Genomic DNA, 57026 nt, shown 5'->3' with positions numbered 1-57026 from the left:
CGGTCCCCCCGCGCGGGGGGACCGGGCCGTCGCCGTGGTGTCGGCGCGGGGCGGGCCCTTCAGGGACGGGGGCGGGCGTCGGGTCAGCAGAGCTTGAGGGCGGTGGTACGGAACTTGGCGGACTTGACGCGGGCGCCCTTGATGGTGAGGACCTCGTCGGGCTTGAGGGATTGGAGGTCGGCGAGGGTGAAGTCGACCATGCTGTCCCTGGTGTTGGCGGCGGCGATGGCGTAGGCGTAGTAGGTGGTGCCGGGGGCGAGGGCGGTCAGGGCGGACTCCTCGGTGGCCCAGCCGGGAGGCGCGGTGAAGAGGGGGAAGCGGTCGACGGTGTCGGTGGAGTCGGGGCCGGCGTCGATCTCCCAGCGCTTGCTGTCCTTGCCGGAGCCGGACATGGAGACGGACACGTGGGAGACGTGGCCGTCGGCGCAGAGCGGGACGACGACGGCATAGCCGGAGCCGTCCCGCTGCAGGCCGAGGGTGGGCTCGGGGGCCGGCGAGCAGGCCGCCGTGGCGGCGGCGAGCAGGCCGGCTATCCCGAGGGCCGCGAGCTGACGATGGGTCAGCATGCGTGAGGCGGGAGGAGGGACACGGTGTCGTGGCAGGTGTTCATCCTCCAGAAGGTAGCGCCCGCGCTCCCGGTCGCCACCGGGCAGATCACACGGAGGACCCGAAGGTGACGGTGAAGCCGCTGCAACGGCTGCACTGCTGCATCACCTTGTTGCCCGGCACCTGGTCCTGCTTGGACCACGTGTAGGCCCTGGGGCACTTCGCGCCGAGCGCGCGGCTGTAGTCGCTCGGGGTGTCGCGGCTGGGGTTGGTGCACAGCATCGGCTTTCCGTCCGGCCCGCGGGTCAGGTCGGCCGGCGGGCAGGAGGACAGCAGGTTCGTCGCGCAGCCCCGGGTGTCGCAGCCCCCGCCCGCCGGGATGGAGGCGTTCACCGGGGTGATCGTGACCGGCAGCGAGAACGCGTTCACGTAGCTCACGTCGTACCAGGGGGCGGCGCCGTCCCGGGCGTCGAAGTTGAACTCGGCGAGACTGACGGGCTGTTCGCCCGTCGTGCAGTGGTCGGCGTACGGGCCGCAGTCGCCCACCCGGCAGTGGAAGCCGCTGCCGGAGGCCCCGCCGCACCCCTGCCGGGCGAAGAACTTCCCCCGCCAGTGGAACGGGGCGGTCGTCTCGGGGACGGTCACCGTCGCCGACTGCCCGGGAGCCAGGACCGGCAGCCGGGTGAACTGCTTCGACCCGTCGGCGTTGACGCCGCTGCCGATCCACAGCCGCTGTGACGAGTGGTTCACGAACGTCACGGTGTGGTCGACCGCCGCCGCCGCCGCGGTCGCGGTCGGCGCGGTGCGGGCCGGTGCCGCCGCGCCCGCGCCGGGCAGCGCCACGGTCAGGGCGGTGGCGGCCGCCGCGACGAACAGCCTGATCAGGAACCTTCGCATGACGTCTCCGTTCCGCTCAGCAGGTCTTGTCCGGGTGGTCGTGGGTGATGGCGCAGATCATCGCGTCCGCCCGGCCGTTGTTCGGGTACTTGCGGTGGAGCTCGTCCTTGAACTGCTGCCACTGGCGGGCGATGTCCTTGACGGCGAGGTCGTTGGCGCGGTCGAAGTTGTGGCCGACGGCCGAGCGCGGGGTGTCCTTCGTGTCCTTGTTCAGCACGCCGTCGTGGGTGACGCGGTTGGCGCAGTCGGACACCGTCCCGGTGTGGTCGCGGTCCGGGTAGCAACCGGTCGCCAGGTCGTGCGGGATGTGGCCGATGGCGTCCCTGGCCCAGTCGTCCCTGCTCATGGAGCTGTAGCGGGCGATGGAGAAGAACGCGGGCAGGTCGGTCCTGCCCAGGCCCGGGGGGTTCCTGACGCCGACGGCCCCCGGGCCGGCCTGGTCGACCCAGTTGCTGTGGGCGTAGAAGTCCTCGATCTGGTGCCAGCCGCGGCCCAGGTCCTCCAGCACCTCGCACTTCGCCCGTCCCGGTCGGTCGTTCCAGTCACAGGCCGGCGAGATGGCGGTCTGGGCGGCGACGACGTGCCCGTTCGCGTCGACCAGCCGGTCCGCGGCGGCGAGGGCCCGCTTGACGTTGTGGACGGAACTGTCGATGCAGTCGACGATCTCGGCGTCGGCCTGCCCCCGGGTGCGGGGGTAGCGGCTGTCGTACCGGGGGTCGAGGTAGTCGGCGTTGTCGCAGTGGAGCTTGCCGATGCCGAAGTACTCGCCGTGGTCGTTGGCGACGATCGCGCCCGAGTTCCCGTCGGCCATCGCCGTCAGCGAGTTCGGGTGCCAGCCCCCGGCCCCCAGGGCGGCCCGGGTGATCCTCTCGTGGTTCCCCCCGCTGAAGGCCTGTGCCGGGGTGGCGGCACCAAGGACGACGGAACACGACAGTGCAAGGCCGGCGGCGGGGGCGTACAGGTGCCGCCGGCGGGAAAGGTTGGAACCCACGAAGCCTCCAGGCATGTGAGGACGTCCGCAACGCGCGCGCATCCGAACGCGGCGTCTCCCCGCCATGATAGCCATGCACATGACAGATAGTGGGCGAATCGCCACAGCACCCGACCCCGCGCACCGGTCGCCGCCCACCGGACGGATCGCCCCCGAACTCCCGGGGCCACCGAAAGATCGTGCCAATGACCCGGAGAGGCACAGCATCCGCCACCGCCGTGGGAGCAACCCCTGCAAGCGCGGGGCCGACCGCGAGCCGGACACCACCACCCGGTGCCGGATCGAGCAACCCCCGCGAGCGAGGGGCCGACGGCCAGTGCGGCGGCGGATTCTTGTCGTACTGGGAGTAACCCCCGCGAGCGCGGGGCCGACGACATGATCGCGGTTCCTCTCGTCGTGGTCCGAGAGCAACCCCCGCGAGCGCGGGGCCGACCGGCCATCGGTTCATCCGAAGTGATCGTGTGTGGAGCAACCCCCGCGAGCGCGGGGCCGACGAGGCGGCCGTCCAAAAGGCTTCTGGGTCTGGCGAGCAACCCCCGCGAGCGCGGGGCCGACTGCCGCACCGACGACGGCCGCCCCGCCGCCCTGGAGCAACCCCCGCGAGCGCGGGGGCCGACCCGGTGGCGTCGGCGAACCGCTGGAGCAGACCGGAGCAACCCCCGCGAGCGCGGGGCCGACTGCTGCTGCCGGACACCACGGAGCCGATGGCCGGAGCAACCCCCGCGAGCGCGGGGCCGACCCGACCTTCACGGTCACGGGGCCGGTGCCCGGCGAGCAACTCCCGCGAGCGCGGGGCCGACAGGGCTTCGGCTGGGGCGGCTTCGAGGTTGGGGGAGCAACCTCCGCGAGCGCGGGGCCGACTGCCAGTTCGTCGGCACCAGACGACCGGACCAGGAGCAACCCCCGCGAGCGCGGGGCCGACGCCGCAGGTGCCGCACTGCCGTCGACGCAGGAGGAGCAACCCCCGCGAGCGCGGGGCCGACGCCGCGCTCGCCTGGTCGGCGCTCGCCGTCTGGGAGCAACCCCCGCGAGCGCGGGGCCGACTTACCCCCCGTGCTTGACCGACTCCGTCAGGAGGAGCAACCCCCGCGAGCGCGGGGCCGACTTGGTGCCGCCCCCTGCGGACAGCCCACCAACGGAGCAACCCCCGCGAGCGCGGGGCCGACCGCATCCTCGACGACCCCGCCGCGATGGAGGAGGAGCAACCCCCGCGAGCGCGGGGCCGACTGGGAGCACACGCCTCTCATGAAGGTCAACTGGGAGCAACCCCCGCGAGCGCGGGGCCGACCTCTCCATCGGCCGGCGCCTGCCCTCCTACCAGGAGCAACCCCCGCGAGCGCGGGGCCGACAGTCCCCAAGCGACCGCCGGACCGACGTTGCGGGAGCAACCCCCGCGAGCGCGGGGCCGACTCGACGCCGCCTCCCTTCGCGACGTCCTGCGTCGAGCAACCCCCGCGAGCGCGGGGCCGACAGATCAGCGCCGGCCCCTGCCACTCCAGGGCGTGAGCAACCCCCGCGAGCGCGGGGCCGACAGATCAGCGCCGGCCCCTGCCACTCCAGGGCGTGAGCAACCCCCGCGAGCGCGGGGCCGACACTTGCTGACCTGCAGCGATCGGCGTCAAAGGGCGTCGGTTGATTCGGTTCGATCGGATGGCAGCCCGTAGGGGAGCTGATGCATTGCCGTCATCTCTCCTTGTTTCGAGTCGAGTTGTCAGTGCAGTGTCCTACGCTCCCGAAGCGTACTCGCACGTGGAGGTCGGACGATGGATGAGGGCCGTTGGCGGCGGTATCCACCGGAGGTCAGGGGCTGGTTGGGTGCCTTGTGGGGCAAGTCTGCGGGGCGGGCCGGCGGGACTGCCAACCTGCTGCTGTCGCACATGCTGGACACTGCCGCGGTGGCCGAGGTGGTCTGGGACCGTTACCTGCCGCAGGTGACGCGGTGGCGTCTGGACGCTTTGGCGGGTGGTGCGGGCCAGGGGCGGCGTCTGTTCGCCTGGCTGTGCGGGATCCATGACTGCGGCAAGGCCACCCCGGTGTTTCAGCAGCTCGACGCCGTCGGTGAGGCTGCGGTCCGTCAGGCGGGGCTCGGCTGGGACACGTATGCGGTGCGGGGCGTGCCTTGGCGGCATGACAAAGCCGGTGCCCGCGTGCTGAGGGCGCTGCTCACCGAAGCGATGTGGTCGAAGGAGCAGGTCGGTTGGGTCTGGCCGTTGGTCGCCGGCCATCACGGGCTGATCCCGACGGTGGGGCAGCTGAGCCCGCCGAGGAGGAACGAAAAGCTGCAGGGAAGCAGCCGGCCCTGGAAGCTTGCTCAGTCGGCGCTGGTGGAAGTGTTCTCCCGGGAGCTCGGCTACGACGGCGACTCGCCGCTCGCTGCCGTCGAACCCGTTCTGGTGCCGAGCCGCGCGGTGCAGCTTCAGCTGTCCGGCTTCGTGGTGATGGCGGACTGGATCGCCAGCGACGAGCGGCACTTCACGGGAGTGTCCGATCTGACGGGGGTGACGCTGTCTCAGGCTCGGCAGCGGGCCGAGGCGGCGTGGTCGAGGCTCGAACTGCGCGGTGGGTGGGGAGCATTGGCGGTGCCGGGTCCGGAGACGTTCCGGGACCGGTTCGGCCACGGACCCCGACCGTCCCAGGAGTTGGTCCTGGACGTGGTGCGTCGGATGGGTGGGCCCGGCCTGGTGATCGTCGAGGCGCCGATGGGGGAGGGGAAGACGAAGGCTGCGCTCGCGGCGGCCGAGCTGATGGCCGCGCGGCACGGCGCGGACGGGGTGTTCCTGGGGATGCCGACCCAGGCGACCGCGGACCCGATGTTCACCCAGGTTCGGGCGTGGCTGCGCGAGGTCGGGGACGGCCTGGACGGCCAGGTCGCGCTGCTGCACGGCAAGCGGATGTTCAACAAGGAGTGGCGCGCCCTGCTGGAGGGCGCGGGGGAGTGGGGGCAGAACGCCGACGACCCCTTCGCGAAGGTGGGCGAAGACGAGTTCGGAATGCGGACCGACTGCTTCGACGGCTGCGAGGGCGGGGAGCGAAGGGCTCCCGCCGAGTGGTTCCTGGGCCGCCGCCGGGGGCTGCTGAGCCCGTTCGCGGTCGGCACCATCGATCAACTCCTGTACGCCGCGACCCGCACCAAGCATGTGATGCTCCGCATGGCCGGCCTGGTGGGCAAGGTCGTGATCCTCGACGAGGTCCACGCCGCTGACGTCTACATGTCGCAGTTCCTGCTGGAGGGCTTGTGGTGGCTCGGGCAGGCCGGAGTGCCCGTGGTGCTGCTGTCGGCGACCCTGCCGCCCGAGCAACGGTGCCGTCTGGTCGGTGCCTACCTGGCGGGAACGCAGTCGGCGGAGGCCTCGGCGGCGCTGGAGCTTCCGGAGCCGGAGGGCTATCCGAGCGTGACGGCGGCCTGGGCGGAGCCTGGCGGGGAGCCGGCGTTGTTGGTCGAGGGCACCGAATCCTGGCGCGATGACCTCCAGGTGAGGGTCGAGGTGCTCGATGAACCGTCGACGCGGACCGATTCCCAGGCCTCGGGGGACGACGCCGGCCCGGCGGGCGCCACTGTGGTCGACTACCTGAAGGAGCGCCTGGTCGACGGCGGATGCGTCCTGGTCATCCGCAACACCGTGGCCCGTGCCCAGTCCACGTTCGAGGCCCTCCGCAAGGAGTTCGGCGCTGATGTCCGGCTTCTGCACGGCCGCCTGCACGCGGGTCATCGAGCCGACCGCACGCAGGAAGTGCTGAAGCTCCTCGGGCCGCCGACCGAAGGGGCCGAGCGGCCCGACCGGCTGATCGTCGTCGCGACCCAGCTCGCGGAGCAGTCCTTCGATGTCGACGCCGATCTGCTGATCACCGACCTCGCACCGATGGACCTCCTCCTGCAGCGCATCGGACGCCTTCACCGCCACGACGGCGTGAAGCGCCCCCGCCTGCTGTCCAGGCCCACCGTTGCCGTCACCGGTGTCCACCTCGGCGACGACAGCGCGCCGCACATTCTGCGCGCCTCCGAACGGATCTACGGGCGCTACCTCCTGCTGCGCACGGCGGCAGAGGTCGAGCGAGCGGCGACGGTCGACGCAGGCGGGTGGAGGATCCCCAGTGAGGTGCCGGCCCTGGTCGCCCGTGTGTACGGCACCGACGCCCTCGTCCCCGCCTCCTGGACCAGGGCTGAGGATGATGCCCGGCAGGTGTGGGGGGAGCGGCAGAACGAGCGCCGGGACGCGGCCGCCAAGTACCTGCTGACCCGCGCCGGGGAGCACGGATCGCAGACCCTGGCCGGCCTCCACTACGGAAACCACGGCAGATTGACGGAAGGTCAGTTCGAAGCGATCGTCCGTGACGGGGGCGTGAGCGTGGAAGCCGTCCTGGTGCGCCACGCCGCGGAGGATTTCCACGCGATGACGGCTCGCAAACTCGGTCCCAACGGGACGGTCGCGGCCGAGCTGGTGGACGACGTGCTCTCCGGGACGGTGCGCCTCCCCGCCAAACTGACCACGGTGGCCGAGCAGACCCTCGGACCGCTGGTGGGCTGGCGCGACCATCCGTGGCTGCGGTACAGCCTTGCCCTCGAACTCGACGAACACGGCGCCGCGGTCCTCGGTGACTTCCGGCTGCGCTACGACGACGTGCTGGGCCTCGTGGTGAGCGGAGGACACCCGTACCGGTAGAGCGCGTGGGCGGAATCAGGCGGAGTGCCGCTCCGCCCACGCGACCCCAACCCCGCGAACGCGGGGCCGACTTGCGGCCGAAACCGGCTCGCAAACACGGCCAGGGGCCAACCCCGCGCACCAAACCCGCGGGGCCGAGGGGCAATTCAAGCATTCACCCCACAACGGACCTTCACCGGTGCCACGATGAACCAGCAACAAGCTAAACATGGCTAGTTGGGAGAACAGCGCGTGCCTGGGTACAACCTTGTCGACGAACCGTGGCTGACGGCACGACCCGTCGGAGGCGGTCCTCCCGTGGAGCTGGGGATGGCCGAGGCCTTGGCCCGGGCCCACGAGCTCGAGGGCCTCGTGGTCGAGTTCTCCACCCAGCTCCCGGCCGTCCTGCGCCAGGTCCTGCTGCCCGTCGTCGCCCACGCCACCGGCGCACCCCAGGACCTTCAGGAGAAGGGCGAACGGCTCGCCCAGGAGGGCGGGTTCACGAAGGACGAACTGGACAAGAAGCTCCTGCCCTACCTCGACGAGCACCACGCGAAGTTCGACCTCTTCGCTCCCGAGGCCCCGTTCGGGCAGGTCGCCGGGCTGCGCACCGCCAAGGGCGAGACGAAGGGTTCGACCGCCCTGGTGGCGACCGCGGCGAGCGGCAACAACGTCCCGCTGTTCGCCAGCCGCACCGACGCGGACCCCCTCGACCTGACACCGGCCCAGGCCGCTCACTGGCTCGTGCACGCCCACTGCTGGGACACCGCGGGGATCAAGACCGGCGTCGTCGGCGATGACCAGGTCAAGGCGGGCAAGACGACCGGCAACCCCACCGCCCCGCTCGGCCAGCTCGGCGTCATCATCCCCACCGGGCGCACCCTGTACGAGACCCTCCTGCTGAACCTCCCGCTCACCCCGCCGGACAACCTCGGCATCCCGCAGTGGCTGAGGGGCCCGCACCAACCCGCCTGGAGGCCCCGCAAGGCCGACGGTCTCCTCGACCTGTGGACGTGGCAGGCCCGGCGGATCCGGCTCCTCCCGCACCAGGACGAGACCGGGCAGTTGCGGGTCGCCCGGGTGCTCATCAGCGCCGGCGACCGCCTCACCCCCGTGCCCGAACAGGAGCCGCACACTGCCTGGACCTTCACCGCGTTGGCCAAGCAGTCCGGCAAGAAGCCCGCCTCGGCCCTTCCCGAGCGAAGGCCCCGCCGCCACACCCAGGGCAAGGCTGCCTGGCGCGGACTGGAAGCCCTCCTCGCGCCCACCCGCCAGAGCTCCGACGGCGTCTTCGAGACCAGCATCCTGCTCGACGAGGTCAGCGCCCTGCAAGAAGACGACCTACTCCCCGTCGACTACCCGCTGCAGGTCGAGACCTTCGGGGTGGTCTACGGCACCCAGTCCTCCGTCGTCGAGGACGTCATCCACGACGCCATCCCCCTTCCCCTGCTCGCACTCCACCGGGACAGCGAAGCCCACCAGTTGCTCCTGGACGTCGCCGAGCAGGCGGAACGGCTGGCCCAGGCCCTCAACAACCTCTCCGCCGACCTGCGCCGGGCCGCCGGAACCGACCCCATCCCCTGGGACAAGGGCCAGCGCCCCGGCGAACTCCTCCTGCGCACCCTCGACCCGCTGGTGCGCCGCCTGCTCGCCGGTGTACGCGACGCCGGCACCGACGAGGACGTCCTGGACCGTGGCCGACTCGCCTGGGAGCAACTCGCACACCGCCACACGTGGGATGCGGCGAACGCGCTCCTGCTGGCCGCACCCGCCACCACGTTCGGCGGCCGCGCCCTCGACCAGCCCGGAAAGGCGGGCAAGACGCAGACCTACCGGCTCGGCACGGCCGGTGCCAACTTCCGGCGGAAGGTCAACGAGATCCTGCCCCGCCACGCCGATGCCGTACGGCAAGCGGCCGCCGCCCGGGTAGCCGAGACCGGACCCGCCTTCGACTCCGACCCCGCCCCTGGAGCGGACTTTGACTACTGAACACACCGCCGCCGCCAAACAGCGCCGGTACTGGGACCAGTTCACCGCCCACGACCACACCTGGCGCATCGACCCCCGCACCAAGCAACCGCGCCGACCGCCCGGAGAGGACCTCGCGGCCCTGCGCTCCGGTCTCGGGCGCCCCGTCATGGACAGCCCCAAGATGTGGCCGCTCTACAGCTGCGAGGTCAATGACTTCCTCGCGCTGCGCGACGAGGTCTCCGACGAGCAGATGGCCGAGCACGCCGCCCTGGCTCTCTACGGCCTTCACCAGCAGAGCCAGTCCACGCCGATGCACCGCCGCGGCGTCAAACTCGGCCAGGCGCTGCGGGCCCTACGTCGCAGCGGCAAGTTCAGTGAGGAGGCACTCGACACCCGAGTCGCCCAACTCGCCAATGCCACCAGCGTGTCCGCGCTGCTGGTCCACCTGCGCGGCCTGGTCACCCAACTCCGCTCCGTCGGGCAGCCGTTGGACTACGACCACCTGATGGCCGACATCCAGGCCTGGCACCACGCCGACCGGCGCCCGCAGGTTCGGCTCAAGTGGGCCATCGGCTATCAGGCCTGGAAGGACCAGGCACCTGCCGAGTAGTCGCACTCCGGCACATCCATCGCCACCGGCACCATCATCCTTCGAGGAGAAGCGCATGACCGACCGCCTCTACGTCGACGTGCACATCCTGCAGACCGTCCCGCCGGCCAACCTCAACCGCGATGACAACGGCAACCCCAAGGAGGCGTACTTCGGCGGCAAGCGCCGCTCCCGCGTCTCCTCCCAGGCCTGGAAGCGCGCCACCCGCATCCACTTCGCCGAGAGCCGCGACCCGCAGGACCTCGCCACCCGAACCAAGCGGATCGCCGCCCAGCTCGCCAAGGGCATCGCCGAGCGGACCGGCGTGCCGGCCGACGGCACCCGGCGGATCGCCGAGGCCCTGATCAAGTCGACCGGGATCTCCGCCGGCAAGAAGGACGGCGAAACCGCCTATCTCCTCTTCTACGGCCGCCGCCAACTGGACGCCATCGTCGAACTGGTCGCCGACACCGCCACCGACCTCGCCGCCCTCGACGCCAAGGCCCTCGACGAGGCAGTGAAGGCCCTGCCGGTCAAGGACCAGCTGCAGACCGGACACCCTGCCGACGTCGCGCTCTTCGGCCGCATGGTCGCCGACATCCCCGGCCTGAACGTCGACGCCGCCACCCAGGTCGCCCACGCCATCTCCACCCACGCCGCCGAACTCGAATTCGACTACTACACGGCCGTCGACGACGAGAACAGCGCCGAGGAGACCGGCGCCGGCATGATCGGCACGATCGGCTTCAACTCCGCCACCCTGTACCGGTACGCCACCGTGGGCCTGCACCAGCTGCGCGGCAACCTCGGGGACGACAAGGCCGCAGTCGACGCCGTCGACCTGTTCGTCGACTCCTTCGCCCGCTCCATGCCCACCGGCTACGGCAACTCCTTCGCCCACCGCACCCGTCCCAGCCTGGTGGCCGTCGTCGTCCGCGCCGACCAGCCCGTGAACCTCGTCTCCGCGTACGAGAACGCCGTCCCGGCGAGCAGCGGCATCGTCGCCGAGTCCGCGCGCCGCCTCGCCGACGAGTTCGCCACCGCCACCGAGCAGTGGGGCGACACCCCGCTGTACGTCGGCGTCTGCCACACCCTCGGCACCGACACGGGCACCGACCAGACCGGGCAGAAGCTCGCGGACGCCTTCGGTACCAACCGCACCTTCACCGAGCTGCGCGACGGCCTGCGAATCGTCCTCACCGAGCGGGTGAACGACAACTGATGCCCGCCGACCCCATCCCCGCACCGGCCCCGGAACAGGCGGTCCTGGTACTGCGCCTGGCCGCTCCCCTCCAGTCCTGGGGCGAGCGCAGCGCCTTCAACCGCCGTGACACGCCGCCCCAGCCGACCAAGTCAGGTGTCGTCGGACTGCTCGCCGCCGCCGCGGGCCGCCCGCGCGAGGCGGACATCGCCGATCTGGCCGGCCTGCGCCTGGGCATCCGTATCGACCAGCCCGGGACGCTGCTGCGCGACTACCACACCGTCAGCGACTACCGGGGGCGGCCGCTGCCGCAGGCCGGTGTCAACGCCAAGGGCCTGCAGAAGCCGACCTCCCCGGCCAAGGACACCCACGTCACCCACCGCTACTACCTCCAGGACGCGGTGTTCGTCGCCGCGGTCCAGGGCCCGGCCGACCTCGTCACCACGCTCGCCGAGGCGATCCGCCATCCCGCCTTCCCGCTCGCCCTGGGCCGGCGCTCCTGCGTCCCCACCCAGCCGATCGCCCTCGGTGCGGTGCGCGACGGCACCCTGGAGGCCGTCCTGGCCGCCGAGCCCTGGCAGGCGGGCAACACGGCGAAGGCCGCGTACCGGCGTCGGGCCGAGCGGGGCCCGGAGCCGTTCTCCCCGCACCGGATCGACCTGGCCGCGACCTTCGACGACCCCTCGGGCGAGGACATGCTGCAGGACGTCCCGCGCTCCTTCTCGCCCCGCGAGCGCGGCTTCTCCACCCGGCGGATCCGCCACGCCTGGCTCGACGTCCCCACCGGCCTGGACCCGTCCGCCGCAACCACGCAACCGGCTGCCGCCACCGGCGGCCACGACCCGTTCGCCCTGCTGGGCTGGTGACCAGATGACCTACCTCTCCCGCGTCCGCATCAACCCCCTGCGCGCCGCCGCCCGCAACCTGCTCGCCAACCCCCGCTCACTGCACGGCGCCGTCCTGGCCGGCATCCCAGACCCCGCCCCCGGCGACCGGATCCTGTGGCGCCTGGACGCCGACCACCCGCGCCGCCCCATGCTGCTGGTCCTCACCCCCTCCAAGCCCGACTGGACCCACATCGTCGAACAGGCCGGATGGCCCGACGCCGAAGGCGAGCACTACGCGATCCGCGACTACAGCCCGCTGCTCGCCCAACTCGCCACCGGCCGCGAGTTCGCCTTCCGGCTGAAGGCCAGCCCCGTCCAGAACACCTCCACGCCTGACAAGGCGAGCCCGAGCCGCACCAGGACCGCCGCCGAACTCCACCACCGCTCCTACCGCATGGCCCACCGCACCGCGGCCCGGCAACTCGCCTGGTTCCTGGACCGCACCACCCGGTGGGGCTTCACCATCCCCGACGCCCGCACCGACGACCCGGCACCGGGCCTCGAACCATCCGCCGCGGACACCCCCGCCGGCACGCAGCCCGCCCGGGAAGTGAGGATCACCGACCGCAGCCGCAACACCTTCACCAAGCCCGGCACCCGCACCCCGGTCACACTCACCACCGCCACCTTCGAAGGCCGACTGCGGATCACCGATCCGGCCCTCCTGGAGGCCGCCCTCCTCGGCGGCATCGGCCCCTCCAAGGCCTACGGCTGCGGCCTGCTCACCCTCGCCCCGCTACCGGGCGGACACCACTGACCGATGGCCGACATCTGGTGGAAAGCCCACCCCCACGACCTGCACCGCCTCGCCGACCGGGTCTCCAGCGTCTACGTCGAACGCAGCCACATCGACCGCGACGAGAACGCCGTCGTCGTCATCAACAAACGCGAGACCGTCCGCGTCCCCGCCGCCATGGTCGCCGTCATTCTCCTGGGACCGGGCACCCGCATCACCCACGGCGCCGTCAACCTCCTCGCCGACTCCGGCACCACCGTGTGCTGGGTCGGCGAACAGGGAGTGCGCATGTACGCCGCCGGCCTCGGCCCCAGCCGAGGCGCGGCCCTCCTCAACCGCCAGGCGTGGCTGGTCAGCCGCACCAAGGAACGCCTGGCCGTCGCACGGAGCATGTACCGCATGCGGTTCCCGGGAGAGGACGTCAGCGCGGCCACCATGCAACAACTCCGTGGCCGCGAAGGCGCCCGCATCCGCAAGCTCTACCAGGCCGAATCACGCCGGACCGGAGTCCCCTGGAACGGCCGCGTCTACAAGGCCGGCGACGCCCACGCCGCAGGCGACGACCTCAACCGCCTCCTGTCGGCGGCCAACGCAGCGCTCTACGGGATCTGCCACGCCGTCATCACCGGCCTGGGCGCCAGCCCCGGCCTCGGCTTCGTCCACACCGGACTGGCCACCTCGTTCGTCCTCGACATCGCCGACCTCTACAAAGCCGAATACACCATCCCCCTGGCCTTCGACCTCGCCGAGCAGGGCCACACCGAGGAACGCGACGCCCGCCTCGGCCTGCGCGACCGCATCGCCCAGGACAAACTGCTCGGACGCATCGTCCACGACGTCAAGACCCTCCTCAGCCCGGACGACACGGACATGCCCGACGTCGAGGTCAACGAACTCTGGGACGAACGCGTCGGCACGGTCCAGGGCGGCGTCAACTGGTCCGGCACCGCAGGCACAGCGACGCCCTCGGTATCCGACCCGGGCATGGGCGACGAACACCTGGCCGTCATCGGCCCGGAGTTCACCCAGGACACGGGCAGCTCGTGACCGTCATCATCCTCATCGCAGCCCCCGAAGGCCTACGCGGCCACCTCACCCGCTGGATGGTCGAAGTCAACGCCGGCGTCTTCGTCGGCACCCCCAGCCGCCGCGTCCGCGACCGCCTCTGGGACCTCCTCGCCACCCGCATCGGCGACGGCCAAGCCGTCCTCGTCGAACCCGCCACCAACGAGCAAGGCTGGACCGTCCGCACCGCGGGCAAGGACCGCTGGAAGCCCGTCGACTTCGACGGACTGATCCTCTCAGCCCGCTCCCACCGCTAAGCCCGCAGGCCACGAAGTGCGTCGGCCCCGCACACGCGGGGGCTTCCACGGCGGACAGGGCCTTCGTCGCCTTGCCCGGGTGTCGCCCCCGCACGCGCGGGGCTGCTCCGCCGGAGTGCCCGAGAAACCCTTGCGAGACCGGGCCGACATTTCGTCTGGCTCCTGGGTCGCGTTGCGCCTGGAACGCCTCCGCGAGCGCGGGGCCGATGAGGACGAAACCGGCCGGGTCTGGGTGAGCGAGGAGCAACCCCCGCGAGCGCGGGACCGATCTCCTCGGCGATGTTGATGGAGCTCTCTACCTGGAGCGACCCCCGCGAGCGCGGGGCCGATACGGTGGGGTTGTCGCCTTGGCGGGCGGGGCCCGAGCAACCCCCGCGAGCGCGGGGCCGATCTGTCCGGACCGCCGAGGGCATAGAACTCCGTCGAGCAACCCCCGCGAGCGCGGGGCCGATACTTGCTGACCTGCGGTGATTGGTGTCAGAGAGCGCCGGTTGATTCAGGTCGATTGGGCGGCAGCCCGTACGGGAGCGGATGTAGTGGCGTCATTTCTCTTTGCTCCGATGCGGGTTGTCGGTGAGGTGTCCTACGCTCTCGAAGCGTAGTGGTACGTGGAGGTCGGGCGACGGATGAAGGTCGTTGGTAGGGGGTCGGCTCCGCATACGGCGGGGGTTGTCTGTGGCGCTCCGTGCCTCGCTAGGGCAGGAGGGGTTGACTTCGGATGTACGGCGCCGGCGGAGACGGAGAGGCGACCCGGCCGATCCTGAGTTGGTGCCATGAGGCCGACCCCGGTGGTGGACGGTCGCGGCGCTCCTGGCAAGGGGCGCCGCGACGAATCGACTTGTTGAACCGGCTGCCGGCTGGGCGAGATCGAAGCCTCGTACACCTGTGCGAGTGGGCCTGGGCTGGGGGTGGCCGCAGGTCGGACTGCCTCTGCGGTCTACCGCTCGACTACGGCTGCGTGCAGGTCAGTTGTCGCCGTGGTCGTACACCGCGGTGACGGGGGCGTGGTCGCTCCAGCGCTCGGCGTGGGTGTCGGCGCGTTCGACTCGGGCCTCGACGGCCCGGTCGGCGAGGCCGGGGGTGGCGACCTGGAGGTCGATGCGCCAGCCGGAGTCGTTGTCGAAGGCGCGGCCGCGGTAGGACCACCAGGAGTAGGGGCCGGTGCGGTCGGGGTGGAGGGCGCGGACGACGTCGACGTAGCCGGCTTCGTCGTAGACGCGGGTGAGCCAGGCGCGTTCCTCGGGGAGGAATCCGGCGGACTTCTGGTTGGCCTTCCAGTTCTTGAGGTCCTCGGGGCGGTGGGCGATGTTCCAGTCGCCGCAGACGACGACCTCGCGGCCGTCGGCGGCGGCGCGGGTGCGCAGGGCGGTGAGGTGGACGAGGAATTCCGCCATGAAGCGTTCCTTCTCGTCCTGGCGCTCGGTGCCGACTTCGCCGGAGGGGAGGTAGAGGCTGGCGACGGTCAGGCCGGGCAGGTCGATTTCGACGTACCTGCCGGAATTGTCGAATTCGGTGGATCCGAATCCGATCACGGTGCGCTGGGGCTCGGTGCGGGACAGGACGGCGACGCCGGCGCGGCCCTTGGTGGCGGCGGGGGCCCAGACCGCGTGCCAGCCGTCCAGGTCGCGCAGTTCGACGGGCAGCTGCTCGGGTTCGGAGCGCACCTCCTGGAGGCAGATCACGTCCGCCTCGGTGCCCGCCAGCCACTCGACGAAGCCCTTCTTGGCTGCGGCCCGGATTCCGTTCACGTTCACACTCGTCACCACGATCACCCGGGCAGCCTACCGACTGGCCGTACCCGACCGGGACCGTGACGCGCGGCGCCCGGTCCGGCTCCGACGGATTCCGGCAGTGACTGACAGGAGCTGTCGTGAACGCGGCATGAATATGTGCGACAGTCCCATCAAGGCGTGCCATTGGTCTTGACCATCTCCGGACGGAGCACCTAGGGTCGCTTACTGCAAGGACCTTTAATAAAGAAGGACGGATAAAAGCCCGCTCTCCCACCTGCCGCAACAGCGGACAGCGGGCCCGGGATCCGCCCTCCTTGTCGCAGGGCGGACGGAACAAACGGGTGGAGGCCACGGTGGGGACGACAGGACAGCTTTCTGCGGTGCCGGAGCCGAAGTACTGGCACCTGCGCACGGTTCTGCTGCGGGCCATCGACTCGGAGTTCTCCACCGGGCAGGTCCTGCCCAACGAGCGCGAGCTCTCCGCCCGCTTCGGCGTCGCCCGGGCCACCCTGCGCCAGGCGCTCGACCAGCTGGAGCTGGAGGGCCGGCTGGTCCGCCGCCGGGGGATCGGCACCCTGATCGCGGCCCCGCGGGTCGGCGTCCCGGTCAACCGGCAGGAGGAGGGCTGGCCCGGCGCCGCCCGCAGCCAGTCCTGGCGGACGATCGACTGCACCACCGCTCCCGCCACCGCGCAGCTCGCGAAGAGCCTCGGTATCGCCGAGGGCGCCGCCGTGCACACCGTCCGCCGGGTCCGTCTGGTGGAGGGTCGCCCGATGGCCACCGAGGCGCTGCACGTCCCGGCCGCCGCCCTGCCGCACCTGCCCGGCTTCCGGGCGGAGAGCGACCGCGCCCGCTCGGTGCTGCGCCAGCTGGAGCGCCTGGAGGTCGACGGCGAGTCGCGCTCGGTGGAGCTCGGCGTCGCCGAGGCCGAGCAGGCCGCCCTGCTGGAGCGCCAGCCCGGCGCCCCGGTCCTGGTCCTGACCACGCAGTACGCCTCGGTCGGCCGCCTGGTCGCCGTCGCCGTCGCCACCTACCGGGCCGACACCTGCAAGCTGACCTTCGGTGAGGCCGGCCTGGTCGAGGTCACCCCGGTCGGTACGCCCGCCGAGGTCCGCACCGCGTCCTGAGGCGCCGCTGCTCCGAGGCACCCCCGAAGTACCCCCTGAACCATCTGCCGGAAACCCTCAGGCCGAGGCCCGGGCGTCAACTGACGTCCGGGCCTTTGCCGTTGCTGCCAATGGAGGGGGAGGGTGGAGGGGAAGGGGCAGGGAGCGGGACGGACGGCGCGGGCCCGCGCCCGGGCGCTCAGGCCCGGGGCGGGTCCACGGCGAAGAGCTGCTCCTCGACGTGGTCGAGGGCGACGCGCAGCGCGCCCATCGCGACGACCTCCGAGCCGAGGGCCGCGAGGGCCACCTCGGGGGCGCGCAGGGTGAACTGGGCGAGGCGTTCGCGCAGCGGGTCGAGGACGCCGTCGAGGCCGGCCGCCCAGCCGCCGATCACCACCAGCTGCGGGTCGATGGCCAGCACGAGCGCGGCGACGCCCTGGACGAGGCGGGTGAGGAAGCGGTCGGTGGCGACCTTCGCGACCTCGTCGCCCTCCCGGGCCAGCCGCAGGACGCGGGCGACGGCGGCCTCGTCCAGCGGGTTGAGCGGCTTGCCGGTGGTGGACAGCAGGCGTTCGGGGGTGACCTCCTGGCCGAGCAGGTGGAGGGCGCCGATCTCGCCCGCGGCGCCGCCGAATCCGCGGTGCAGCTTGCCGTTGATGAGGGATCCGGCGCCCGGGCTGAGGCCCGCCATGACGAAGACGACGTCGTCGGCACCGACCGCCGCGCCCTGCCAGTGCTCGGCGATGGCGGCGAGGTTGGCGTCGTTCTCGATCGAGACCTGGCAGCGGAAGGAGCGCCGCAGCCGGGCGCCGAGGTCGAGTCCGGTCCAGCCGGGCATCGCGGTGCCGAGCTGGATGGTGCCCTCGCGGTCCACGATGCCGGGGGTGCCGATGCCGACCGCCCAGAGGTTGTCCCGGGAGATGCCGGCCTTGCGCAGCACCTCGGCGACGGCGGTGCGGACGGCGGTGAGCCGGTCCTCGGCCTCCAGGGTCTCGTCCACCGGCTTGAAGTGACTGCCCACCACGTCGCCGGTGAGGTCGGCCAGGATGACCCGGATGTCGTGCACGCCGATCTCGATGCCGAGGATGTGCCCGGCCTCGGCGCGGAAGCGGAACCAGCGGGCCGGGCGGCCCCGGCGGCCGGTGCCCGGCTGGCCGTCCTCCCTCGGCTGCTCGACCTCGGCGACCAGCCCGGTCTCGACCAGTCCCTCGATCACGCCCTCGACCGTCGGCCGGGAGAGCCCGGTCTCGCCGACGAGCTGGGTGAGGGTCACGGAGTGGCCGTTCCGCAGCGCCCGAAGCGTGACTGCCGCGTTGATCCGCCGCAGCAGCGACGAGTCTCCTCCGGTGAGCCGATCCGCCAATGCGATGCCCTTCGCCGTTCGCGCGACTGCCCTGGCGCGCGGTGTCGAGTGCGCGGTGCCCACCGAATGGCCCGCTCGGGTGCGCCCCCGGGACGCGGCACGGCGGCAGGGGGCCGCCTGCGCGGGGGCCGGAGGACAAGCGGGAGCCTACCCGGGCGCCGGCCCGGGCGGCGAGGATCCTCGCAGCTCATCCAGGCTTCGGTATCGAAATGGTACGGATCGGGTGGCGGTGCGTGACCTGGGCTTCACCGCCCGGTCACGGACGGTCCGGGGCCGGGCCGCCGGGACCGCGCCGACCGGCGGGTAGGGGAGGGCGGCGGGTACGGAGAGCGGGCGGCGAGCCGTGGGCCCTCTCCTTCCCCGCCCCCGCCGGCGTCCGGTCGGTCCGCCCGGCGTCCACCCGCCCCGCCCGACCCACCCGCCCCGCCCGCCCCGCTCAGCTCAGTCCACCCGGGCCGCGAACAGCCGCTGCCCCAGCAGCCCCATCGGGTGCCCGTCCTCCGGGAGGGCAAGGACGGTCGGGCAGCCCGCGGCGGTGAGGGCGGCCCGCCAGCGTTCCGCCGGGTGGGCGGTGAGGCCGCGGGCGTCGCCGGTGATGAGCAGGTCGAGCTGTTCGGCGGTGGACGCGAGCAGGAGCAGTCGGCCGCCGGGGGCGAGCAGCCGGACCAGGGCCGGGACTTCTTCCTCCGGCAGGCCGGTGGCGGTGGCGACGACGACGTCGTAGCGCCCGCCGTCGGGGGCCTGGTGGTGTTCGGCGTCGGGCCGGGGCCGGGCGGCGAGGGCGCGGGCGACGGCGGTCTCGGCGCCGTCGAGGTCGAGGTCGAGTTCGAGGACGCGCAGCGGTGCCGGGCCGTCGTGGGTTTCGGCGGTGCCGCGGACGAGTGCGCCGAGGGCGGCGCCGAGGTAGCCGCGGGCGGCGGCCCAGCGGACCGGGGCGGCGGCCGGACGGGCCGGGTCCTCGCCGGTGATCAGCCGGGGGAGCCGCAGGGCGCCGCGCCGTACCCGGTCCAGGGCGGCGGCCGGGCCGAGCCCGTCGGCCCAGGCTTCGACGGGCGGCCGCCAGGCCTCCCGGACGTCGGCGGGGGTGGGTTCGGGGCCGCCGTGGAAGACCGGGCCCTGGGCGCCGCCGTCGTGGCGGGTGATGAGGCCGTGCCGGGCGAGCGCGTCGAGCCAGCGGGCGACCCGGGGGCGCTGGGCGGGGGTGACCAGGGCGGTGGCGAGGACTTCGGCCTCGGGGTAGCCGCGGGTGGGGTCGGTGAGGACGCCGTTGTGCTGGAGGGCGGACAGCAGGGACGTGAGTACGGCCCGGTCGAGCTGGTCGCCGAACTCGCGGACTTGTTCGGCGGTGACGCCGATGCTGTGCTTCCAGGCGGCGGCCGTGGCGGTTTCGGCGTCGGTGCGCAGGCGGCGGTCGGCGGCTTCGGTGTTGCTGTCGGGGGCGCGGACGTGGGCGAGGACGGCGCCGAGCGTGTCGACGGCGGCGTACACGTCGTCCTGGCCGGGTTCGGGGCCGACGTGCAGGACGAGGCGCAGTGCGCTCAGGTCGTGGGCGGCGTGGCCGGGCAGTCGGCTGAGCCGCCAGAGCAGTGCGGAGGGCAGGCTGAGGTGGGTGGTGCGGTGGGCGGCGAGGGCGGCGAGCTGTTCGTCGGGGTGCTGGTCGGGGTCGCCGCAGTGGACGGTGCCGCCGGCCAGCAGGGTGGCGAGGGCGAGGTCGACGGCGAGGTCGGTGGCGGGGTGCAGCACGGTGTGGCGGATGGGCGGGGGGCCGAGGACGCCGGCCCAGTAGCGCAGCCGCTGTTCGGCGGCGCGGGCGGCGGAGGGTGCCAACGCGGCGTGCTGGGCGACGCGTTCGGCGAGGGCGCGGGGCAGGCCGCCGGGAGGGGAGACGCCGAGCAGCAGGCCTATGCCGCTGATCGCGCGCCCGTCGGCGACGACGGCGGGCCGGTCGCCGAGCTCGCGCAGCGCGCTGACCAGGGCAGGAGTCGTGGGCACGGTGATCACTCCGGGGTGCGGGGGAGAAACCGCACTACTGAACCATGAGGTCGGGGCGGGGGATGCCGTGTACGAGTCAAGCTTCCGTAATGATTTTCATATCGGACAGCCAAGCTGTCCGGGTCAATTCGGCACCAAGAGGGCACATCACAACAATTCGGACGCCGAGACTCTCGCTCCGTGCGTCCGGAAGCTCACGTTCCGCAGGTCCGGTGCGATCCCTTGACAGTCGGTTCGGGTACTGGATTACTAGGCCCGAGTGCGCCTGACCGAACGATCGGTAGGCCGCTCCGGATGGGCCGACCAGCGAAGGAGCGACGATGACCGGCACCGCACCCGCCCCGCGCCGACACCTCGGGGAGCCGATCCCGCCCGAGCTCCTGGACGCCGGCGAGCGGATGGACCCGGCCGAGCTGCGCGCCCACCAGCTCACCCGGCTGCGGACCACCCTGCGGCACGCCTACGACAACGTCGCGCTCTACCGCCGCAAGTTCGACGCGGCCGGGGTCCACCCCGAGGACTGCCGCACCCTGGCGGACCTCGCCCGCTTCCCCTTCACCACCAAGGCCGACCTGCGCGAGGGCTACCCCTTCGGCATGTTCGCCGTCCCGATGGAGCGGGTCCGCCGGATCCACGCCTCCAGCGGCACCACCGGACAGCCGACCGTCGTCGGCTACACCGACAACGACCTCTCCATGTGGGCCGACGTCGTCGCCCGCTCGATCCGCGCGGCCGGCGGCAGACCCGGCCACAAGGTGCACATCGCCTACGGCTACGGGCTGTTCACCGGCGGCCTCGGCGCCCACTACGGCGCCGAACGGGCCGGCTGCACCGTCATCCCGGCCTCCGGCGGCATGACGGCCCGCCAGGTGCAGCTGATCCGCGACTTCGAGCCCGAGATCATCATGGTCACCCCGTCCTACCTGCTCACCCTGCTGGACGAGTTCGAGAAGCAGGGCATCGACCCGCGCCGCACCTCGCTCAAGGTCGGCATCTTCGGCGCCGAACCCTGGACGGAGGAGATGCGCCGCGAGATCGAGGAACGGCTCGACCTGCACGCCGTCGACATCTACGGCCTCTCCGAGGTCGTCGGCCCGGGCGTCGCCCAGGAGTGCGTGGAGACCAAGGACGGGCTGCACATCTGGGAGGACCACTTCTACCCGGAGATCGTCGACCCGTTCACCGACGAGGTGCTGCCCGACGGCGAGGGCGGCGAACTGGTCTTCACCTCCCTCACCAAGGAGGCGCTGCCCGTCATCCGCTACCGCACCCGCGACCTCAGCCGCCTGCTGCCCGGCACCGCGCGCCCGGCCTTCCGGCGGATGGAGAAGGTCACCGGGCGCAGCGACGACATGATCATCCTGCGCGGGGTCAACGTCTTCCCGACCCAGATCGAGGAGGTCCTGCTGCGCACCCCGGGCGTCGCGCCGCACTTCCAGCTGCGGCTCACCCGGGAGGGGCGGCTGGACCGGATGGCCGTCCGGGTCGAGGCGCGGCCGGACGCGCCCGCCGAGCAGCGGGAAGCGGCGCGGGAGGCGATCGTCCGGGCGGTGAAGGACGGGGTCGGCGTCACCGTCGCGGTCGAGGTGGTCGAGCCGTACACGCTGGAGCGCTCGGTCGGGAAGATCAAGCGCGTGGTGGACGAGCGGGGGTGACCCGGACGGCCGGGGCCGGCGGGGAGCGGACGGGAGCGGCGGGACCACCGGTGTCGGTCGCCCGCCCCGCCGACCGTGCGTACGCACCCCCGTACGGGCCCTATGCTGCGCACATGCCGAGTGAGCTGCGCACCCTTCAGCCGGCCGAGGACCTCGCCCTCATCCGGCGTGAGACCGAGCTGAAGCCCGTCCCCTTCGTGCCCGAGATCCGCCTGCACATGGCCGAGGACGCCATCACCCTCTGGGAGACCACCGAGCGGGCGCGCGGGCGGGCCGGGCTGCCGCCACCGTTCTGGGCCTTCGCCTGGGCGGGCGGGGTGGCCGTCGCCCGCTACCTGCTCGACCACCCCGAACTCGTGGCGGGCCGTACGGTGTTGGACGTCGCCGCCGGATCCGGGCTGGTCGGGGTGGCCGCCGCGCTGCGCGGGGCGGCCTCGGTGCGCGCGGCCGAGATCGACGCCTACGCGGTGGCCGCGATCGGGCTGAACGCCGAGGCCAACGGGGTGCGGGTGGACGGCGCCCTGGTGGACCTGGTCGACGGGGACGGCGCCCCGGCCGACGTGGTGCTCGCGGGCGACGTCTTCTACGAACGGGCCATGGCCGCCCGCTTCCTGCCCTTCCTGGAGCGGGCCGCCGCGCGCGGCGCCACCGTCGTCGTCGGGGACCCCGGCCGCGCCTACCTGCCGCGTGACCGGTTCACGGCGGTCGCGGAGTACCGGGTGCCGGTGGTGGCGGACCTGGAGGACACCGCCGTCAAGACCACCACGGTGTGGCGGCTCGGCGGCTGACGGGCGGGGCGCGACCGGGGGCCTCCGGCCCGCCGCCCGTCCGCGCGCCGGTTCTGGCCGCAGCCGGTCCGACCCGGCGCCCGTCCGGGGAGTGGAATTCCCCGTGGCGAGGCGAAACCTGCTGGTAGACAGGCCGGTATGAGCGAACCGATCGTCCTGCGCCCCGCCACCCCCGACGAGATCCCGGCCCTGCTCGCCCTCTGGGCCAGGGCCGCCAAGGGCACCAGCATCACGGACGACGAGGCGGGCGTGGCCGCGCTGCTCGCCCGTGACCCGGACTGCCTGATCGTCGCCACCCCGGCCGACGACCCGACGGCCCTCCTCGGCACCGTGATCGCCGGCTGGGACGGCTGGCGCTGCCATCTCTACCGCCTCGCCGTCGACCCCGCGCACCGCCGCCGGGGCATCGGAGCGGCCCTGCTGGCCGCGGCCGAGGAGCGCTTCGCCGCGCTCGGCGGCCGGCGGGCCGACGCCATGGTGCTCCACGACAACGCCCTGGGCCACCGAACCTGGCAGGCCGCCGGGTACGCGCCGGAGACCCGGTGGAGCCGCTGGGTCAAGCCGCTGGGCGGCTGACCTCCGGGGCGGCGGATGCCGGGCACCCGCCGCCCCGGAGGTCGGCCCCATCCGGGAGGGAGGAATCAGCCGCGCAGACGGGCCAGCCAGGCCTCGACCTCGTCGGAGCGGCGGGGGAGGCCGGCCGAGAGGTTCTCGTTGCCGTCCTCGGTGACCAGGATGTCGTCCTCGATCCGCGCGCCGATGCCCCGGTACTCCTGCGGCACCGTCAGGTCGTTCTCCTGGAAGTAGATGCCGGGCTCGACGGTGAGCACCATGCCCGGCTTCAGCGGGCCGTCCACGTGGATCTCGGTGAGCGAGTGGGCGCAGTCGTGGACGTCGATGCCCAGCATGTGGCCGGTGCCCGCCAGGGTGAACCGGCGGTGCAGGCCCAGCTCGTACACCTTGTCGGCGGTCAGGTCGCCGAACAGGCCCCAGGAAGTGAGGTGTTCGGCGAGCTCGCGCTGTGCGGCGCGGTGGAAGTCGCGGAAGTCCGCGCCCGGCTTCACCGCCGCGATGCCGGCCTCCTGGGCCGCGTACACGGCGTCGTAGACCTTGCGCTGGAGATCGGTGAAGCGGCCGTCGACGGGGAGGGTGCGGGTGATGTCGGCGGTGTAGAGGTGGTTGGTCTCCACGCCCGCGTCGAGGAGCAGCAGGTCGCCGGGCCGGGCGTGGCCGTCGTTGCGCACCCAGTGCATGGTGGTGGCGTGCGGGCCGGCGGCGGCGATGGTGCCGTAGCCCACGTCGTTGCCCTCGATCCGGGCCCGGACGAAGAAGGTGCCTTCGATCAGCCGCTCCGCCGTCGCGGTGTCGGTGCCGAGGACGCGCACCACGTCCTCGAAGCCGCGGGCGGTGGCCTCGCACGCGAAGCGCAGCTCGGCGATCTCGAACTCGTCCTTGACCAGGCGCAGCCCGGACAGGAAGACCTCGAACTCCTCGTCGCGCTCGGCGACGGCGGTGTCCGCGAGGGCCGCCTCGACGCCCGCGTCGTGGCGGCGCAGCACGCGCACCGGGCCGGTGGCCGCGCGCAGGTCGGCCCGGACGGTGCGGACGTCCCGGCAGGGCAGGCCGAGCAGTCGCTCGCTCTCGGTGAGGCTGTTGCGGCGGCCGTCCCACAGTTCGCCGTGGGTGTCCAGCCAGAACTCGCCGTTGTCGACCTCCGAGCGGTCGCGCAGGTAGAGGACGGCGGTGTGGCCGCTCTCGCCGGCCGGCTCCAGGACCAGCACGGCGTCCTGGGACTGGTCGCCGGTCAGGTAGGCGTAGTCGGAGGACGGGCGGAACGGGTAGTCGGTGTCGTTGGCCCGGACCTTGGGGGTGCCGGACGGGACCACCAGCAGCTCGCCGGGGAAGGCGGCGGACAGCTCGGCGCGCCGGCGGGCGGTGTGCGCGGCCTGGGGGACCGGCTCCAGGGCGGTGCGCTCGGTGTCGGCCCAGCCCTGCTTCATGTTCTCGGCGAGTTCGTCCGTGACGCCGCGGGTCAGGCCGTTCTTCCGGTACTTGATGGTGTCGGCGGGCTCGGTCACTACGGTCTCCTGGTGAGGGTGGTGGATGCGAGGTGCTTCGCTACGCTGCCCCGTCCGTAGGCATGCGTCCCGTACGGTATATCGAACGGTGCCGGGAGAGAAGAGGTCGAGCGTGAACGGTTCCGAGGAATCGGTCGGCGGCGGGGTGGCGGTGACCTCGGAGGTCGGGGGGTCCGTCCCGGCCGCGGAGTCCGTCCGGGGCGTCCTCGCCGCGAACCTGAAGCGGGTCCGGGCCCAGCGCGGGCTCTCGCTGTCCGAGCTGTCCCGGCGGGCCGGGATCGGCAAGGCGACGCTCTCCCAGCTGGAGTCCGGCGCCGGCAACCCGACGCTGGAGACCGTCCTCGGGCTCTCCCGGGTGCTCGGCGTGCCGATCTCCGACCTGGTGGAGGGCCGCCCTGCCGACGAGGTGACGGTGGTGCGGGCGGCCGAGGCCGAGGTGCTGAGCGGCCGGGGCGTCGACCTGCGGCTGCTGCGCCGCACGGAGGCCGGGGACGTGGTGTTCGAGGTCTACGACCAGCAGGTGCGCACCGACGGCACCCAGATCTCCGGCGGCCACATCGGGACCGAGCACACCATCGTCCAGGCCGGCCGGCTGCGGGTCCGGGCGGGCCGCCGCGAGGTCGAGCTCGGCCCGGGCGACTACGTCGGCTTCGACGCGGCCCTGCCGCACTCGTACACCGCCCTGGGCGGCGAGCCGGTCCGCTCGGTCCTGCTGCTCCAGTACCGCGCCGAGCAGCGGCTGCACCTCGCCGACGCTGCGGAGGAGCCCGCGCTGCGGCCCGACCACTGACGGAGATCGTTCGGTTTACCGAATGCCCTCCCGTCTCCCGTCTCCCTGCGACCCGGCCCTGCGACCCGGCCCCGCGACCCGGGAGAGCATGCCAAGCGCGGCGGCCGGGCGGCCATGTATTAGCCTCGGGGCCTAATGGTCAAGGAAGTGCCAGGTCAGGGCGGCTGCGGGGAGCCTGGGGAGGGTTCGTGATCACACTGGGGTTCGGCGTCGCCGACCTCGCCAGGACCCGGTTCGTCGTCTCGCCGCTCGACCACCTGATGACCGGCGCCGCCCGGCTGGGCGTCCACGCCTGCGTCGGGCCGCGCAGCGAGCGCTGGTGGCGGGACGCCCGGCGCCATGTGCCGCACCGGGCCGGGCCCTTCCTCGACCTCGTCAACGCCAGCGGCATGGGCGTCCCCAACTTCATGGCGGCCGACCTCGACGCCGTCCGCCGGCAGCTGACCGACGAACTCGACGCGATCCTCGCCATCACCCGGCAGACCTTCGAACAGGACCTCGCGATGTTCGGCACCGAGGCCGAACTCCCCACCGCCCTCGCCCGGTTGCGCGACGACGGCACCCAAGGCCTGCGGCAGGTCGGCGACGCGGCCTGGGCGCTGTTCCGCTCCTGCCTGGCCCCGGACTGGCCCGAGATCCGCCGCCTGGTGGAAGCCGACATCGCCGACCGGGCCCGCACCGCCGCCCGCTCCGGCATCGGCGCGATGCTCGATTCCCTGCACCCGCAGGCGACCTGGCGCGACGAAGGCGTCCTGGAGTGCACCCTCGGCGACGCGGAGGGCACCTTCCAGCTGGGCGGCCGGGGGCTGGAACTGCGGCCCAACTACTTCGTCCAGCAGGGCCTCGGCCTCCTGGCCGGCCACGACCGGCAGAGCGTGCTGGTCCACCCGGTCGGCTCCCCGGCCGCCGAACCCCCGTCCCGCCCGCCGGCCGCCGACGGCCTCGCCACCGTCCTCGGCCCCGCCCGCGCCCGCGTCCTGCGCACCGTCGCCGGCAGCCCCTGCTCCACCACCGAACTCGCCCACCGGCTCGGCGTCACCCCGCCCTCCGCCTCCGCGCACGCCGTCGCCCTGCGCGCGGCCGGCCTGATCGCCACCCGGCGGGAGGGCAAGCAGGTCCGCCACACCCTCACCGACGTCGGCCACGACCTCCTCGTCGACAACCCGCAACCCCCGCAACGGGCCTGACGGCAAACCGGTTCGAGCCGTGCCCGGGCTGCCGCTACGATGCCACCCTGCTTTGTGCACCCATGGGAATTGACGGAAAGTCAATCGAACGGGAGGGCCCTCGACATGGTCTGGCAGGCACCGGAACCGGCGGTCGCCGTACTCCGCAGGCTGGAAGGCGCCTACGCCCCGGCGGTGCCGGGGGAGGTCCGGAACGCCCGGGAGAGCGTCGCGGCCCTGGAGTTCCTGCTGCGTTTCACCACGCTGCTCGCCGTCTGCACGCTCCGGTCCGCCGGAGTGGAGGAATTCGGGCCCGGGCGGTCTCCCGGCTACCGCGACTGGGAGGAGAGTCTGGTGGCACTGAGCCGTGACACCAGGGAAGTCACGGAGAACGGCCTGGTCGTCGCCCGGGTGCGCTCGGCCGTCGAGGACCTGGTCCGGCTCCACGGTGAGGGCCCGGGGAAGGACGTGCCCTTCGCGAAGTTCAAGCTGCTCCGCGACCACCTCAGCCACGCCGGCCCGGTCGGCGCGGCCTGGGAGAAGCTGGTGGACGCCCCGGTCCGGAGGCTCTGGGACGTCGTCGCGGACGGGTTGGCGGACGCCCGGATCGAGATCGAACCGGGCAGTCCCGAGGGCCGCCCGGTGCTGGTGCACGGGAGCGAGCGGGTGCAGCTCTTCCCGTTCTTCTACGCCTCGAAGGACGGGTCCTGGCAGGTCTTCTCCGGCTTCAACGGCCAGAAGCCGTCCTACATGTCCTTCGGGCCCGCGAAGTGGACGCTGACCTACGCGGTCTCCGCCGACACGGTGGGGTGGCTGGAGACGCTGGTGAAGAAACCTGGACCGCGCGACAGAGCCCGGAAGACCTTCCTCGAACACGTGGTCGCGGACCTGCAGCCGTTCCGGGAGAAGCACCTCCCGGTGAAGGTCGAGGACGCCCCGCCGAGCCTGGGGGACACCGGGTTCGCCATCACCTGGTCGCAGGCGGCGAGCAGCGGGCCCGAGGAGCGGAACGACCGGTTCAGGACCGGACCGGACGAGCGCCGGGAGTGGCGCTCCGGGACGGACACCTGGGTGTCGTACCGGACCTTCCTGCGGACGATCGCGAACCTGCCCGTGGCGGCGCGTCGACTCCAGTGGGAGATGGAGGAGCTGGAGGACCGCCTGAGGGCGGAGGAGAAGGACCAACTGAACTGGCAGTCCGAGGTGGTGCTGCGCCCGGCCACCGTCGTCGTCAAGGACTTCGGCTCGCGCGGCGCCGAGCCGCCGGCGCAGCCGTTCAACGAGCTGATCGACCACCTCGACAACAACATCGGGGTGGAACAGGCGCAGACCCTGCTCTACTTCGTCAACGGCGAGGCCGGCATCGGCAAGACCAGGGCCATGCTGACGGTGGCGCTGGAGCGGGCCGCCGAACTCGCCGAGGTGTCGGATCCCGGTGACATCGACCGACCGCTCCTGCTGTACATCCAGTCGACCGGCCGCGTCCTGAAAGGGTTGACCGAGGCGGTCAACCACGCGACGAGCGAGACCCGGAACCTCCCCGCCGGCGCGGTGAAGACGCTGTGCCGCAACGGCGTGATCGCCCTTCTCGTCGACGGGTTCGACGAGCTCATCGGAGGCGCCGGCTTCGACGACGCGGTCGGCGACCTGCTTCCCTGGCTGAAGGATCTCGGCGGGCGGGGGATCCTGGTCGTCTCGGCCCGCTCGTCGTACTACGAGAACCAGTTCCGGGAGAGCCTCCGGAAGGCCGAGAGGATCGGCGACACGGTCCGCCACCGGATCGCGGAGATGCAGAAGTGGGGGCGGGAGGAGAGCCGGACGTTCCTCACCGACAACGGGGTCCCGGCGTCGCGGCTGAGCGGCATCAGCAAGGACGACTGGGAACTGCTCGGACTCCCCTTCTTCGCCCGCTCGTTCGTCGAACTGGCGCGCCAGGGCAGCGACATGTCCGGCGGCTCGTCGGATCTGATGGGGCACCTGGTGGCGGGTTACCTCGTCCGTGAGGAGGACAAGCTCCGGGATCCCGCGAACGGGAACGCCCCGATGCTCACCCGGGAGCAGATCAGCCAGGTCTTCGAGCACGTGGTCGACTTCATGGTCGGCAACAAGGAGCGTGAGGTCGACCTGGACAGCCTGGAGTGGTCCGCCGCGATGGTCCTCGGGGTGGACGACCCCAAGGAGCTGGAGGAGGACTATGCACACCTGCGGAAGCGGCTCTCGGTCCTGTGTGGCATGACGGCCCAGGCACGCCCCGACGACGAGGGCGGCCGGCGGTTCGCCTTCCAGCACGAGCTGTTCTTCGACTACTTCCTCGCCCAGTTGGTGATCGGAAACATCCGCAGAGGCGACAACCGCTCCGTCCAGCGTCTGCTGTGCGCGGTCGAGTGGCGGTCGGCCATGACGCGGCGGGTGGCGGCCGAGATCGGGTCGGACGAGCTGGTCGACGTCGTGCGCGACTTCGATCCGGCATCGGCCGACCGCGTATCCGCGGCCGGCCGTGACATGGCGGCGCGGAACCTGGGGTCGCTCTGGTCGGCGAGCATGCGGGCGACCTCGCAAGCACCCGAGTACGGCATCAAGGGCGCGACCTTCAGTGGTCCGGTCGACCTCGGCCAGTCGACGGAGCTGCGGACAGAACTCGTCGGCTGCTACCTGCCGGCCCTGGCCGTGCCCTCCGGAAGGAACTGGAACGTCTCCCTGACGAACACCGTCGTCCGCGTCCTGACCGTGCCCCAGACGTGTACGGATCTGTCCGGGCTGCAGGGGGTTCGGCACCATGACCTGAGGGAGCTCCACCTGGGCGGCCGGGCCAGCTACTACCGTCGGCCGGAAATCCTGCATGCCCTGCGGAAGTTGAACGCAGGGGTGGTGGATGCAGGGGTCCAGGAGACGGTGACACCGGTCGCGGTGGACGCTGCGGTCTACTTCCTCCAGCACATCGACTTCGGCGCGATCGGACCGATGACCCTCCAATCGGGCAACTACCTCCCGGACGACCAGCGGCTCAAGTGGATCCGGGAGTACCAGGCCGAGTGGAGGCCATTCGTGGACGCACTGATCGAGGAGGGATTGGCGACCAGCGAGACTCTGTCGGCCAGCGGGAACCGGAAGGTGCGGATCAAGCTTCAGGTCCGTGCTGCCAGGATCCTGGACCGGGACTCCGAGGACTCCAAGGTGCGGGACTTCTGGGAAGGGCGCGCGTCGGCGTAGTCGACGCGGCGGAACGTGGCCGCCCGGACGTCCGTCCGGGCGGCCGTCCGGGCGGCCGGTGCGTCAACCGGGTGGCCCGATGCACCGTCCGGGTGTACGAACGGTGTGGAAACGGGCCGTGAATTGTTCACCTTCGGGGTGTCTGGTGGCGGGGGTCTGCCGCCTCCCTCGTCCGGGTGGACGGGGGTGCGGGCGGCGGGCCGGGAGGGGTTTCCCGGGCGGGCCCGGCGGGGCGTCGCCCCTGCGTACGGGGCATGGGCGGGGGTTTCCGCCCGCCACCGCCGGGAGGCTCGGCCGGGGTGGCCGCCGGGCCGGGTGGCCCGGCGGAGGGCCGGGGGACGGCCGTACGGGCCCCGGCAATCCGCTGACGCCCGGCGCCGCTCCGGGCATCATGGCCCGCGACGGGACATCGCGGGACAGGCGGAGCGGTACACGCGGAACGGGGAGTCGACCGATGAGAAGGCCGATGGTGGAGTTCGGCTGTGCGACGTGTTACGGCGAGGACGCACAGGCGGTGTGGCGGGGGCAGCGGCAGGGCTTCGAGCACGAGGCCGACGTGGTGGACGGCTCGCACTTCTCGGTGGACGTCCGGCGCTGCCGGGGCTGTTCGCAGCGGTTTGTCTGGATCTTCACCGAGCTCGTCGACTGGATGGGCGGTGACGACTCCCGCTACGTGACGGTCATGCCGCTCACCGCCGCCGAGGCGACCGGCCTGGTCGCGGGCACCCTGCGCCCCTTCGACCTCGGCTCCCTCGGCCGTGACCGCCGCCGGCTGGACCACGACTGGCCGACCGGCGGCCCGGCGGGCGTCCGGTGGAACTCCGGCTCGTTCACGGTCCGGGAAGCCCGCTGAGGCCCGTTGAGACCCGTTGAGGCCCGCTGAGTCGCGCTGAGTCGCGCTGAGGCCCGCTGAGGCCTGCACGGGTGGCATGTTGATCGCTTGTCTACCGCCCCCTGCGAACCTGCGGACGCTTGTCCACACGCGAGTAGGGAGCGTCCTCAGTGGTGCGAAGGTTCGTCGTCCGTAAGGTTGTTGTCCGTAGGGCCGTCGTCCGCGCGGCGGTCGCCGGGGCGGTGCTGGCGTCGGTGCCGGCCGCCGTCGCCCTGGGCGGGGGAGGCTTCCCGTCGCACGGTTCCCCGGCCGCGCCGCCGGCGCAGGCCTGCGGCGGGTCGCCCGACGTGCAGTGCCTGGCGAACAGGATCGCGTGGAACGGGACGGGCCTGGTGATCATCGTTCCGCGCGGGGACTGAGGGCGCGGTCGGCGGTGGCCAGGGCGGTCAGCATCAGCTTCGCGTCGGCGCTCTCCGTCGCGCTCAGCCGGTCGAGCAGGAGCCGCGCCCGCGCCTGGTGCTCCAGCGCGCCGAGGTGGTCGCCGCGGGCGGCCATCGCGCCGGCCGACACCAGGTGGGCGAGGGCGAGTTCACGCTGCCGCCCGCCCTCGGCGGCCAGGCCCAGCGCCCGCTCCGCCTGCTGCCCGGCCTCGTCGACCCGCCCGAGCAGGCGCAGGACGTCGGCCAGGCGGCTCCGCGCCGCCGACTCTCGGTCCGGGTCGCCGACCAGGACCGCGCAGTCGATGCAGGACCGCAACTGCGCCGCGGCGTCGTCGAGTCGGCCCAGCACCTGGTACGCGATGCCCAGGACGTAGTGCACGTACGCGGTCACCCCGGCGTCGGCGGTTCCGCCGGGGCCCGGGTCGGCGAGGAGCCGCCGACAGGTCTCGACCGCCCCGGCGGCCTGCCCGCTGCGGATCCGGGACAGGGCGGCGTTCGCGGCGCTCGCCACCTCGCCGGAACGGTGGCCGAGCCGCCGGGCGTGCTCCGCCGCCCGGTCGAAGGCGGCGATCGCCTCGTCGTGCCGGCCCTCGGCCTGGGCGATCAGGCCCAGGTCGTTGAGGGCCTGCCGGAGCACCGCCGGGTCGTCCGCCTCCTGGCAGGCGCAGGCGGCCAGCCGGGCCTCGTTGCCCGCCTCGGCGAGCCGGGCAGCGGCCAGCAGGACCGTGCCGAGCAGGAACCTGGCCCGGCCCTCCGCCGCCCGGTCCCCGGACGCGACGGCGGCGGTGACGAGCAGCCGGGCCGCCTCCTCCGCCCGGCCGCCGAAGGCGCCCAGGCCGAGCGGGCTGAGGGCGATCAGCAGGTCGACGGCGCAGCGTGGCCCGGCTGCCGGAGCGGGCCGGTCGTCGGCGGTGTCAGGCGGGGTGTCGGCGGTGCCGCGAAGACCGTCGGTGCTGTCACGCGGGGCATCGGCGGTGCCGCGCAGGGTGCCGGCGGTGCCGCGCAGGGCTTCGGCGGCGACGGCCGCCGCGAGCGCCACCGCGACCGGGGTCTCGGCCCGCGCCCAGCGGCGGGCGGCCGCCAGGTCGGCGAAGACCGGGCCGCCGGCGGGCTGCGGAAGCGGCCCGCCGAAGACGTCGGCCACCGGGTCGCCGGGCACGGCGAGGGCGAAGGCCGTGCGGGCGCGGGTGAGCAGCAGGGCGAGCAGGCGGCGGTGGGCGGAGCTTCGTTCGTGGTGGCCGTGCCGCAGGGACGTCCGCCGGGCGAAGGCGCGGACCAGGTCGTGGAAGCGGTACCGCCCGGCGCCGGTCGACTCCAGCAGGGCCTGGTCCACCAGGGCCTCCGCGACGTCCTCGGCCTGACGCTCGGGCAGGCCGAGGAGGGCGGCCGCCGAGGCCAGGCCGATGTCCGGCTCCACCCAGGAGAGCATCCGGAAGGCCGTCGCCAGGGGTGGCGGGAGGAGCCGGTAGCCGAGCTGGAACACCTGCTCGATCGCGGGTAACCCCTCGCGGTCCTCGGCCAGGAGGCGGACGAGTTCGGCGATCGGCCGGCCCGGGGTGGCGGCCAGCCGGGCGGCCGCGATCCGCACGGCCAGCGGGAGACGGCCGCAGGCCTCGACCAGCAGCTCGGCCTGGGCGGGCTGGGCGGACCGGCGGGCGGCGCCGATGACCGAGTCCAGCAGGTCGACGGCCTCCGGCGTGCTGAACACGTCCAGTGCGATGCGCAGGACGGACGGGATGCCGGGCAGGGCGGTGCGACTGGTGACGATCACCGCGCAGTCGGAGGAGCCGGGCAGCAGGGGCTGGACCTGGGCGTCGTCCAGGGCGTTGTCCAGGATGATGAGCAGCCGTCTGTCGGTGGTGGCCGTCCGGAACAGGGCGGACCTGCCCGCGAGGGTCCCGGGTACGGCGGACGGGCGGATGCCCAGGGCGGTCAGGAACTCCGCGAGGATGTCGGACGGGTCGGCGGCTACCGGGTCGGCGCCTCGGAGGTCGGCGTAGAGACGGCCGCCGGGGAAGTCCGGGCGCAGGGTGTGGGCGGCGCGCACGGCGAGGGCGGTCTTGCCGACGCCGGCCATGCCGGTGACGGTGACCAGGCGCAGTCCGGGGGTGGTGCGGTCGGCGAGCGCGCGGGCGACGTCGGCCACTTGGGTCCGGCGGCCGGTGAAGTGCTCTGGTGAGGGCGGGAGTTGGTCGGGGTCCGGGTCCGGGTCCAGCTCGTGGCGCAGGGCGGTGATGTCGGGCCCGGGCTCGATCCCGAGGTGTTCGACCAGTCGGGAGTGGAGCGCGTCGTGGACCGCGCGGGCCTCGGCCGTGCGGCCGTTGTGGTGCAGTGTGCGGATGAGCAGGGCCTGGAGGCGTTCGCGGAAGGGGTGTTCGGCGGCGAGTGACTCCAGCTCCGGCAGCCGGTCGGCGGAAGGGTCGAGGGCGAGGAGCTCTTCCCGGAGGGTGAGTCGAAGCTCCGAGAGGCGGCGGCGCTCGCGGTCCATGAGGGGGCCGGGCAGGTCGGCGAGAGGCTCGCCGCGCCAGAGCGAGAGGGCTTCGCGCAGGTGGTCCCGGGCCCGCTGCGGGGTGGAGGCCTTCCCGGCGAGTTCGTGAAGGTGTTTGACCCACCACAGGTCTATGCGGTCCGGCTCGATCGCGAGCCGGTAGCCACCGGACCGGGAGAGCAGGACGGTCGGCGTCTCGCGGGCCGGCTCCAGCAGCCTGCGCAGCTGCGAGACGTACGAGCGGAGGGTGACGACGGGTGAGCCGGGGGGCTCGTCGCCCCATAGGTCGGAGATCAGCTCATCGACCGGGACGACGGCGTCGGGCCGCAGGAGCAGGGCGACCAGGACGGACCGCTGCCGAGGCGCGCCCAGTTCGATGGTGGAGCCGGAGCGCCGCACCCGCAGCGCGCCGAGTAAGGAGAAGTCGAGCGGACCCGGGTCGTGGGGTAATCGCAAGGGGCTGTACCTCTGTTGGGCGTCGGGGCCTGGTCAGACGGTGCCGAAGTCGCCGGCCTTGATGCCGGAGACGAACGAGTGCCAGGCGTCCCGGCCGAAGGCGAGCTGAGGGCCGTGGGGGTCCTTGCTGTCGCGGACGGGGAGGATGTCCGGGCGGCCGGGCGAGACCTCGATGCAGTTGCCACCGCCGCTGCTGTACGAGGACTTCAGCCAGGAGACGGGCTTGGCGGCTGCGATGGGGAACATGGATTGGTACTCCTTGAGACGCGCGCGGATGAGGGCCAGCGTGTCCGCACATGAGAGGGCTTGGGCCTGGAGCCAATCGTAAGTCCTTGCGAGGGAACGAATCTCGTCCTCGTCCTCGCGCTCGACGTAGCCGCGTTGGATGGTTTCGAGGTAGGCCATCCATGGCTGGCCCGCGGAACGGAGAAGCGTGAACGGCCAGACCGTCGGGAGGTTTTCGCCGAGGCTGGACGGCGCGATCTGCAACATGATGTGGGGGAGGGCGGCGAGACTCTCAAGCCGACGAAGCTGCTCGGCCATGACGAAGGGCCCGCCAACGGGCCGGAGGCAACTCTCCTCCATGACGATGTGGATCGAGGGGGCGGGTTCCCGGTACAGGATGGCCTGCCGTGCCATCCGGACATTCAGGCGTTCAAGGACCTTGTCCCCAGGAATCTCACCCCGTCGCGCCTCGGCGTTGATGATCGCAGATGCGTAGGCCCGCGTCTGGATCAACCCGGGAATGAGGTTCAGCTCGTAGATCTTGAGCGCGCTGGCCTTGGCCTCGTGTTCGAGGTACACGAGGAATCCGCCGATCAAGGTGCTGGCCTTGGCGGTCCAATACAGGACCTCAAGCGCTCCGCAGGTGTCGAGCTCCGTGTCGCACTGCTGGACGAGCTTCAGCGGTGCGGGCCGGTCGCCGTTCTCGACCATGGAGATGAACGAGTCGCTGTAGCTGGTCAGCCGTCCGAGTCCGACCTGCGTGAGTCCCCTCGCCTGGCGGAACCGCCGGAGCTGAACGCCGATGGCCGCGTCCGGAGATGAGGTCGGGTCCACTTTCCGCTGGCGCACGATGACCACCCATTTCCACAGTACTCGCTGTCAAAGTGAAGCTCTTCCGATGCTAGCCACGAATGGCCACGCTTGGTGAGGGGATGGAAACAGAAAGGAACTAGTCAGTGGATATGACGAACAATCAATCCGGTGAAAGCCTCATCCTGCGGCGGAACTTCCCGCCCTGTCGGTGCCCGCGGTGCGGTGACGCCATCCCGGAGGCGCGGATGAGCGCCGACCTCATCTCCCCGGCGGCGCAGCCCGTGCGGCGGGTGGCGCCGCCCTCCGACCCCTACCGCCCCTCCGCTCTCGGCGAGCGGGTCTTCGACGTCCGCTCGGGCCGCTGGGCCGCCTTCATGGGGTGGCAGCACGGCCGGGCCTTCCTGCGTCCCCCCGGCGGCGGCCTGGAGTGGGACACCGAGGCGCGTTGGATCACGAACTCCGAACAGTGAGATGCCCCATGAGCAGCATGATCGGCAAGATCACGGCAGAGGACCGTCGCATCGCGGCCGACGTCCTCGACGACCTCCAGGCCGTCCTGAGCGCGGCCGAGGTCAAGCTTCCGTCCCTCGGGATCGACTGGCGCTCGGTCAAGGAGACCGGCGTCCTCCTGATCGACCTGGGCGCGGCCCGGCCGGACGTCGTCGAACGGCTGGTCGTCGTCCTCCGCAGAGGTATGCGGCCGTAGCGGGCGCCGGCGCCATCGCGGTCGGCGGCCTGGTGCTCGCCGGAGCGGTCCTCCTCCTCGTTCCCGAGCGGGTGTCCGCCGCCGCGGCCGGGCTGGTCTTCGTCCTCGTCTTCCTCGCCGCCTCGACGGGCGGGTTCGCCTTCGCGGCCGGGTGGATGAGGGCGGGCACGTAGCGGCGCGGGCTTCGAGCACCCTCGAAGCCCGCGCAAGAACCGCTGCGCCCCGAAGTCGGTTTTCCTCAGACGCCGTTGAGGGCGTAGCTGCGGAAGGTCGCGATGAGCGGCAGCACCTCGGTCTTGCTGGGGTCCTCGGTGACGGCCCTCATCGCGTCGATCACCGTATGGGCGATGATCTTGGTGACGCCGAGGTCGTCGCCGGCGGCCACCGTGCCCCAGGCCTTGAGGGTCTGCGTCAGCAGGGCACTCATCCTGGCCCCGATGTTGGAGCTGACCGCGTCGGAGATCTCGGCGATCTCCTCGTCGCTCATGCTCGAACGCAGGCCGAAGGCGAGCGCCATCAGGGTGTCCATGGCGTGCTCGCCGTACGCGGCGACCAGCGCCGGCAGCGGCTGTTCGTCGGCACTGCCCGTCGCCAGGGCGGACAGTGCCTCGTCGTCGTTGTTCCATGCCGCCTCCAGGGCGGCCAAGGCCCGCAGGGCCTCGTCCACGGTCAGCCCGTCTGTCATGGAAGGAACGGTATTGAGCCGGTAGCGCCCGTACCCATGGTTCGGGCGCAGAGATCACCCCTTCGAGCGAAGCCGGGCCTATTCGGCCCGATGGGCGTGCGCGAAGTGCTCCGCGTTCCACGTCCCGCCCAGCTCGGGCGCCAGCGAGGCGACGGCCAGGGCGGCGAAGTCCCCGGCGGTGCCCGCGCGTTCCGGCAGGGCGCCGAGCAGCGGGGCGCCGGCGGAGCGGGGGAGGTCGGCGAGGTTGCAGCGCTCGGCGAGGCCGGGGGCGGCGGGCCAGGAGCCGATGAGGACGCCGGCGAGCGGCAGCCGCCGCGCCGCCAGGGCCTCGGCGGTGAGGGAGACGATGTTGAGGGTGCCCAGACCGGCGGAGGCCACCAGCAGCACCTCGGCCGGGAGCCCGGCGTCGAGCACGGCCCGGGCCTGGTCGGCGAGGGTGCGGCCCTCGTCGTCGTAGCGGACCAGCAGCCCGCCCGCGCCCTCGACCAGCACCAGGTCGTGGCCGGCGGCGAGCGCGGCGACCTCGGCCACCACCTCGGCGGGGGAGAGGTACGGCATCCCGGCCCGCCGGGCGGCGGTGTCGGGGGCCAGCGGCTCGGGGTAGCGGACCAGCTCATGGTACGTCAGTTCGCCTGCCAGGCGCCGCACTTCGTGCGCGTCGCCCGGCTCACCGGGGGTGACGCCGGTCTGTCCCGGCTTGAGCACCGCGACGGTGCGCCCGGCCCGGAGCGCCGCCGAGGCGACGGCCGCGGTGGCGACGGTCTTCCCGACGTCGGTGTTGGTCCCGGTCACGAAGAGGATGCGCGCGCCCCTACCGGCCGCCGCCGCGCTGCCGCCACCGCCCGCGGCGACCGCGTCGCCCGCGCTCATGCCGCCACCGCCGCGGCGGTCACGGCGGCGGCGATCCGTGCCACGTCCCGGTCCTCCGTCACATAGGGGGGCATCGTGTAGATCAGGTCCCGGAAGGGGCGCAGCCAGACGCCTTCCCGGGCGGCCGCCTCGGTCGCCGCCGGGACGTCCACCGGGTGGTCCAACTGCACGACGCCGATGGCGCCCTGGACCCGCACGTCGCGCACGCCCGGTACGTCCGCCGCGGCGGCGAGGCCGTCCCGCAGGCCGCCCTCGATGCGCTTGACCTCCACCGCCCAGTCCTGTCCGAGCAGCAGGTCCAGCGAGGCGTTGGCGGCCGCGCAGGCCAGCGGGTTGCCCATGAAGGTCGGGCCGTGGGCGAGCACCGGCATCTCGCCGCGGCTGATCCCGTCGGCGACCTCGCCGGTGCACAGCGCGGCGGCCAGGGTCAGGTAGCCGCCGGTGAGGGCCTTGCCGAGGCACATCACGTCCGGGGAAACGCCCGCGTGGTCGGCGGCGAACAGGGCGCCGCTGCGGCCGAATCCGGTGGCGATCTCGTCGAAGACGAGCAACACGCCGTGCCGGTCGCAGAGTTCGCGCAGCATCCGCAGGTACGCGGGGGAGTGGAACCGCATGCCGCCCGCGCCCTGGACGACCGGTTCGACGATGACGGCGGCCAGCTCGTCGGCGTGACGCTCCATCAACTCCTCGAACCGGGCCGCGTACTCGGGGTCGAGCGGGGCGTCGAACCCGGCCGGCGGCTGCGGGGCGAACAGCTGCCCGGGCAGCACCCCGCCCCACAGGTGGTGCATCCCGCCGTCCGGGTCGCAGACCGACATCGGGTGGAAGGTGTCGCCGTGGTAGCCGCCGCGCCAGGTCAGCAGCCGGCGCTTCTGCGGCCGCCCGGTCGACTGCCAGTACTGGAGGCACATCTTCATCGCGACCTCGACCGCGACCGAGCCCGAGTCGGCCAGGAAGACGTGCTGCAGCGGCTCCGGCGTGATCTCGACCAGCCGGGCCGCCAGCCGGACGGCGGGCTCGTGGGTGAGCCCGCCGAACATGACGTGGCTCATCCGCCCCAGCTGCTCGCGGACGGCCTCGTCGAGCACCGGGTGCCGGTAGCCGTGGATCGCCGCCCACCAGGACGACATCCCGTCGACCAGTTCGCGCTGCCCGCCCGCGACCGGTTCGGCCAGGCGCAGCCGTACGCCCGAGGCGGACTCCACCACGTACGGGGTGACGGTGCCGGGCATCGGCCCGTACGGGTGCCAGACGTGGGCGCGGTCGAGGGTGAGCAGCGTGTCCGCGGACAGCGGGGGCATGGTGAGGTATCTCCGGCGTGGTTCCAGGCGGGCGGGGGCGGCCCGAAGGGTCAGGCGTTGGGCGCGAGTTCGGTGCCGGCGCCGCGGCGGCGGACCTTGACCAGGTCGCTGCGCAGGCCGTCGTCGTCCGAGCCCTCCGGGGCGGCGGCCTCCGGGGTGGCGGCCTCCGGGGTGGCCTCCGGGGCGGCCTCGGGGACGGCGGCATCCGGAGCGGAGTGCGCGTGCCCGCCGCACGGGCCGCAGCCGCCGCCGCTTCCGCAGCCGGAGGCGGCGGTGCCGCAGGCCGAGGCGGTGCTGCCGCAGCCGCCCGCGTGGGCGGCCTCGGCGACGTCCGCGCGGTGGCGGGGCAGGGTCGCCTCGCCGGCGCCCTCGACCTCGAAGCCGGCGTCCTTGATCATGTCGAGGTCGGTCTGCCCGGCCTGGCCCTCGCTGGTCAGGTAGTCGCCGAGGAAGATGGAGTTGGCGACGTGCAGGCCGAGCGGCTGCATCGAGCGCAGGTGCACCTCGCGGCCGCCGGCGATCCGCACCTCGGTGTCCGGGTTGACGAAGCGGACCATCGACAGGATGCGCAGGCAGCGCTGCGGGGTGAGGTTCCACTCCTTGGCGAGCGGGGTGCCCTCGAACGGGATCAGGAAGTTGACCGGGACGGAGTCCGAGCCCAGCTCGCGCAGCGCGAACACCACGTCGACCAGGTCCTCGTCGGTCTCGCCCATGCCCGCGATCAGGCCGGAGCAGGCGGACAGGCCGGCGCCGTGCGCCTTCTGCACCGTGTCCACGCGGTCCGCGTAGGTGTGGGTCTTGGTGATGGTCCCGTAGGTGTTCTCGGAGGTGTTGAGGTTGTGGTTGTAGGCGTCGGCGCCGGCCGCCTTGAGCCGCTCCGCCTGGTTGTCCGACAGCAGGCCGAGGCAGACGCAGATCTCGACCGCCGGGTCGGCCTCCTTGATGGCGGCCATGGTGTCGGTGACCCGGTCGATGTCCCGGTCCGTCGGGCCGCGCCCGCTGGCGACCAGGCAGACCCGCTTGGCGCCGCCGGCCACCCCGGCGCGGGCGGCGTCGGCGGCCTGGTCCGGCTTGAGCCAGGTGTACTTGAGGATCTCGGCCTTGGACCCGAGCCGCTGCGAGCAGTACGAGCAGTCCTCGGGGCAGAGCCCGCTCTTCAGGTTCACCAGGTAGTTGAGCTTGACCCGGCGGCCGAACCAGCGGCGGCGCACCTTTCCGGCCGCGGCGACCACGTCGAGCAGCTCGTCGTCGGTGGTGGCGAGGACGGCCAGGGCCTCCTCGCGGGTCGGGACTTCGCCGCGCAGGCCCTTGGCGGTGAGGGTATCGAGCAGATCCATGGGGCCGATCCTGCCTGGTGGCGATCGAGCGGCGCCAGAGCAAACCCGCCAGAAGATCGGTGTGAGGATGTGCCGATTGCCACAGTGTCGAAGGTCACGGCTCCGTCGCTGGTCACGAGCTTGACGCGGAGCCGGAGCAGAGATTACCGACGAGTAGCGAACGGCCCGTCCGGACGGCGGGCGGACCGTGATCGACAACCCCCGACCCCGTGACCCACGCCACGCCCGGGTTGCTTAGAATCTCCGCCATGACCACGCAGGGGGAGCGCACCCCGACTCCGGGAGAGGGCCAGGAAGGCCGGGCAGGGCAGCGGACCGGCGAGGGGGCCGGCATCGGCGAGGGGACCGGCCGCAGACCGGGCCGACGACCGGGCGGCCGTCGCACGGCGGGCTGGATCGTCATGGTCGGCGTGGTCGTGGCCGGCGGATGGATCATCACCAGGCCGATGCCCGGCGACTACATACCCGGGCTCGGCCCGTCCACCAAGGACTCGGCCGGCACCCCGCCGGTGGTCGGCACCCCGCCGCCGCGCACCGACCCCGAAGGCCTCAACGTCGACAACTACTTCCCCGCCCAGCGGGTGGTCGAGGCGGCCGGCTACAAGGCGCGGCGCAACGGCGTCCGACAGGGCGAGAACTGCGCCGAGACGCTCCAGGACCGCGCCCAGGACCCCCTGAAGGACAGCGGCTGCCAGGCCTACCTGACCGTCAGCTTCAGCGGCCAGGACCGCCCCGTCCTCAGCAGCGTCACCCTGCTGCGCTTCGCCGACCAGGCCGCCGCCGCCAGGGCCGCCGAGGCCCTGCGGGCCAAGCCCGGCGCGGTCGCCTTCATCCTCGCGGACGCCACCACCGCCCCGGCGCTGCCCGCCGCCGGCGGGAAGCAGGGCGGCGAACCTCGGGTCGAGGCCGTCGGGCACTACGTGACGGTCACCAGCTCGCGGATCGGCGACGGCCGCTCGGCGGCCCCCACCCCGACCGGCACGGGCGCCCCCACCACCCCGGCCCCGGCCTCGACGCCGACCGGCACGGCGCCCAGCGCCGAGCAGAGCCTGGACGAGGCCACCCGCGCGATCTCGTACGTGGCGGGCTCGCCGTTCGTCTGGATGTGACGGGATCCGTCCGTGTGGACGGGGGGCTCCTGCGGGAACGCCGCCCGAGCGCGGACGCCGGCGTACGAGCGCTGACGCGTGAACGCCGACGCACGAGCGCTGACGCGTGAATGCTGACCCGTGAAAGCTGACCAGTGAACGCCCGAGGGGGCCCGGCAACGCCGGGCCCCCTCAACGCGATTGACGAGCCGTCAGACGGCTCCGGCGGTGCCGCCCTCAGCCGCCGAGCCGGTCCACCGCGGTCACCCGCAGCACGGCCCGGCCCTCCTCGTCCGAGCCGTACAGGTCGACCTCGGCGCTGATGCCCCAGTCGTGGTCGCCCTCCGGGTCGTCGAAGATCTGCCGGACCCGCCAGGAGGAGTCCTCCTCCTCGATGATCAGCATCTTCGGGCCGCGCGCGTTCGGGCCGGTGCCGAGGTCGTCGTACTCCTCCCAGTACCCGTCCATGGCGTCCGCCCAGCGGTCCGCGTCCCAGCCGTACTCGCCGTCCAGCTCCGCGAGGTCCTCGTAGTGCTCCAGCGCGCACAGCTCGACCCGGCGGAACATCTCGTTGCGGACGAGCACCCGGAAGGCGCGCGCGTTCGCGGTGACCGGCGCCGGCTTGTCGTCCAGCCGGACCTCCAGGGTGGCCGGCTCGCTCGGGTTGGCCAACTGCTCCCACTCGTCCAGCAGGCTGGAGTCGACCTGGCGGACCAGCTCGCCGAGCCAGGCGATCACGTCCTTGAGGTCGTCCGTCTTCACGTCCTCCGGGACGGTCTGCTCCAGCGCCTTGAACGCGCCGGCCAGGTAGCGCAGCACGATGCCCTCGGTACGCGCCAGCTCGTAGAAGCCGACGTAGTCCGAGAAGGTCATCGCCCGCTCGTACAGGTCGCGGACCACGGACTTCGGCTGGAGCTGGTGGTCGCCGATCCACGGGTGCGCCCGGCGGTACACCTCGTAGGCGTGGGTGAGCAGCTCCTCCAGCGGCTTCGGGTAGGTGATGTCCTGGAGCCGCTCCATCCGCTCCTCGTACTCGATGCCGTCCCGCTTCATCTCGCCGATCGCCTCGCCGCGCGCCTTGTTCTGCTGGGCGGCGAGGATCTGGCGCGGGTCGTCGAGCGTCGCCTCGACGACGGAGATCACGTCCATCGCGAACGTGGGCGAGGTCGGGTCGAGGAGTTCGAAGGCCGCCAGCGCGAACGTGGACAGCGGCTGGTTGAGCGCGAAGTTCTCCTGGAGGTCCAGGGTGAGCCGGACAATCCGGCCCTCGGCGTCCGGCTCCGGCAGCCGCTCCACCACGCCGCCCTCCAGCAGCGAGCGGTAGATGGCGATCGCGGTGCGGATGTGCCGGCGCTGCGCCGGCCGGTCCTCGTGGTTGTCGGTGAGCAGCTTGCGCATCGCCTCGAAGGCGTTGCCCGGGCGGCCGATCACCGACAGCAGCATCGCGTGGCTCACCTTGAACCGGGAGACCAGCGGCTCCGGGTCGGCGCCGATCAGCCGGTCGAAGGTCTCCTCGGTCCAGCCGACAAAGCCCTCCGGCGCCTTCTTGCGCACCACCTTGCGCTTCTTCTTCGGGTCGTCCCCGGCCTTGGCGATCGCCTTGTCGTTCTCGATCACGTGCTCCGGCGCCTGCGCCACCACCTGGCCGACGGTGTCGAAGCCCGCCCGCCCGGCGCGGCCGGCGATCTGGTGGAACTCACGGGCCCGCAGGATCCGCACCCGCTGGCCGTCGTACTTCGACAGCGCGGTGAACAGCACCGTGCGGATCGGCACATTGACGCCGACGCCGAGCGTGTCGGTACCGCAGATCACCTTCAACAGGCCCGCCTGGGCGAGGCGTTCGACCAGACGGCGGTACTTCGGCAGCATCCCGGCGTGGTGCACGCCGATGCCGTGGCGCACGAAGCGGGACAGGTTGCGGCCGAACTTGGTGGTGAAGCGGAAGCCGCCGATCAGGTCGGAGATGGCCTCCTTCTCCGCCTTCGAGCACATGTTGATGCTCATCAGCGACTGCGCCCGCTCCACCGCCTCCTTCTGGGTGAAGTGCACGACGTAGACCGGCGCCTGGCCGGTCTGCAGCAGCTCCTCCAGGGTGTCGTGCATGGTGGTGCGGCGGTACTCGTAGAACAGCGGCACCGGGCGGGTCGCGTTGCGCACCACGGTGGTCGGACGGCCCGTCCGGCGGGTCAGGTCCTCCTCGAAACGGCGGACGTCGCCGAGCGTCGCCGACATCAGCAGGAACTGCGCCTGCGGCAGCTCCAGCAGCGGGACCTGCCAGGCCCAGCCGCGGTCCGGCTCCGCGTAGAAGTGGAACTCGTCCATGACCACCTGGCCGATGTCCGCCCGGGTGCCGTCGCGCAGCGCGATCTGCGCCAGCACCTCGGCGGTGCAGCAGATGATCGGCGCGGTCGGGTTCACACTCGCGTCGCCGGTCATCATGCCGACCTGCTCGGTGCCGAACATCTTCACCAGGTCGAAGAACTTCTCCGACACCAGGGCCTTGATCGGCGCCGTGTAGAAGGTCCGCTTCCCCTCCGCCAGCGCCGCGAAGTGCGCCCCGGCCGCCACCAGGCTCTTCCCCGAGCCGGTCGGCGTCGCCAGGATCACGTTGTTCCCCGAGACCAGCTCGATCAGCGCTTCCTCCTGCGCCGGGTACAGCGTGATCCCCCGCTCCTCCGTCCAGGCGGCGAACGTCTCGTACAGCGCGTCGGGCGTGGCGGGCTTCGGCATCAGATCAAGGAGGGTCACCCGGCTATCTTGCCTGCTCGCCGCCACCCCGGGCAAAGCCCGGGCATCAGGAAGGGACGCGGGGGGCGGCAACGGGCAGCTGCGCGGTGTTACGGCACTCGTAGGCGGTCGCGGCGGCGCGACCGACCTTGAGGGCGATGTCGGCGTATGCCTGGCGGACCCTTGCGGGGGACGTACCGTCCACGACGTCGCCGGTGACCCGCACGTCGAAGTACTGGGGAGCGGGCCGGCCGTAGTCGGACCTCATCTCGAAGTCGCACCGCACGTAGAGCCGGGCCGTCTGTCGCCGGTTCTCGTCGGAGACCCCGACCCAGCCCACGGCACCGGCCCCGAGGTCCAGTGGGGTCACCTTTCCGGCTCTTGCGTCCTCTGCGCGGTCCGCATCGATTCCGGCCCAGGCGGGCTTGATGTCGATGTCGAGGAGGTACCCCTTCTCCCGCCACACGATGCAGGAGCTGCGGGTGGAGGCGTTCTCCGACTTCGTGGGAGTCGCGATGTGCTCACTGGGGACAGGCTCACGAACCGTCCCGTCCGGCCCGGCGATCGGCTTAAGGTCGTCCTTGCCCAGAACGGACCAGCAAGCGTGTTCCGGCAGCGTTACCGACTGCCACGGCTTCCACACCAAGAGCCCGCCGCCCACGACTGCGGCCACCGCGAGGGCGACGGCGGCGTGCCAGGGCCGGACCGGGGACGGGCGGCGGGGCGGATCGTCGGGGGAGGGCGGGATGATGTGGGCGACGTCAACCATGGTTCACGGTCCTACTCCTTCGGGAGATGAGTGTCGAAGGAGACCTTTCCGCTGGCGTAGCCGGTGTTCTCCTCCTGAGCGGCGCGGCGGGCCAGGTCGTTCACGTAGTTCGGGTCGACGCCCGCGTCGCGGCCGCCGTCCCGGACCGCGTTGACGATCGCCTGCTGCGTGTTCATCTCGGCCCTGTGCTTCGCCTCACCGGCCTCGACGCTCGCGGCGTCGCGGGTGTCCACCTTGTAGCCGTTCGCGACGTTGTCCATGATCTGGTTGGCCGCGGTGTCGATTCCCTCGCCGATTACCGGGGCCCGCTCCTTCAGCGCGTCCCCGGCGAACGACCAGAGCTGGCCCGCGAGTTCCCGCTTGGTGTCGATCGCGGCGTTGTACTCGGCGTCGCTGGCGGCGTGCTTGGTGTACACCTCGTCGATCATGGCACTGGTGATCAGGCCGTTGACCTGGCCGGCCGGCTTGGCGATGTTCTCGACCGCCACGGTCAGGTCCTTGTGCAGCTCGGGATGGGCGAAGACGTCCTGGATCTGGGCGGTGGTGTACGCCTGCTGCCCGGCGGCGATCGAGGCGTAGGCGTCGGGGTCGCGGCCAAGAGTGCCGACCAGCCGTTCGACCTTCGTCTGGTCGAAGAGGTGCGTTTTGGCGCCCGCCCCTTCGAGGGCGTCCTGGACGTCGCCGATGTAGTTGGCGGTCATGTGGCCGAGGCTGCCGTTGAGGTTCGAGAACAGTCCGCCGTTGATCAGGGCGGGGCCGCCCTCGTCGCCGAACCGGGTCACGACCTGCTGCATGACGCTGTTCATCTCGCTCGTGTGCGGAGGGAACTTGCCGTGCACGTCGTCGTACGCCCGCCCGGTGGTGGCGGCCTCCAGGGCGTGGCCGAGGGAGGTGACGTCGAAGGGGTCGGCGGTGCCGGGGTTCGGCCGGGGCGGGTACTGCTGGTCGAGCAGCAGGGAGCGGGAGCCGGGGTCGGTGAGCATCTTGAGGTAGGTGTTGTCGCCGCCGTGGCTCTTGACCGTGCCGTCCGGGTTGTAGGTCGTCGGCGCGTCGTGGAAGAACCTCGTGGCCGCCTCGGGGCTGTGCCCGAGCGCGTCCAGGACGGCGGACATCGGGTTGATGCCCCGGACGTTGCCGTCCTTGTCGGGCACGCCGATGAACTTGAGCTCGGTGAAGGGGTAGGCCGCCTTGGTGGCCGCGTCCCAGCGCATCGGGTTCTCGTTGGTGAGCTGGGTGACGTGCTCGGCGATCGGGTCGAGGAAGTGCGGATCGTACTTCCCGCTGCGCAGCACGTTGCCGAGGATCTGGTAGCCGTACGGGCTGTGCGCCGGGTCGGCGCCCGGGGGGACGGGGATCTGTTTGGCGCCGGCGGCGCGCAGCTTGGTCTCCCAGTCGTCGGAGACGTGCGGCTGCTGCTTCGGGTCGGTCGCGGTGGCGAGGGTGAGGCCGAGGCCGTCCTGGATGTCCTTGACCGCGACGGTGCGGGCCGTGCTGCCGGCGTAGTCGGCGCTCTGTGCCATCGCGCCGTACTGCGCCAGGAAGGTCTGCGGGTCCTGGTTGCCGTAGAAGGAGGCGGCGAAGCGCGGGTCGGTGCTGTGGCGCTGGAGCAGGTTCCGGAGGTTGGCGAGCTCCGCGTCGCTGGCCTTGCCGCCGAGGCTGAGGATGTGCCTGGCCTCCTTGGCCTCCTCCTCGGGGAGGCCGCCGACCGGGTTGGCGTTGAACACGGTGCCGTCGCTGCCGGTGTCGTTGCCCAGTGCGTTGGTGGCGGCGAGGTCCGCGTCGGTGGCGCGGGTGAGGGCGTCGCCGATGGCCTTGGCGGTGGTCTCGGCCTTGGCCTGCCAGCTCTTGGCGTACTCGGCGTCGCGCTTGTCCTCCTGGGTGGCCGGAGGGGGCCAGTGCACCGCGCCCTCGCCGTCGACGGTGAGGCCGTCGGCGGTGGCGTTGCGTACGGCGGTGTCGAGGTCGGTCTTCGCGGCGGTGAACTCGTGGTGGGCGTCGCGGAGGGTCTTGGCGATGGCCGACGCCTCCTCGAAGGCGGCGTGGATCTGGTCGCGGGCCCAGGTGAGCTTGGCGGTGGCGAGGCCGGCCGTGTCGCCGTGCCAGCCGGACTGCCGGACGGTGCCGATGACCTCGTTCTGCATCCGCTGGGTGAGGTCCCACGTGCGGACCAGGTTCTCGAAGTCGTTCGCCGCCGAGTCGAGGCTGCCGAGGTCGACCTGCCTGAGCTGGCTGAACGTCACCATGATCGTCGTTGCCTTCCTGCTCGCGCGGCTGTCAGGACTTGGTGTTCGGCTGTGCGAACCCGGCCTGGATGTCCGTCTCGGTCTTGGCGTAGCCCTGGGCGGTGGTCTGCAGGTTGGTGCCGATGTCGCCGACGGTGCTCCGGAGGCCGTCGGCCTGGCTGGTCCACGTCGTCCAGAACGCGGGGAGCACCGTGCCGAGGGCCCAGCCTTTGAGCGCGCCGGCCGCCGCGCTGATGTGGTCCCCGGGCTGGGCGCACTCGGTCTTGACGGCGTCCCGCAGCGCGAAGGCGTTCTGTGCCGCCTGCTGGAGCACCCCCGGGTTCACCGCGACGGTCTTGCCGCCGCCCGGGGTGTCCAGCGAGACCGGGGCGTTGTTGGCTCCCGCCAGGTCCGGGAACTGCTTCTTCGCCGCTTCGGTCAGGTTGCCGTTGCCGTCGAAGAGCCACGGATTCATCCGGCGCTCGAATTCCAGGTCGGTCATGTGTACTTCCCCCCGTGCTCGTAACATCGGGGAGGGTAGTAGGAATCGAACGTGGATAGGAAATCACGTGAACTGATGGAAATGTTATGGTTAAATTCAGGTAAACAGTAAGTATCCGGTGCCGCTGAACATGTGCCGATCAGCACGTTGCCCGACGCGCGGTGGCATGCCAGAGTGCCGGGCATGAGCCACCCCCTCGCCTCCGAACCGCGCCCCGCCGTCCTCGCGCCCGAGACCGTCTTCGACTGGCTCGACGAGACCGCCGCGCTGCGTGCCGACGCCGGGCTGACGCGGACGCTGCGCAGCCGGCCGGCCGAGGACCCGGTGCTCGACCTCGCCGGGAACGACTACCTGGGGCTGACCAGGCACCCCGTGGTGACGCGGGCCGCGGCGGACGCCGCGTTGCGCTGGGGCGGCGGGGCGACGGGCTCGCGCCTGGTGACCGGGACGACTGCGCTGCACACCGAACTGGAACGCGAGCTCGCCGAGTTCTGCGGCGCCGAGGCGGCCCTGGTGTTCTCCTCCGGGTACACCGCCAACCTCGCCGCGCTCACCGCGCTCACCGACCCGGACACCCTGATCGTGTCCGACGCCTACAACCACGCCTCGCTGATCGACGGCTGCCGGCTCTCCCGCGCCGACGTCCACCGCGCCCCGCACGCCGACCCGGCCGCCGTCGCCGAGGCGCTCGCCGGGCGCAGCCGGCGGCGGGCCCTGGTCGTCACCGACTCGGTGTTCTCCGTGGACGGCGACGCCGCCCCGCTGCCCGCCCTGTCCGAGGCCGCCCGCGCCCACGGCGCCGCCCTCCTGGTGGACGACGCGCACGGGCTCGGAGTGCTCGGCCCCGGCGGCACCGGCGCGCTCACGGCCGCCGGACTCGCCGGGCGGCCCGACACCGTCGCCACCATGACGCTCTCCAAGTCGCTCGGCTCCCAGGGCGGCGCCGTCGTCGGCCCCCGCCGGGTGATCCGCCACCTCACCGAGACCGCCCGCACCTTCATCTTCGACACCGGCCTCGCCCCCGCCGCCGCCGGTGCCGCCCTCGCCGCGCTGCGCCTGCTGCGCGCCGAACCGGCCCGCGCCGAGCGCGCCCGCGAGGTGGCCCGCACCCTCGCCCGGCAGCTCACCGCCGCCGGCCTGCACGCCTGCGAGCCGGACGCCGCCGTGGTCTCCGTCCGCGCCCCGGGCCCGGAGGCCGCCGTCGCCTGGGCCGCCGACTGCCGGCGTGCGGGCCTCGCCGTCGGCTGCTTCAGGCCCCCGTCCGTGCCGGACGGCATCTCCCGGCTGCGGCTGACCGCCCGGGGGGACCTGACCGACGGGCAGATCGCCGACGCGGTGCGCACCATCGCCGGACTCGCCCCGGCGGGCGGGTACATGGCGGGTCGCACGGCCACCGGAGGGTAGGGCGCGCTCTTGTCCGGGCGGGGAGAGGCCGGAGGCCGTCGGTGCACGGAGAACGCGCCCTGCCGCCGACCGGTCCGGGCTCGAACGGAGTCAGTCGGACCGGTCGACGGGAGAACGCTCCGATGAACCCGACACGCCGCACGCTCGTCCCGGCACTCGGCGCCGCGCTGCTGGTGACCGCCGCCGCCCCGGGCGCATTCCCGGGCGCCGCCCCCGTCGTCGCGCGCTACGGCTGCCCCACCACCAGCAGCGCCTCCGCGCCGACCGGGCGGTAGCCCGCCGCCTGGAAGGCGCGGACGCTGGGGGCGTTGCCCGGAGCCTGCTGGGCCCAGACGGCCTCGCCCGCCGGGACGAGGTGGCGGGCGGCGGTGGCGAGGGCGCGGCCGAGGCCCCGGCCCTGGGCGTGCGGGTCGACTTCGACGGCGCACTCCCAGCGGCCGGCCACGCCCCGGCCGAGGATCAGGACGCCCCCGTCGGCGGTGAACACCCGGACGTCCTCGCGGTAGCGCAGCGCCCGGACCACCCGGGGGTGCTCGCGGTCCAGGACCTCGCTCGTCGGCAGCGGCGGCTCACCCGGCAGGCGGTCGGCGACCGACAGCAGGTCGATGTTGTTGACGGTCCGGCCGGTGCGCTCGGCGAAGGCGGTCAGGAACGGCGGGCAGAGCGGCGCGGACAGCGGGTCGCCGGGCGCGGCGGCGAGCGTCCGGTGCACCCATTCCGGGTCCTCGTCGGTGAAGACGACCGCGTGCGCGGCGAAGGCCACCACCCCGGCCTCGCGCGGGTCCGGCTGCGGCACCACCGTCACCGAGCCGTCCGGGGGCGGGAATTCACCGTTCGCCGCCCCCGTCATGAACTCCGCCAGCTTCCGCACGCCCCACCCCTTGATCGGTCCGTTCGACGGGCACCAGCCTATGCCGAACGCCGGGCGGTGCTCCGGTGGTTCGGGGTCGAGCCAGGCAGTAGTGTGCGAGATCGTTCGGGGGATTCCGCAGGGCGTGGACGTGCGGACGAAGTGTCGCGCCCACCGGGCGGGTCCGGCCCCCGGACGGAGCCAGTCGGACCGGTCGATGGGAGAACGCCCTGATGAATTCGATACGCCGTACGCTCGTTCCGGCACTCGGTGCCGCGCTGCTGGTGGCCGTCGCCGCCCCGACCGCGAGCGCGGACGACTCCCCTCGGGGGTCGGGCCCGCGGGTGGGGATGCTGGTGAACGTGTTCAGCGGGAAGTGTCTGGAGGTCCCCGCCCTCAACAACGACGACGGCGCCCCGGCGCAGCAGTGGGACTGCGACGGCGGGGACAACCAGCTGTGGGAGTTCGACTCCGGGAGCCCCGGCACGATCGTCAACGTGCAGAGCGGGAAGTGCCTGGAGGTCGCCGACTGGGGGATGGAAATGGGCGACCCCATCCGGCAGTGGGACTGCCAGGGCGGGGCCAACCAGACGTGGAGCTTCGACAACTCCTGGCAGACCCCGGGCTTGGAGATCCTCAACCGGAACAGCTTCCGGGCGATGGAGATCCCGGGCTGGAGCTGGGAGAACGGCACCCAGGCGGGCCACTGGTCCTGGACCGCAGACCCCAAGCAGCAGTGGAAGGTCGTCACGCCCTGACACGTCGCCGCTGATGTGCCGCCCCTGGCACGTCATCCCTGATACGCCACCCCCGGCCCGCCACCGCCGTCGCCGACCCGCCGTCGCCGACCCGCCGTACCCCGGCGCGTCGCGGCGGCGGTGCTACGTCCTGCGAGCCCGGCTCGGCTGGACCCGGGGCGGCTCGCCCGCGGCCTTGGGGTGGTCGGGCGGGTAGGGGAGTTCGCCCAGGCCCTCGTCGTGGAGCTGCTTGGCGTAGAGCTCCAGCAGGCCCTCCAGGCGGAACGCCTCGCCCTCCATCTCCGCGTTGAGGTCGCCGAGTTCGGCGAAGCGGGCGGGCAGGGTGCGCAGGTCGAAGTCCTCCGGCGCGGCGTCGTCCAGCTCCTCCCAGCGCAGCGGGGCGGAGGCGGTGGCGCGGGGCCGGGCGCGCAGCGAGTAGGCGGAGGCGATGGTGCGGTCGCGGGCCATCTGGTTGTAGTCGACGAAGATCCGCTCGCCGCGCTCCTCCTTCCACCAGGCGGTGGTGACCTGCCCGGGCATCCGCTGCTCCAGGACCCGGCCGAGGGCGATCACCGCGTGCCGTCCGTCGGTGAAGGTCCACTCGGGCACCAGCGGCACGTACACGTGCAGGCCGCGCCCGCCGGAGGACTTGGGCCAGCCGCGCAGCCCGTACTCGGCGAGCAGGGCGCGCAGTTCGTGGGCGGCGCGGACGGCGTCGTGGAAGTCGGTGCCGGGCTGCGGGTCGAGGTCGATGCGCAGCTCGTCGACGTGGTCGGTGTCGGCGCGCCGCACCGGCCAGGGGTGGAAGGTGAGGCAGCCCAGGTTGGCCGCCCACAGCACGGCGGCGGGCTCGGTGGGGCAGATCTCGTCGGCGGAGCGGCCGCTGGGGAACTCGATCCGGGCGGTGGGCAGCCACTCCGGCAGGCCCTTGGGGGCGCGCTTCTGGTAGAAGAACTCGCCGTCGACGCCGTCGGGGAAGCGCTGCAGCGTGGTCGGACGGTCGCGCAGGGCGCGCAGCACCCCGTCGGCGACCGCCAGGTAGTACTGCGCGACGTCCAGCTTGGTGAAGCCGCGCTCGGGGTAGTACACCTTGTCCGGGTTCGACAGCCGGACGGTGCGCCCGGCGACTTCCAGTTCCACGGCTGAGCCCATGTCCTTCACGCTAAGCGCGTCCGGCCCGCCGCGCGCCCCGGGACGGACCCGCCGCCGCCCCAGGGCGGACCCGCCGCGCGCCCCGGGGGCGAACCCGCCGAGCGCCCCGGGGCGAACCGGGCGAGGATCGGACGCATGGACCTGCCCGTGATGCCGCCGGTGGCGCCGATGCTCGCCAAGTCCGTGGCCCGGATCCCGCCCGGCATGCAGTACGAGGCCAAGTGGGACGGCTTCCGCGCCATCGTGTTCCGGGACGGCGCCGAGGTGGAGCTCGGCAGCCGCACCGGCAAGCCGCTGACCAGGTACTTCCCGGAGCTGGTGGAGGCCCTGCGGCGGGAGCTGCCGCCGCGCTGCGTGCTGGACGGGGAGGTGGTGATCGCCCGGGACGGCCGGCTGCGCTTCGAGGAACTGCTGGAGCGCATCCACCCGGCCGCGAGCCGGGTGAAGCTGCTCGCCGAGCGCACCCCGGCCTCCTTCGTCGCCTTCGACCTGCTCGCGCTCGGTGACGCCTCCCTGCTGGACCGGCCGCTGTCGGAGCGCCGCCCGGCCCTGGAGGCCGCGCTCGCCGGCGCCGCCGACCCGGTGTTCACCGCCCCCGCCTCCACCGACCGGGACGTCGCCCAGACCTGGTTCGCCGAGTACGAGGGCGCCGGCCTGGACGGGATCGTCGCGAAGCCGCTGGACCAGCCGTACCGGCCGGGGGAGCGCACCATGTTCAAGATCAAGCACGAGCGCACCGCCGACTGCGTGGTGGCCGGCTACCGCGAGCACAAGAGCGGCCCGGTGGTCGGCTCGCTGCTGCTCGGCATCTTCGACCCCGGGGGCAGGCTCCAGCACGTCGGCGTCTGCGCGGCCTTCCCGATGGCCCGGCGCCGCGAACTCGCCGAGGAACTGGCCCCGTTGCGGATGGAGGACCTGGCCGCGCACCCCTGGGGCGCCTGGGCGGACGAGGCCGCGCACGCCGACGGCCGGCTGCCCGGCGCGGTCAGCCGCTGGACCGGCGGCAAGGACCTGTCCTGGATCGCGCTGCGCCCCGAGCGGGTGGTGGAGGTCGCGTACGACCACATGGAGGGCACCCGCTTCCGGCACACCGCGCAGTTCCGCCGCTGGCGGCCGGACCGCACGCCGGAGAGCTGCACCTACGCGCAGCTGGAGGAGCCGGTCTCGTACGACCTGTCCCGGGTGCTCGGAATCTGACGGAGCGTCATGGAGAAGGGGCCCGAACCGGATCGACGGTTCGGGCCCCTGATGTCCTTGCCGGTCCGGCTCAGGCCCGCACGGAGGAGGGCGAGTTGCCGGCGGAGGCGGATGCCGATCCGGAAGGAGACCCGGATGCCGAGCCGGAAGCGGACCCGGACGGAGACCCGGACGCCGAGCCCGGCGCCGAGGGGGCGGCCGTCTGCGGCGGGATCGAGTAGACGTTCCGCGGCGAGAGGATCTTGGTGATCGCGTTCGCGAACAGCGAGGACGGTTCCGAACCCTGGTACAGCACATCGGTGTTGAGCAGCATCACCAGCGTGCTCCGGGCGTCCGGCAGGTACACCGCCACGCTCTCGTAGCCCGGCATCGAGCCGTTGTGCCCGATCCACCCGTTGTTGTTGAAGAGCCCGAAGCCGTACGTGACGCCGGGGTCGCCGGTCGGCAGGGTCTTCAACCGCTCCGCCTGGGTGGCCGGTTGGACGAGGGCGCCGGTGGCCATGGTCTTGGCCCAGCTCTCCAGGTCGGCGAGGGTGGTGATGACGGCCCCGGCGGTCCAGGCCCAGGACGGGTTCCAGTCGGTGGCGTCCTCGACGGCCCCGGTGGGCGTCTGGTTGGTGTAGCCGTGCGAGTGCGGGTCGGGGATGGTCGCGTCGACGGGGAAGCTGGTCTTGGCCAGTGACGCCGGGGTGAACACCTGGTCGGTGAGGAACGTGCCGGCCGGCTGGCCGCCGACCTTCTCGATCAGCTTGCCCAGGATGATGTAGTTGCTGTTGTTGTACTGGAACCGCTCGCCGGGCTGGAACACGGCCGGGTGCTTGTACCCGTAGGCGAGCAACTGGTCCGGGGTGAACACGTGGTTGGGGTCGCCGATCAGCGTGTTCACGAAGTCCGGGTCGGAGCTGTACGGGAACAGGCCGCTGCGCATGTCGCCGAGCTGGCGGACGGTGATCCCGTCGCCGCCGGGGACGCCGTCCACGTACTTGGAGATCGGGTCGTCCAGGCCGACCTTGCCCTGGTCCACCAGCCGCAGCACGCCGGTCGCGGTGAAGGTCTTGCTCTCGCTGCCGATCCGCGAGTACAGCCCGGGGTCCATCGCCGCCCCGGTGGCCTTGTCGGCGACGCCGAAGGACTTCTGGTAGGTCCCGTCGGGCGTGATGATCCCGACCGAGATGCCGGGGACGGAGGTCTGGCCCATCACCTGCTGGATCGTGGAGTCCAGCCGGGAGGTGACGTCCGTGGTGAGCGGCACCACCGCGCCCGACGACGCGCTCGCAGAGGAGGAGGAAGAGGACGTGGCGGACGGGCTGAGCGCGGCGGGCTCGGCGGCGACCGCCGGGCCGCCGGCCGGCTGGGCGGGCTTGGAGTCGCCGGAGCAGGCCGCGGTGGCGAGCAGCCCGGTGAGGGCCAGGGCGGCGGCGGCCGCGCGGCCGGCCGAGCGGGCGGCCGAACGGGTTGCGGCCGGTCGGGGCCGTCGGGTCTTGGTCATGTGGCGGGAGCGCCTCTCTGGGGCGGACGGCCCCTTGGCGAAGGCCCCGGAGCGCGCCGCCCCCGCGAGGCCGGGGCGCTGCTCCACGGGGCCGTGGGGGAGCGCCGCCACCGTAAGCACCGCCGCCGTCGGGGCGCGCGCGGGTCGGCCCGCGGCTGATCCGAACGGGCCCGGCGTCAGCCGAGTGCCCCGCCCGGCTGGCGGCCCGCTGTCAAGCACCCCCGGCCAGGTGCCCCGGCCAAGTGCCCCGGAATGTCCGTCGGTTGGTGTCGCGGACGGCGCCCCGCGCTCGGCCGAAGGAGTGAGCACCGGCACGCCGCGCCCGCCGCCGGCCGCTGCTCGGGCACGATCGTTCAGCCCAGCTGTGGCCGCCCTTAAGAATTCCTCGATGGACCGCACCCGCCCCGACCAGGCAGATTTCTGCCTGCCCGGAGTGCGCCCGTCAGGAGCGCCGAACCGGGCCGCCTCGGCCTGCCCGACCCTCGCAGGCCGTCCCACCCGCACGTCAGGAGCCGTCGCCCGTGAAGGCACTCGTCAAGCAGAAGGCCGAGCCCGGCCTCTGGATGATCGACGTCCCGAAGCCCGAGATCGGCCCCGGCGAGGTGCTGATCAAGGTGCTGCGGACCGGCATCTGCGGCACCGACCTGCACATCCGCAAGTGGGACGGCTGGGCGCAGCAGAGCATCAAGACGCCGCTGGTCCTCGGCCACGAGTTCGTCGGCGAGGTCGCCGAGCTCGGCGCGGGCGTCTCGGACATCGCGATCGGCGACCTGGTCAGCGGCGAGGGCCACCTGGTCTGCGGCAAGTGCCGCAACTGCCTGGCCGGCCGCCGCCACCTGTGCCGCAACACCGTCGGCCTGGGCGTCAACCGCGACGGCGCCTTCGCCGAGTACGTGGCGCTGCCCGCCTCCAACGTCTGGGTGCACCGGGTGCCGGTCGACCTGGACGTGGCCGCGATCTTCGACCCGTTCGGCAACGCCGTGCACACCGCGCTGTCCTTCCCGCTGGTCGGCGAGGACGTGCTGGTCACCGGCGCCGGCCCGATCGGCATCATGGCCGCCGCCGTCGCCAAGCACGCCGGCGCCCGCAACGTGATGATCACCGACGTCTCCCCGTACCGGCTGGACCTGGCCCGCGAGGTCGGTGTGACGCTGGCGCTGAACGTCGCCGAGCACACCATCGAGGAGGGCCAGCAGAAGCTGGGCCTGCGCGAGGGCTTCGACGTCGGCCTGGAGATGTCCGGCCGCCCCGAGGCGATGCAGTCGATGATCGCCAACATGACGCACGGCGGGAAGATCGCCATGCTCGGCCTGCCCGCCGAGCAGTTCCCGGTGGACTGGGCCTCGATCGTCACCTCGATGATCACCATCAAGGGCATCTACGGCCGCGAGATGTTCGAGACCTGGTACGCGATGTCCGTGCTGCTGGAGGGCGGACTGGACCTCAGCCCGGTGATCACCGGCCGGTACGCCGCCGACGACTTCACCGCCGCGTTCGACGACGCCGCGAGCGGCAACTGCGGCAAGATCATCCTCGACTGGACCGCCTGAGCCAGTCCGCCCGAGCAGCCCCGGCCACCCGCCTGAGCAGCCCCGGCCACCTCGCCCGAGCCACCCCGGTCACCCGCCCGAGCCACCCCGCCGACGCCAAAGGAGCCTGCCGTGTTCGACAACGTGCGCGCCGACATCGCCACCACCCTCGACGAGATCCGCGAGGCCGGCCTGTTCAAGCCCGAGCGGGTGATCGGGACCCCGCAGAGCGCCGCGGTCACCGTCACCGGTGGCGGCAGGCCCGGCGAGGTGCTGAACTTCTGCGCCAACAACTACCTCGGCCTGGCCGACCACCCCGAGGTGCTCGCCGCCGCCAAGGACGCCCTGGACCGCTGGGGCTACGGCATGGCCTCGGTCCGCTTCATCTGCGGCACCCAGGACGTGCACAAGGAGCTGGAGGACCGCCTCTCGGCGTTCCTCGGCCAGGAGGACACGATCCTCTACTCCTCCTGCTTCGACGCCAACGGCGGTGTCTTCGAGACCCTGCTGGACGACCGCGACGCCGTCATCTCCGACGCGCTCAACCACGCCAGCATCATCGACGGCATCCGGCTCAGCAAGGCCCGCCGCCACCGCTACGCCAACCGCGACATGGCCGACCTGGAGAAGCAGCTCCAGGACTCCCAGGACGCCCGCCGCCGCCTGATCGTCACCGACGGCGTCTTCTCGATGGACGGCTACGTCGCCCCGCTGCGGGAGATCTGCGACCTGGCCGACCGCTACGACGCGATGGTCATGGTCGACGACTCGCACGCCGTCGGCTTCGTCGGCGCGGGCGGGCGCGGCACCCCCGAACTGCACGGCGTGATGGACCGCGTGGACATCATCACCGGCACCCTCGGCAAGGCCCTCGGCGGCGCCTCCGGCGGCTACGTCGCCGCCCGCCGGGAGATCGTCGCGCTGCTGCGCCAGCGCTCCCGCCCGTACCTGTTCTCCAACTCGCTGGCCCCGGTGATCGCGGCCGCCTCGCTGAAGGTGCTCGACCTGGTCGAGCAGTCCAACGAGCTGCGCGAGCGGCTCGCGGCCAACACCGCGCTGTTCCGCACGAAGATGACCGAGGCCGGGTTCGAGATCCTGCCCGGCGACCACGCGATCGCTCCGGTCATGATCGGCGACGCGGCGAAGGCGGGCCGGCTCGCCGAACTGCTGCTGGAGCGCGGGGTGTACGTGATCGGCTTCTCCTACCCGGTGGTGCCGCACGGCAAGGCCCGGATCCGGGTGCAGCTGTCCGCGGCGCACTCCACCGAGGACGTCGAGCGCGCCATCGCGGCCTTCGTCGACGCGCGCGCCGCGCTGGGCGAGTAGCACCCGCCCCCTCGGGGGCCGGGCCCGGCAGGGGCCCGCACCGACTGCCCGTGGGCCGGACCGCTCGGAACCGGACCGGCCCACGGGCTCACCAGCCCGCACGGGCTCCGCGGCCCTCGGGCCGAGCAGCCCGCACGGGCTCATGAACTGCCGTGGGGGGGGGGGGGGTCGGGGGCCCGCCCCCCCCCCCCCCCCCACCCCCCCACCCCCCCCCCCCCCC

At 72.6% G+C, this 57026-nt stretch carries 46 protein-coding genes and 2 CRISPR repeat arrays; of the genes, 26 read left to right on the top strand and 20 right to left on the bottom strand.

Annotation, left to right across the window (positions count from 1 at the left end; genetic code table 11):
- Positions 1-83 precede the first annotated feature (83 nt).
- The 3 genes from ACFQ6N_RS28680 to ACFQ6N_RS28670 all read right to left on the bottom strand — a co-directional run bounded on the left by ACFQ6N_RS28680 (position 84) and on the right by ACFQ6N_RS28670 (position 2434).
- Complete coding sequence (locus ACFQ6N_RS28680; RefSeq protein ID WP_380654987.1) at positions 84-566, bottom strand: hypothetical protein; 483 nt, start codon at positions 564-566, stop codon at positions 84-86.
- Positions 567-654: 88 nt separating this feature from the next.
- Positions 655-1443 carry a thaumatin family protein gene (locus ACFQ6N_RS28675; protein WP_380654984.1) on the bottom strand — a complete coding sequence of 263 codons (789 nt, stop codon included), beginning with the start codon at positions 1441-1443 and terminating at the stop codon, positions 655-657.
- Between the two features lie 16 nt (positions 1444-1459).
- The gene (locus tag ACFQ6N_RS28670; RefSeq protein WP_380654982.1) at positions 1460-2434 is read right to left on the bottom strand and encodes a hypothetical protein; all 975 of its coding nucleotides are present in this window, start codon (positions 2432-2434) and stop codon (positions 1460-1462) included.
- A 222-nt stretch (positions 2435-2656) separates the two neighbouring features.
- Positions 2657-4027: direct repeats of the CRISPR family, unit length 28 nt; unit sequence GAGCAACCCCCGCGAGCGCGGGGCCGAC.
- Between the two features lie 170 nt (positions 4028-4197).
- On the opposite strand from ACFQ6N_RS28670, the gene cas3 reads away from it, so the two are divergent.
- The 8 genes from cas3 (at position 4198) to cas2e (ending at position 13780) form a co-directional block, all read left to right on the top strand.
- A complete protein-coding gene (cas3, locus tag ACFQ6N_RS28665) occupies positions 4198-7095 on the top strand; it encodes a CRISPR-associated helicase Cas3' (RefSeq protein WP_380654980.1) in 2898 nt (965 codons plus the stop codon).
- 231 nt (positions 7096-7326) lie between these two features.
- Entirely contained in the window at positions 7327-9063 is a 1737-nt protein-coding gene (casA, locus tag ACFQ6N_RS28660) for a type I-E CRISPR-associated protein Cse1/CasA (protein WP_380654977.1), read from the top strand.
- Positions 9053-9655, top strand: coding sequence for a type I-E CRISPR-associated protein Cse2/CasB (gene casB, locus ACFQ6N_RS28655; RefSeq protein WP_380654974.1), 603 nt, complete (start codon positions 9053-9055; stop codon positions 9653-9655). The genes casA and casB overlap by 11 nt, the downstream gene beginning before the upstream one ends.
- A gap of 55 nt (positions 9656-9710) precedes the next feature.
- Complete coding sequence (gene cas7e, locus ACFQ6N_RS28650; RefSeq protein ID WP_380654972.1) at positions 9711-10856, top strand: type I-E CRISPR-associated protein Cas7/Cse4/CasC; 1146 nt, start codon at positions 9711-9713, stop codon at positions 10854-10856.
- Positions 10856-11701, top strand: coding sequence for a type I-E CRISPR-associated protein Cas5/CasD (gene cas5e / locus ACFQ6N_RS28645; RefSeq protein ID WP_380654969.1), 846 nt, complete (start codon positions 10856-10858; stop codon positions 11699-11701). Before cas7e ends, cas5e begins: the two co-directional genes overlap by 1 nt.
- Positions 11702-11705: 4 nt before the next feature.
- Positions 11706-12479 carry a type I-E CRISPR-associated protein Cas6/Cse3/CasE gene (gene cas6e, locus ACFQ6N_RS28640; protein ID WP_380654966.1) on the top strand — a complete coding sequence of 258 codons (774 nt, stop codon included), beginning with the start codon at positions 11706-11708 and terminating at the stop codon, positions 12477-12479.
- Between the two features lie 3 nt (positions 12480-12482).
- Positions 12483-13505, top strand: coding sequence for a type I-E CRISPR-associated endonuclease Cas1e (cas1e, locus tag ACFQ6N_RS28635; protein WP_380654963.1), 1023 nt, complete (start codon positions 12483-12485; stop codon positions 13503-13505).
- Entirely contained in the window at positions 13502-13780 is a 279-nt protein-coding gene (gene cas2e / locus ACFQ6N_RS28630) for a type I-E CRISPR-associated endoribonuclease Cas2e (RefSeq protein ID WP_380654960.1), read from the top strand. Before cas1e ends, cas2e begins: the two co-directional genes overlap by 4 nt.
- Positions 13781-13965: 185 nt before the next feature.
- A CRISPR array of direct repeats spans positions 13966-14232; the repeat unit is 23 nt; unit sequence ACCCCCGCGAGCGCGGGGCCGAT.
- A gap of 513 nt (positions 14233-14745) precedes the next feature.
- Here the strand turns inward: cas2e and ACFQ6N_RS28625 are convergent.
- Complete coding sequence (locus ACFQ6N_RS28625; RefSeq protein WP_380654957.1) at positions 14746-15552, bottom strand: exodeoxyribonuclease III; 807 nt, start codon at positions 15550-15552, stop codon at positions 14746-14748.
- A gap of 314 nt (positions 15553-15866) precedes the next feature.
- Here ACFQ6N_RS28625 and ACFQ6N_RS28620 point away from each other — a divergent pair, with 314 nt between their 5' ends.
- The gene (locus ACFQ6N_RS28620) at positions 15867-16640 is read left to right on the top strand and encodes a GntR family transcriptional regulator (protein ID WP_380654954.1); all 774 of its coding nucleotides are present in this window, start codon (positions 15867-15869) and stop codon (positions 16638-16640) included.
- 178 nt (positions 16641-16818) lie between these two features.
- Here ACFQ6N_RS28620 and ACFQ6N_RS28615 read toward each other — a convergent pair whose 3' ends face one another.
- Together ACFQ6N_RS28615 and ACFQ6N_RS28610 are read right to left on the bottom strand one after the other, a co-directional pair.
- The gene (locus tag ACFQ6N_RS28615; protein WP_380654951.1) at positions 16819-17982 is read right to left on the bottom strand and encodes an ROK family protein; all 1164 of its coding nucleotides are present in this window, start codon (positions 17980-17982) and stop codon (positions 16819-16821) included.
- Positions 17983-18423: 441 nt separating this feature from the next.
- Complete coding sequence (locus ACFQ6N_RS28610; RefSeq protein ID WP_380654948.1) at positions 18424-19974, bottom strand: hypothetical protein; 1551 nt, start codon at positions 19972-19974, stop codon at positions 18424-18426.
- 320 nt (positions 19975-20294) lie between these two features.
- On the opposite strand from ACFQ6N_RS28610, the gene paaK reads away from it, so the two are divergent.
- From paaK to ACFQ6N_RS28595, 3 genes are all read left to right on the top strand, one after another.
- Positions 20295-21629 (top strand): phenylacetate--CoA ligase PaaK, encoded by a 1335-nt coding sequence (paaK, locus tag ACFQ6N_RS28605; protein ID WP_380654945.1) that lies wholly within the window; start codon positions 20295-20297, stop codon positions 21627-21629.
- Positions 21630-21742: 113 nt separating this feature from the next.
- Positions 21743-22417, top strand: a complete 675-nt coding sequence (locus ACFQ6N_RS28600; protein WP_380654942.1) for a class I SAM-dependent methyltransferase — start codon at positions 21743-21745, stop codon at positions 22415-22417.
- A 138-nt stretch (positions 22418-22555) separates the two neighbouring features.
- Positions 22556-22993: a GNAT family N-acetyltransferase gene (locus tag ACFQ6N_RS28595; RefSeq protein ID WP_380654938.1), complete on the top strand. Its 438-nt coding sequence runs from the start codon at positions 22556-22558 to the stop codon at positions 22991-22993.
- A 65-nt stretch (positions 22994-23058) separates the two neighbouring features.
- Here ACFQ6N_RS28595 and ACFQ6N_RS28590 read toward each other — a convergent pair whose 3' ends face one another.
- Positions 23059-24522: an aminopeptidase P family protein gene (locus tag ACFQ6N_RS28590; protein ID WP_380654996.1), complete on the bottom strand. Its 1464-nt coding sequence runs from the start codon at positions 24520-24522 to the stop codon at positions 23059-23061.
- An 85-nt stretch (positions 24523-24607) separates the two neighbouring features.
- On the opposite strand from ACFQ6N_RS28590, the gene ACFQ6N_RS28585 reads away from it, so the two are divergent.
- From ACFQ6N_RS28585 to ACFQ6N_RS28570, 4 genes are all read left to right on the top strand, one after another.
- A complete protein-coding gene (locus tag ACFQ6N_RS28585; protein WP_380654935.1) occupies positions 24608-25285 on the top strand; it encodes a helix-turn-helix domain-containing protein in 678 nt (225 codons plus the stop codon).
- A gap of 188 nt (positions 25286-25473) precedes the next feature.
- Positions 25474-26472 (top strand): ArsR/SmtB family transcription factor, encoded by a 999-nt coding sequence (locus ACFQ6N_RS28580; RefSeq protein WP_380654933.1) that lies wholly within the window; start codon positions 25474-25476, stop codon positions 26470-26472.
- A gap of 105 nt (positions 26473-26577) precedes the next feature.
- The gene (locus ACFQ6N_RS28575; protein ID WP_380654930.1) at positions 26578-29661 is read left to right on the top strand and encodes a hypothetical protein; all 3084 of its coding nucleotides are present in this window, start codon (positions 26578-26580) and stop codon (positions 29659-29661) included.
- A 454-nt stretch (positions 29662-30115) separates the two neighbouring features.
- The gene (locus ACFQ6N_RS28570) at positions 30116-30514 is read left to right on the top strand and encodes a hypothetical protein (RefSeq protein WP_380654928.1); all 399 of its coding nucleotides are present in this window, start codon (positions 30116-30118) and stop codon (positions 30512-30514) included.
- Between the two features lie 375 nt (positions 30515-30889).
- Here ACFQ6N_RS28570 and ACFQ6N_RS28565 read toward each other — a convergent pair whose 3' ends face one another.
- Both ACFQ6N_RS28565 and ACFQ6N_RS28560 read right to left on the bottom strand, forming a co-directional pair.
- Entirely contained in the window at positions 30890-33877 is a 2988-nt protein-coding gene (locus ACFQ6N_RS28565) for a BTAD domain-containing putative transcriptional regulator (protein ID WP_380654925.1), read from the bottom strand.
- A gap of 33 nt (positions 33878-33910) precedes the next feature.
- The gene (locus tag ACFQ6N_RS28560; RefSeq protein WP_380654922.1) at positions 33911-34960 is read right to left on the bottom strand and encodes a Scr1 family TA system antitoxin-like transcriptional regulator; all 1050 of its coding nucleotides are present in this window, start codon (positions 34958-34960) and stop codon (positions 33911-33913) included.
- A 200-nt stretch (positions 34961-35160) separates the two neighbouring features.
- Here ACFQ6N_RS28560 and ACFQ6N_RS28555 point away from each other — a divergent pair, with 200 nt between their 5' ends.
- From ACFQ6N_RS28555 to ACFQ6N_RS28545, 3 genes are read left to right on the top strand one after another with little or no spacing between them, the layout of a single operon-like run.
- Positions 35161-35385, top strand: a complete 225-nt coding sequence (locus tag ACFQ6N_RS28555; RefSeq protein WP_380654920.1) for a hypothetical protein — start codon at positions 35161-35163, stop codon at positions 35383-35385.
- 8 nt (positions 35386-35393) lie between these two features.
- The gene (locus tag ACFQ6N_RS28550; RefSeq protein ID WP_380654917.1) at positions 35394-35621 is read left to right on the top strand and encodes a hypothetical protein; all 228 of its coding nucleotides are present in this window, start codon (positions 35394-35396) and stop codon (positions 35619-35621) included.
- A 32-nt stretch (positions 35622-35653) separates the two neighbouring features.
- Positions 35654-35794: a hypothetical protein gene (locus ACFQ6N_RS28545; RefSeq protein ID WP_380654915.1), complete on the top strand. Its 141-nt coding sequence runs from the start codon at positions 35654-35656 to the stop codon at positions 35792-35794.
- Between the two features lie 65 nt (positions 35795-35859).
- Here ACFQ6N_RS28545 and ACFQ6N_RS28540 read toward each other — a convergent pair whose 3' ends face one another.
- The 4 genes from ACFQ6N_RS28540 to bioB form a co-directional block, all read right to left on the bottom strand.
- Positions 35860-36306: a hypothetical protein gene (locus tag ACFQ6N_RS28540; RefSeq protein WP_380654912.1), complete on the bottom strand. Its 447-nt coding sequence runs from the start codon at positions 36304-36306 to the stop codon at positions 35860-35862.
- A gap of 78 nt (positions 36307-36384) precedes the next feature.
- Entirely contained in the window at positions 36385-37176 is a 792-nt protein-coding gene (bioD, locus tag ACFQ6N_RS28535) for a dethiobiotin synthase (protein ID WP_380654909.1), read from the bottom strand.
- On the bottom strand, positions 37173-38477 hold the full coding sequence (locus ACFQ6N_RS28530) for an adenosylmethionine--8-amino-7-oxononanoate transaminase (RefSeq protein WP_380654906.1): 1305 nt from the start codon (positions 38475-38477) through the stop codon (positions 37173-37175). Before ACFQ6N_RS28530 ends, bioD begins: the two co-directional genes overlap by 4 nt.
- 50 nt (positions 38478-38527) lie before the next feature.
- On the bottom strand, positions 38528-39814 hold the full coding sequence (bioB, locus tag ACFQ6N_RS28525) for a biotin synthase BioB (protein WP_380654903.1): 1287 nt from the start codon (positions 39812-39814) through the stop codon (positions 38528-38530).
- Between the two features lie 248 nt (positions 39815-40062).
- On the opposite strand from bioB, the gene ACFQ6N_RS28520 reads away from it, so the two are divergent.
- A complete protein-coding gene (locus ACFQ6N_RS28520; protein ID WP_380654901.1) occupies positions 40063-40923 on the top strand; it encodes a hypothetical protein in 861 nt (286 codons plus the stop codon).
- A gap of 216 nt (positions 40924-41139) precedes the next feature.
- Here the strand turns inward: ACFQ6N_RS28520 and ACFQ6N_RS28515 are convergent, their stop codons facing one another.
- The 4 genes from ACFQ6N_RS28515 to ACFQ6N_RS28500 form a co-directional block, all read right to left on the bottom strand.
- Complete coding sequence (locus ACFQ6N_RS28515) at positions 41140-43632, bottom strand: DEAD/DEAH box helicase (protein ID WP_380654993.1); 2493 nt, start codon at positions 43630-43632, stop codon at positions 41140-41142.
- Positions 43633-43696: 64 nt separating this feature from the next.
- Positions 43697-44398, bottom strand: coding sequence for a hypothetical protein (locus ACFQ6N_RS28510; RefSeq protein WP_380654899.1), 702 nt, complete (start codon positions 44396-44398; stop codon positions 43697-43699).
- Between the two features lie 11 nt (positions 44399-44409).
- Positions 44410-46641, bottom strand: a complete 2232-nt coding sequence (locus ACFQ6N_RS28505; RefSeq protein ID WP_380654897.1) for a hypothetical protein — start codon at positions 46639-46641, stop codon at positions 44410-44412.
- Positions 46642-46672: 31 nt separating this feature from the next.
- Positions 46673-47122, bottom strand: coding sequence for a WXG100 family type VII secretion target (locus ACFQ6N_RS28500; RefSeq protein WP_380654894.1), 450 nt, complete (start codon positions 47120-47122; stop codon positions 46673-46675).
- A 183-nt stretch (positions 47123-47305) separates the two neighbouring features.
- Here ACFQ6N_RS28500 and ACFQ6N_RS28495 point away from each other — a divergent pair, with 183 nt between their 5' ends.
- Together ACFQ6N_RS28495 and ACFQ6N_RS28490 are read left to right on the top strand one after the other, a co-directional pair.
- Positions 47306-48526, top strand: a complete 1221-nt coding sequence (locus ACFQ6N_RS28495) for an 8-amino-7-oxononanoate synthase (protein WP_380654893.1) — start codon at positions 47306-47308, stop codon at positions 48524-48526.
- Between the two features lie 122 nt (positions 48527-48648).
- On the top strand, positions 48649-48801 hold the full coding sequence (locus ACFQ6N_RS28490) for a hypothetical protein (RefSeq protein WP_380654890.1): 153 nt from the start codon (positions 48649-48651) through the stop codon (positions 48799-48801).
- Here the strand turns inward: ACFQ6N_RS28490 and ACFQ6N_RS28485 are convergent.
- Positions 48753-49376 carry a GNAT family N-acetyltransferase gene (locus tag ACFQ6N_RS28485; protein ID WP_380654990.1) on the bottom strand — a complete coding sequence of 208 codons (624 nt, stop codon included), beginning with the start codon at positions 49374-49376 and terminating at the stop codon, positions 48753-48755. The two genes, ACFQ6N_RS28490 and ACFQ6N_RS28485, sit on opposite strands and share 49 nt — an antisense overlap.
- Before the next feature lie 233 nt (positions 49377-49609).
- Between ACFQ6N_RS28485 and ACFQ6N_RS28480 the strand changes: the two genes are divergently transcribed.
- Positions 49610-50134, top strand: a complete 525-nt coding sequence (locus ACFQ6N_RS28480; protein ID WP_380654887.1) for an RICIN domain-containing protein — start codon at positions 49610-49612, stop codon at positions 50132-50134.
- 123 nt (positions 50135-50257) lie between these two features.
- Here the strand turns inward: ACFQ6N_RS28480 and ligD are convergent, their stop codons facing one another.
- Positions 50258-51265, bottom strand: a complete 1008-nt coding sequence (ligD, locus tag ACFQ6N_RS28475; protein WP_380654884.1) for a non-homologous end-joining DNA ligase — start codon at positions 51263-51265, stop codon at positions 50258-50260.
- Positions 51266-51400: 135 nt separating this feature from the next.
- On the opposite strand from ligD, the gene ACFQ6N_RS28470 reads away from it, so the two are divergent.
- Positions 51401-52462 carry an ATP-dependent DNA ligase gene (locus tag ACFQ6N_RS28470; RefSeq protein WP_380654882.1) on the top strand — a complete coding sequence of 354 codons (1062 nt, stop codon included), beginning with the start codon at positions 51401-51403 and terminating at the stop codon, positions 52460-52462.
- 70 nt (positions 52463-52532) lie between these two features.
- On the opposite strand, the gene ACFQ6N_RS28465 is transcribed toward ACFQ6N_RS28470, so the two are convergent.
- Positions 52533-53951 (bottom strand): serine hydrolase domain-containing protein, encoded by a 1419-nt coding sequence (locus tag ACFQ6N_RS28465; RefSeq protein WP_380654879.1) that lies wholly within the window; start codon positions 53949-53951, stop codon positions 52533-52535.
- A gap of 521 nt (positions 53952-54472) precedes the next feature.
- Here ACFQ6N_RS28465 and tdh point away from each other — a divergent pair.
- Both tdh and ACFQ6N_RS28455 read left to right on the top strand, forming a co-directional pair.
- Positions 54473-55501, top strand: a complete 1029-nt coding sequence (gene tdh / locus ACFQ6N_RS28460) for an L-threonine 3-dehydrogenase (RefSeq protein WP_380654877.1) — start codon at positions 54473-54475, stop codon at positions 55499-55501.
- Between the two features lie 111 nt (positions 55502-55612).
- Positions 55613-56806, top strand: a complete 1194-nt coding sequence (locus tag ACFQ6N_RS28455; RefSeq protein WP_380654874.1) for a glycine C-acetyltransferase — start codon at positions 55613-55615, stop codon at positions 56804-56806.
- The last annotated feature ends 220 nt before the right edge of the window (positions 56807-57026 follow it).

This window comes from Kitasatospora sp. NPDC056446 (assembly GCF_042796115.1).
GTDB lineage: Bacteria > Actinomycetota > Actinomycetes > Streptomycetales > Streptomycetaceae > Kitasatospora.
This window is presented reverse-complemented; position numbering and strand designations above follow the sequence as displayed.

Bases quoted from the DNA above. Each gene is read 5' to 3' on its own strand.
- ACFQ6N_RS28680 (WP_380654987.1), bottom strand. From the start codon at position 566: ATGCTGACCCATCGTCAGCTCGCGGCCCTCGGGATAGCCGGCCTGCTC.
- ACFQ6N_RS28675 (WP_380654984.1), bottom strand. From the start codon at position 1,443: ATGCGAAGGTTCCTGATCAGGCTGTTCGTCGCGGCGGCCGCCACCGCC.
- cas3 (WP_380654980.1), top strand. From the start codon at position 4,198: ATGGATGAGGGCCGTTGGCGGCGGTATCCACCGGAGGTCAGGGGCTGG.
- cas7e (WP_380654972.1), top strand. From the start codon at position 9,711: ATGACCGACCGCCTCTACGTCGACGTGCACATCCTGCAGACCGTCCCG.
- cas5e (WP_380654969.1), top strand. From the start codon at position 10,856: ATGCCCGCCGACCCCATCCCCGCACCGGCCCCGGAACAGGCGGTCCTG.
- cas6e (WP_380654966.1), top strand. From the start codon at position 11,706: ATGACCTACCTCTCCCGCGTCCGCATCAACCCCCTGCGCGCCGCCGCC.
- cas1e (WP_380654963.1), top strand. From the start codon at position 12,483: ATGGCCGACATCTGGTGGAAAGCCCACCCCCACGACCTGCACCGCCTC.
- paaK (WP_380654945.1), top strand. From the start codon at position 20,295: ATGACCGGCACCGCACCCGCCCCGCGCCGACACCTCGGGGAGCCGATC.
- ACFQ6N_RS28600 (WP_380654942.1), top strand. From the start codon at position 21,743: ATGCCGAGTGAGCTGCGCACCCTTCAGCCGGCCGAGGACCTCGCCCTC.
- ACFQ6N_RS28595 (WP_380654938.1), top strand. From the start codon at position 22,556: ATGAGCGAACCGATCGTCCTGCGCCCCGCCACCCCCGACGAGATCCCG.
- ACFQ6N_RS28575 (WP_380654930.1), top strand. From the start codon at position 26,578: ATGGTCTGGCAGGCACCGGAACCGGCGGTCGCCGTACTCCGCAGGCTG.
- ACFQ6N_RS28570 (WP_380654928.1), top strand. From the start codon at position 30,116: ATGAGAAGGCCGATGGTGGAGTTCGGCTGTGCGACGTGTTACGGCGAG.
- ACFQ6N_RS28555 (WP_380654920.1), top strand. From the start codon at position 35,161: ATGAGCGCCGACCTCATCTCCCCGGCGGCGCAGCCCGTGCGGCGGGTG.
- ACFQ6N_RS28550 (WP_380654917.1), top strand. From the start codon at position 35,394: ATGAGCAGCATGATCGGCAAGATCACGGCAGAGGACCGTCGCATCGCG.
- ACFQ6N_RS28540 (WP_380654912.1), bottom strand. From the start codon at position 36,306: ATGACAGACGGGCTGACCGTGGACGAGGCCCTGCGGGCCTTGGCCGCC.
- bioD (WP_380654909.1), bottom strand. From the start codon at position 37,176: ATGAGCGCGGGCGACGCGGTCGCCGCGGGCGGTGGCGGCAGCGCGGCG.
- ACFQ6N_RS28530 (WP_380654906.1), bottom strand. From the start codon at position 38,477: ATGCCCCCGCTGTCCGCGGACACGCTGCTCACCCTCGACCGCGCCCAC.
- bioB (WP_380654903.1), bottom strand. From the start codon at position 39,814: ATGGATCTGCTCGATACCCTCACCGCCAAGGGCCTGCGCGGCGAAGTC.
- ACFQ6N_RS28520 (WP_380654901.1), top strand. From the start codon at position 40,063: ATGACCACGCAGGGGGAGCGCACCCCGACTCCGGGAGAGGGCCAGGAA.
- ACFQ6N_RS28515 (WP_380654993.1), bottom strand. From the start codon at position 43,632: ATGCCGAAGCCCGCCACGCCCGACGCGCTGTACGAGACGTTCGCCGCC.
- ACFQ6N_RS28510 (WP_380654899.1), bottom strand. From the start codon at position 44,398: ATGGTTGACGTCGCCCACATCATCCCGCCCTCCCCCGACGATCCGCCC.
- ACFQ6N_RS28505 (WP_380654897.1), bottom strand. From the start codon at position 46,641: ATGGTGACGTTCAGCCAGCTCAGGCAGGTCGACCTCGGCAGCCTCGAC.
- ACFQ6N_RS28500 (WP_380654894.1), bottom strand. From the start codon at position 47,122: ATGACCGACCTGGAATTCGAGCGCCGGATGAATCCGTGGCTCTTCGAC.
- ACFQ6N_RS28495 (WP_380654893.1), top strand. From the start codon at position 47,306: ATGAGCCACCCCCTCGCCTCCGAACCGCGCCCCGCCGTCCTCGCGCCC.
- ACFQ6N_RS28490 (WP_380654890.1), top strand. From the start codon at position 48,649: ATGAACCCGACACGCCGCACGCTCGTCCCGGCACTCGGCGCCGCGCTG.
- ACFQ6N_RS28485 (WP_380654990.1), bottom strand. From the start codon at position 49,376: ATGACGGGGGCGGCGAACGGTGAATTCCCGCCCCCGGACGGCTCGGTG.
- ACFQ6N_RS28480 (WP_380654887.1), top strand. From the start codon at position 49,610: ATGAATTCGATACGCCGTACGCTCGTTCCGGCACTCGGTGCCGCGCTG.
- ligD (WP_380654884.1), bottom strand. From the start codon at position 51,265: ATGGGCTCAGCCGTGGAACTGGAAGTCGCCGGGCGCACCGTCCGGCTG.
- ACFQ6N_RS28470 (WP_380654882.1), top strand. From the start codon at position 51,401: ATGGACCTGCCCGTGATGCCGCCGGTGGCGCCGATGCTCGCCAAGTCC.
- ACFQ6N_RS28465 (WP_380654879.1), bottom strand. From the start codon at position 53,951: ATGACCAAGACCCGACGGCCCCGACCGGCCGCAACCCGTTCGGCCGCC.